Raw genomic sequence first — 57,671 nt, 5'->3', positions numbered from 1 at the left:
CTCTTATCCGTAAACTCAATGTGTTAGCCATTTTGATCCGTAAAATTGTTTTTTGTAATATTTCGATCGACGGGTTTATTGGAAGGAATGTTAAGATTAGATTAATTTTGGATTGTTTCTCAGTATTTTTTCCGAGTTGTTCGTTTAGCATTAAGTAAAAGGAAATAAAATGGATTTTGATTATAGACTTTTAGCGAAATATTTGACCGATACACTTTCTCCTGAAGAAATGGAAAAAGTGGAAAGGTGGCGTGTGTTATCAATTGAGAATGAAGATATTTTTTCTAAATTGGTAAAACTTCGCGTTTCGTGGAAGTTTACTCAATATAATACGCCTGAACATATAGAAAAGGCGTTGAATGGATTGAATGTCAAGATAGATAGTAGAAGACGATTTCAAATATTTCGTTCTGTGATGAGGTATGCAGCCGTAGTCTTGCTACTTGTTTCTTTTTCTTATGTGGGATGGGATTATTTGAAACCTGACAATTATGTAACGATTACGGTGAAGCAAAGTGAAGATGTAAAAAAAATAAAACTTGCGGATGGATCGACTGCCTGGTTAAAATCGGGTTCCTCTCTGAAAATACCCGAAACTTTTACGGCAGACAATCGTAAACTCTCCTTGCAAGGAGAAGCATTCTTTGACGTTGCAAAGAATGCACAATCTCCACTATATATTTCAACGAATTATGTGAATATCAAGGTTCTTGGAACCGCTTTCAATGTTAAAACAGACGAGGAACACCAGAACGTAGAAACCGTTTTAGCGAGAGGCAAAGTTGCCTTACTCGATAAGCAATGGAAAGCTGTCTTAGATATGTCGCCGGGAGAAAAGGTGACGTATAACAATCGTAAAAACGAATATGCCACAGAGGTTGTGGATGTGAATATATGTACGGCGTGGCGACTGAACCAGTTCGTCTTCGAGAATGTCACGCTCAGGGAAATAGTCAACCAACTCTCCGTAAAATTTAATGTGAACATAAATTTGGAATCATCGAAGCTTGCCCAGCGCAAGTTCCGGTGTGTGATCAACGAGGATGAAAGCTTGCCTGACATCCTGAAACTCTTGAAGTTTTTGGCCCCTATCCGATACAGGATAGAGGGGGATGAGGTTTTTATATATGAATAATAAAAAGGAAGTGCCTATGGTGAAATAACAGAACAGAAAAGCAAAACACACACAAGCAAAAGAAAACTATAACTTAAAAACTTAGTACTAACATTATTGAATCACATGTATGATTAAAAAAGCATCAATTGCGACATTAGCAATGTTTTTGTCAGCCGCATCGCCCGCCATGGCGACAAGCGATGCGCATTCTTTGTATGTGAATCTGGAACTGGCCTTGAATCAGACAACGGTCGGTACTGTCATACGGAGTATTAGCGAACAGACTGGATATGAATTTTCTTATGATGAAACTTTATTGAATAAGAAAATATCCAAGATTTCTGTTAACCTTAAAAACGAACATATAGAAAATGTTCTGAAAGAGGTATTTAAAAATACGGGTATCTCTTATAAGATTGTAAATAACCGTGTATTCCTGAAGGATAATAATACAAGAAGAAGTGTCCAGTCTGAACCTGTTATGGCTGTGATGCAACAGCAGAAAAAAATTATTTCAGGCGTTGTTGTCGATGATACCGGATTGCCGGTTATCGGTGCGAATATTGTCTTGAAAGATGGAGCAGGGGTTGGAACGATCACAAATATTGATGGGGAATTTACGTTGGATGGAATTCCTGATGGAGCCACTTTGTTGATTTCATATATCGGGTATCTCGATCAGGCGATTCAAGTAACGAAGGATAAGACAACCTACCAGATCACTTTGCACGAAGATACTCAAAAGTTGGACGAGGTGGTGGTAGTAGGATATGGTGTACAGAAGAAAGTGAACATGACAGGCTCTATCTCAAATGTGAAAGCGGAAGAATTGTCCGTTATCCCTAATACGAACTTGTCAAACTCATTGGCTGGACGTGCTCCGGGTGCAACTATTACCGGTAATTCCGGTTTGATGGGGTCTTCTTCTGAAATCCGTATGCGTGGAGGTTTTGGTGATCCGTTGTTTGTAATCGACGGTGTGATCCGTGATAAAGAGGCTTTTGATAATCTGGAACCGTACGAAATCGACCAGATGAGTTTCTTGAAAGATGCGGCATCTGCTTCTATTTATGGATCTGCTGCCGGTAACGGTGTCGTTTTAGTGACGACTAAAGGGGGTGTAAAGAACCAAAAGCCGGTTTTCAATTATCAAGGTTCCTATGCTTTCAGTAAGTCTACTCAGGAACTGTTTGCAGATAGATGGACGGCTATCGACGATTTGGATTACCAAAATGCCGTTGCTCGTTTTCAGGGGACGAAAGAACCTAATGGTGAAGCCGAATATGCTTATTTCCGTGATAACAACATTAACTATAATGTCAATGATTATATCTGGCAGAATCCTTGGAACACGAAACATTCTTTGAGCGTGACGGGTGGTAGTGATAAGGTTCAATATTATGTAATGGGATCTTTCCTGGCTGAAGAAGGTTCTTATGTCTCTTTGGAAAATAAGAAATTTTCTTTGCGTTCGAATTTAACGATGGAATTGAGCAAATATATCAAGATGAATGTAAATTTGGATGCAAACCAATCTAATGATAAACGTTTCTATTGGCCGTTCTCGGATGATGACGATCAGGCTGTATATGATTTATATCGTTGTACGTTCAATGCGATGAAAACAACACCGTTTTATTCTAACTTGGATGGTACTCCGTCTGCTACTATTACGGATTACCCGATCTACCAGGATTATGGTTCTTGGCAAGGATGGAATCCGGTAGACCAAGTGGTGGGTGATCGTTATTTGAAAACTCGTCGTCGTAATATGAACGGTATTGTTTCGTTTGACTTCAATCTTGACTTTATCACGAAAGGCTTGAGTTCGAAGATCGTGGGGAGTTATATCGGACATGACTATTCTCGTAAGAGATTTATGACCTTCCAGAAAAACTACAAGTTCCAGCAGGCAGATCCCGAAGGAAACCGCTTTTTGCCGGCTCCTTTGAATCTGAATGAATATAATACGTTTAACTTTTCCCAGAATTATGAGAATCTGGATTATCGTATGAAGCAATTGTGGACAGAACAATTCAACTGGTTTGTAAACTATGCAAATACGTTCGGCAAACATGATGTCGGTGGTATGATTGTTTTTGAACAGGCTGCAAATGGAGGAGAGTGGACACAAGCGAAAGCTGAACAACCGCTTGCCAATATTGACCAGATGTTTAATTATTCTAAAGATGCAGAACGCCGTTGGGGGGATGCAGAAGAATATACCGGTGGGCGTCTTTCCTGGATAGGACGTTTCAATTATACGTTCGACCAGAAATATATTGCCGAGTTTTCTTTCCGTTATGATGGCAACACGTTGTTCCCAGACGGACATCGCTGGGGATTCTTCCCGTCCGTATCTGCCGCATGGCGTATCAGCCAAGAACCATTTATGGAGAAGACATCCGGTTGGTTAAGTAATTTGAAATTGCGTGCATCTTATGGTACGACCGGTAATGATTTGGATTTGAGCAAAGATCCGATCGATAAAATTACGGCTTTTTCTTATTTACAGAAATATAATACGGGTGGCACATATATATTTGGAAGCAATCTGGCTAATACGATTACGGCAGGCGCGACTCCCAATCCGATGTTGACTTGGGCTACTTCTACTACTTATAATGGAGGTTTGGATTTCGGTTTCTTTAATAATCGTTTATCTGGTACGTTCGATGCCTTCTATCGTAAAGAGGTCGATATTCTTGGACCGCGTACAGTGACGCTTCCGAGTACTTATGGACAGTCTTTAGCTCCTGAAAACTATGCAGAGCGTTCTTGGAGAGGCGGTGAACTGGCCTTGACCTGGATGGATAAGGCTGCTAACGGAGCAATCGATTATTCTGCTTATGTGAATTTAGGTTTTGCCCGTGATAAATGGGACGTTTTAGATGTTTCTGCTACTTATCAGGAAGGAGGAAATTTGCATGCATTGTCGCCGGTTGGTAAAGCGAATGGTATATTGACTGGTTTGATTGCCGATCACTTGCTGACGGATCAGGCTGAGGTGGATGCTTTGAAGGCAACAGGTTTCAAGCAATTCGGACGGGATCCTTATTTAGGTGGTATTTTGTATAAAGATACGCGTGGCGATGGTTATACGGAAGGACCTGATGGCCGTATCGATGGCAATGATGCTTATAATTTATTGAGTGAAAATGGAACACCACGTATTAATTATGGTTTTGGCGGTAATATTAAATGGAAAGGTATTACTGTTGATGTCCATTTCCAGGGGGTCGGCAAATATGACCGTTTTGTCGGTGGTGTCGATGGTGGTTTTTATCAGCATGGTGGTGCTGTCCGTCCCTATTTTCCGATTTGGACAAGCGACAAAGTATATGATCCGGAATATAATCCGAATGGCGTTTACCCGCGTATCGTAGGTTCAAGCTGGTATGAATCAGGAGCTGGAAACACCAGTTTTTGGATGCGTAACGGTGCTTATCTCCGTTTGAAAAATTTGAATATCGGTTATGATTTACCGAAAGCAATTCTTCGTCCATTGGGTATTTCCCATGCTCAGGTATTTGCTAATGCAACCAACTTATTCTGCATTTCGGCAGTAACGGAATTTTTGGATCCTGAACAGAAATATTATGATTCATATCCGTTGATGAAAACATTTTCTTTTGGCCTTAATTTCTCGTTCTAAATTTAAATCGGAAAGAATATGAAAATGAAAAAAATTAAATATGCAATAATCAGTACCGTTCTTGTTTTAGGCGGAATGGTGACAGGTTGCGATACGCTGGATATCGATAACCTGAATAGCTATGATGAATCTATGGTCTGGGATGATGCCAGCCTGGCAACAGCGTATGTGAATAATCTTTATTCGGAGTGTTTTGGTAACTGGAGTGCCGGAGCTGATAATAACTCCGAACAAGTGACGGGTATGCCTTGGTATTTGGGAACTATTACGGAAACAGGTGGTTCTTATAAAAAATGGGACTATACGACGATTCGCCATATTAATGAAGCGATTAAACGCTTGGAAGAAGGTTTGTTGGATAGTAAAACAGCCAATGAGTTATTGGGGCAGGCTTATTTTATGCGTGCTTATACTTACTATTGGATGGTTCTACATCATGGCGGTGTCCCTTATATTAAAATTCCTCAGGATAAAGACAAGGATGATTTGTATGTGAAGCGTAATTCTACGCCGGAATGTTTTCAATTTATGGTTGAAGATCTGGATCACGCCATAACTTTATTGCCGGAGAAGATTGCAGGCAGTTCTGCAGATTATGGTCGTATAGACCAGTGTTTTGCTAAAGCATGGAAAGCTAAGGCGTTGTTGTTGAAAGCTTCACCGCAATTCAATCCGAGTAACCCGTATGGTAATCCTTATTGGGATGAGGCTTATACTGCTGCAAAAGAAGCCTATGACTTTTGTGTTGCTAAAGGTATTTCATTAACTCCTGAATATGCTGATATCTGGATACAAGAGCAGGGACCGGAAGTTGTGTTTGCCGTAGTGAATTCGAATCCGAACAAAACTTCGTCTTGGGAATATACGACGCGTCCGGCATCTGTCAGTCGTGATAAACCTTATAATAATCCGACTTGGGAATTTGTCAAAAATTTTCCGATGATGGATGGTAAGCGTTATGATGATCCGACCGGAAAATATTATGTAAGTGATGAACAGGCTTTATTAAAATCTTTCTGGTTGAATAGAGATCCTCGTTTTAATAATGTATGTTTATATAATGGCCGTGAATATCCCGTGGCAGGAAAGCCTTCCGATTACAGACAGTATAATGCGTTGGGCATTAGTAGTCCGGATGACCAGTATGGTGTGAATCCTGCTGCGCATACAAACGCCGTGAATAATGATATTTTTTCTGGTCTTTATATTTATAAAGCAGCAGATTTGACATTGACTCAGGACAAGGTTATGACGTATGATATCGATTATATCCTGATGCGTTTTGCTGAAGTGATGTTTATTTATGCCGAGGCTGCTAATGAAACAGGTCATTCGGATGTGGCTGTCGAAATGTTGAAACAAATTAGGAAACGTGCCGGAATTGAAGTAGGAAGCGATGGGCTTTACGGCTTGAATGTTGGTAGCCGTGAAGCAATTCGCCAGGCAATTCTGGATGAGCGAAATATAGAACTGTGTTTCGAAGGTCATCGTTTTTGGGATTTGCGTCGTACGCGTAACATGATGAAACTGGCCGGTTGGACTAAGCATGGCATTGAAGCGATTGCTATCAATCCGGATGGAACTGATATGAATTTGAATACGGCAAGAACAAAGATGAACAACAACGAATTGACAACAGGCGATTTTCGTTATGTCATCCATCAAGTTCCTTATACGGAAGCGGCAGAAAGAGAATTCGTAATTGAAGAGTCTTTCTATTTCTTCCCGATTCAGAAAGTCAACCTTGATGAAAATCCAAATCTCGAACAAAATAATAATTGGGGCGGAACTTTTAACCCCACAATGGAATAAATTATTACTTTTGTTTTTTATATATGAAGAGGGAGACCAAAAAGACTTACAACCCCTTTGGTTGTCCCTCTTTTTATTTTCTATTATTTATTAACTTAATCTGTGTCAGGCGATGAAAACTAAATTCTCTTTATTGATTTTTGCTTTGCTGTTCATGTGTTCCGGAATGATGGCTCAAGATAAAATAACGATCGGAGTTATCCAATATGATTTGAGCGATATAGATAAAAGCTTTAAGGATCTGCATGATCAGGGATTCGGCTCTTGTGAACTTAATTATAGAAAAAACGCATTTACGAAAGAGTTTGCTGAAAAGGTAAAGGCTGCATCAAAGAAACATAATATCAAGGTAACGACAGTTGTCGGTGTGCCGGGCAGCAAAAACCAGTGGAACTTCCGGCAGGGACCGGCTACGATCGGTTTGGTTCCAAAAGAAGAACGGGCAGAAAAAATTGAAGTATATCATGAAATGATTGATTTCTGCGCAATGGCTGGGATTCCCGCTATGCACTCCCATTTCGGTTTTATCCCGGAAGATCCCTCTTCCGAACAATACAAGGATTTTATTAAAGTTATGCAAGACTTGGCGAATTATGCCAAAGAGCGTGATATGATGATTTATTTTGAAACCGGGCAGGAAACTCCGACGACGTTGATCCGTGCCATCAAAGATATAGGCACAGGCAATGTATTTGTAAATTGCGATTTGGCTAATTTATTAATGTACGGGAAAGCGAACTCTTTGGATGCCGTGAAGCAATTCGGAAGCCTGATCAAGGAGTTTCATGCTAAAGACGGTAAATATCCGGACCCGAACAATCCGTATGAATTGGGAGCCGAGGTTCCTATCCCGACAGGAGAAGTCGATTTTCCGGCAGTTATCGCGGAATTAAAAAAACAGGGCTTCCAGGGAGCATTGACTATCGAATGTGAATTAAACGGTGCACGGCATGATTATGTTGTCCAAACCCGCAAATATTTGCAAGATCTATTAAATACATCTGCAAAATCAACTAAATAATTAGTATATTTGTCAGATGTTATTTATATTTTGAAAGAATTAGTAGCTAATCTATATAAATTATTATTTTACTATGAGAACAAGCAGAAGAGGTTTTCTGAAAACCCTTGGAGGGGTTGCACTCTTTTCGATTGTGCCGCGCCACGTATTGGGAAACGGGTATATCGCTCCAAGTGATCAATTGACTAAAGGTATTATTGGTACCGGAGGTATGGGAAGAGGCCATGTGGGTTATGCCGGTACACGTTTGGTTGCCGTTTGTGACGTTGATAAAAATCACCTTGAACTGGGAAAGAAACTGGTGAAGGAAAAAATAGCCGCTTATCATGATTTCCGCGATTTGATTCTGGACCCGAATGTCGATATCGTGCATATTGCCACCCCGCCTCATTGGCATGGCATCATGTCTGTCGAGGCCGCTAAAGCAGGAAAAGACATCTGGTGTGAAAAGCCGATGACCCGTACGATCGGAGAAGGTAAGCGTGTGATGGAGGCCGTACAGCAATACGGACGTATGTTCCGCCTGAATACCTGGTTCCGTTTTACAGACCAGTTCTACGGACTGGGAACTCCCGTCAAGCCGTTGAAGAAACTGGTGCAGAGCGGACTCTTAGGATGGCCTTTGAAAGTGACGATCAGTGCGCATACCGGTTTTAACTGGAAGTTTTTCTGGGTGGGTAAAGAATATCTTGAACCGCAATCGGTTCCGTCTGAGCTGGATTATGATATGTGGTTGGGCCCGGCTCCTTATAAGCCTTATAATGCCCATCGTGTACATCAGACTTTCCGTGGATATTGGGATTATGACGGAGGCGGACTCGGTGACATGGGGCAGCACTATATCGATCCCGTACAATATATATTAGGTAAAGACGATACCAGCCCGGTTAAGGTCGAAGTAGATGCGCCGCAACAACATCCGGATGCTGTCGGTACTTGGCGTTCCATCACCTACACGTATGACGATGGTTGCCAGATTATCCTTTGGGGTGGTGATTTCGGTGATCCGAATACGCCGTATATTGCCGGGCCGAAAGGTAATGTATATAAGAATTTTGTATGCGATATTCCTGATTGGGAGAAGAAGCTTGCCGACTTCCCCGAACCCGAACCTCAGGTTACGGACTTTATCGAATGCGTGAGGACACGCCAGCCTTTTGCCCTGAACGAACGGAATGGTTTCCGCTCGGCTACTATTGTCAATATGGGAGCAGTGGCTTTGCGTCTGAACCGGACGCTGAATTTCGATCCGGTAAAACTTGAATTTATTGACGACGAGGCTGCAAATCGTTTGCTGGACCAGCCGATGAGAGCACCCTGGAATATTTAATTCATTCAAAATTCGAAACATAATGAGAAAAGCATATATATCAATAGCAGCCTTACTGTTATGCGGAAGCATGCTGATGGCGCAGACCCCGGCCAACCGTACGGCCAAAACGACCGCTGCCGATGTGTTGGCTCAGATGCCTGCGGCGAAACAAGCGGCATACAATAAACTGATTGGTGATTTGAGTTCTACCGGCGAAGAGGGTGTTCTGATGCTGGTAAACATGATAAATGCTCCGGGCAAAGGCAGTAACGCAAATGTCGATTACGCTTTGAGCGGCTTGACGCATTACGTCATGGGGAAAGGAGAGGAGAATGCCAGGTTAGTGACTGCAAATGCTTATCTGAAGGCTTTGGAAATGGTGAATGAGCGCGAAACGAAAGCGTTTATTATCCGCCAACTTCAGATTTTAGGAAAAGACGAATGCATAGATGTACTGGCATCTTATCTGAATGATGAGTCATTGAGCGGTCCCGCTGCCAGTGCACTGGCTGCCAACGGTAGCAAAAAAGCCGGACAGGCCTTGGTTGCAGCCTTGAAGAGCCGAACAGGTTCTCCTAAAACACAAAAGGATGTGATCCGTGCGATTGCCGATGCTCAGGTGGATGAGGCTGAACCTGTCTTGCAAGCTTTGCTTGGCGCTTCGGATCCAAATATGCAAAAGGTAGTGTTGTACGCTTTGAGCCGTGTGGGATCTAATAACTCAATGGAACTTTTAGCGGATGCAGCAGCCAAAGCTGGCTATGCGATGGATAAGACAGGAGCGACAGAGGCTTACATCGCTTTGTTGAATCGTTTGGCTTATCCCGGAGATCCGGCAAGAGTTGTTAAAGCAGCCAAGAAATTGCAGAAAGAGGCGGCTAAGGCAGGACAGGAACAGACACGGGAAGCGGCTTTGCAGATACTTTTAGCAGCCGAGGAGCCGGCCAAAGTCTCCAAGATAGTCGTTGCTGCCATGAAAGATCCGAGCAAGAACTACCGGAACGCGGCTTTAAGTTACGCTTCCAACTTTACAGATAAAGAGCTGTATATCGAACTGATGAAAATGGTTCCGAAAGCCAAGCCGGAACTGAAGGTGGATATCCTGAACTGGATCGGACGCGAGGCCAAGAAGCCCTCCAAACACGACGTTATCCGGAATCTGGAAATACGTTTCGATCTTCCTGCCAAGCAAATCCTGTTGGAACAGCTCGGTGATGCAAACTTCGACGTGAAACAGGCTGCTACCTGGACATTGGTGAAGATTGGGGATAAGTCTTATATTCCTTCGTTGGCCGAATTGCTGAAAAGCGATGACAAGCAGGTGGTCCTGCTGGGACAGGATGCTTTGGCTGCCTTCCCCGGTGATATCGACGGGGCAGTGGCGAAAGCTGTCTCTTCTGCTGCCAATGCGGGTAAAATAGCCGGACTCGAATTGTTGGCTATGCGCAAGGCTACCGCCAATATCAACACCGTACTGGATCAGATCCAGACGGGTTCCCCTGAAGTGAAAGCCGCGGCTTATGTGGCTTTGAAGGATGTGGTGGGAGAACGGGATATAACCAATATGTGCGGAATGTTGGAAACGGCTGATGCATTGGCTGTTCCTCCTATGCAACGGGCTGTTATTTCGGCATTGTCCTCTCTTCCGGCTGCCGACCGGGTCGAAACGGTGACACGCCGTATGTTGCAGGCTGGCAATAAGGATTATTTGTATTATCTGGTATTGTCTTCTACCGGCCAACCGGATGCGTTGGCAACGATCGTGAAGGGTTTCCGTTCCAATACGGGTGTCAAACGGGATGCTGCCTTCGAAGCCTTGCTGAACTGGAAGGGTATTGAAGTGGCGGACGAATTATATACGATCTGCAAAGAAAACCCCTCTTCCAATTATTTTGACCCGGCTCTCACTACTTATGTGAAGCTGGTTTCCAATCCGGCATTTACAGGTGAAAACCGTTTGTTAAGCCTGCGTAAGGCAATGGAAATTGCTAAAACGGATGCACAGAAGATCGCGATCCTGCAACAGATTGAAAATACCGGAACATTCTTAGGCATGTTGTATGCCGGTGAATTCCTGGATCAGAAACCTGTACAGCAGGCTGCCGCCAATGCCGTCATGAATATTGCTTTGGGAAATAAAGAGTATATGGGTACGAATGTCCGTGCTTTATTGAACAAAGTGATGGAAGTGCTTGACAATCCGGATGCCGGATACCAGAAGGAAGCGATCAAGAAACATCTGGCCGAGATGCCGCAAGGCGAAGGATTCGTTTCTTTGTTCAACGGTAAGGATCTGACCGGCTGGAAAGGTCTGGTACAGAACCCGATTGCCCGTGCGAAGATGAAACCGGCACAATTGGCCAAAGAACAGGCCAAAGCCGATGAAAACATGCGTCGGGATTGGAAGGTCGAAGATGGGCTGTTGGTATTCGATGGAAGCGGTTACGACAACCTGTGTACGGAAAAACAATATGGCGACTTCGAAATGTATGTAGACTGGATGCTCGATCCGGCCGGCCCTGAAGCGGATGCCGGTATTTACCTGCGTGGTACGCCTCAGGTACAGATTTGGGATACTTCACGTGTAAACGTAGGGGCACAGGTCGGTTCCGGTGGATTATACAACAACCAGGTGAACGAAAGCAAGCCATCGAAAGTGGCCGATAATAAATTGGGCGAATGGAACAGCTTTTATATCAAGATGGTTGGTGACCGTGTAACAGTCGTGCTGAATGGTGAAAAAGTCGTGGATGACGTGATCCTGGAAAACTATTGGGATCGCAAGCTGCCGATTTTCCCGATCGAACAGATCGAATTGCAGGCTCATGGCAGCAAGGTTTATTACCGGAATATTTATGTAAAAGAGCTGGAACGCAAGGAACCGTTCAAACTTTCAGCCGAAGAAGAAAAGGAAGGTTTCAAGGTTTTGTTCGACGGTACGAATATGCATGAATGGACAGGCAATACGGTCGACTATACCTTGGAAGACGGTTGTATCTCCATGATTCCGAGCAAGAGCTACGGCGGCAACTTGTATACGAAAGACGAATATGGCAATTTCGTATATCGCTTCGAATTCCAGTTGACGCCGGGTGCTAATAACGGTGTCGGTATCCGTACCCCGATGGAAGGGGATGCAGCTTATGTCGGCATGGAAATCCAGATTCTGGATTGCGAACATCCGATTTATAAGGATATTACTCCTTTGCAGCATCATGGTTCCGTTTATGGAATCATCCCGGCAAAGGCCGACCATCATAAGGCCTTCAAGCCTGCGGGCGAATGGAATTATGAAGAAATTGTAGCCGATGGCGATAATATCAAGGTGACGGTCAACGGTGTGGTGATCATGGAAGGCAATATTCGTGAAGCGACAAAGAACGGTACTGCCGACCATAAGGAACATCCGGGTCTGTTCAATAAGAAAGGACATATCGGTTTCTTAGGTCATGGTTCTCCCGTTAAGTTCCGTAATATCCGTATTAAAGAGTTGAAATAACGCTTTTTTATCCATAGTTAAATAGCAGCATAGGCAGGAATTAGCTTATGCTGCTATTTTTTTATGATAAATTACAGGGTTGAAATGCCTTGAATATTGAGGGGAATAAAATTTGTTGATCTGATTTATTATAACGACTTTTGTACAAAAGATAACTAAAGTCGTATTCATGGAAGTAGACCAGTATCAATTAATATTAGATAATGCTCAGGTTGGCTGGTGGAAAGCTGATTTTGAAGAAAGGTGCTATATCTGTTCGGACTATTTGATTAGTCTTTTGGAGTTGGATGGCCCGAAAATCCCCATAGCAGATTTTCTTTTGTTGATTCGTGAAGACTATCGGGACCGTATCGCCAACGAATTTGCTTTCTTCAAAGGTATTGGTATATACGAACAGATATTTCCGATGAAAACTTGCTATGGTTATAGATTTGTCCGTACAAAGATTTATAAACGGGAAAAGGAAGCCGACGGCAAGTTGACCGTATTGGGTATTTTACAGTTGATTCCTTTTAGTGAAAAGGAGGAGAACAGGCCTGTTGTGAACGGGCAGGTCGATAGTGTTCTCAGGCATTTGGGGAGCTTGTCGCGTGCCTTGCATTCTTTTATCCAGACAAATGATTTGCACAAATCGATCCATTTGGCTCTTACGGAGATTCTGTTTTCGATCGATACGAAAGGGCGTGTATATATTATGGAATATGAAGATGAAGGGCAGATCGGCTGCACATATGAGGTGTGTAGTGAAGGGATTGAGCCTGTTCGTACGTCTCTGCAAAATATTCCGGTTTCGACATTGCCGTGGTCTACGCGGAAAATACGGAATTTATATCCGATTCTGATTAATAATCTGGATGAATTACCTCCTGAAGCAGTTGAGGAAAAACGTTACCTGAAAGCGCGCGGCACTTGCTCCTTGATTTTGATACCGTTGATAATCAAAGGTGAGCCTTGGGGATATATGGGGATCGATATAGTGGATAGATATCGTATGTGGAGTCTGGAGGATTATCAATGGCTATCGTCTATTTCCAATATCATCAGTATAATAACGAAGATGGCCCGTACCAATGAAGCGTTGGATCATAGTGAAAAGTTGCTTCGGAATATCTATACCAATATACCGGTCGGTATCGAGCTGTATGACAAAAACGGTTATTTGGTGGATCTGAATAATATGGATGTCGAGATTTTCGGCCTTCCCTCCAAAGAGTCTGTTTTAGGTGTCAATATCTTTGAAAATCCGATGATTAGTGATGAGATACGAGAAAAACTGGTTTGCCAGGAGCCTGTCTCTTTCCATCTGGATTATTCGTTTAATACCATTAAAAAAGATGCTTTTTATCCGACGGCAAAGAGCGGTACGATCGATATTTTCACGAAAGTCAGCATGCTTTATGATATACATGGCGATCTGATTAATTATATGTTTATCAATCTTGATAATACGGATAAGGCTGTCGCTTATAACCGTATCGAAGAGTTTGAGCATTTTTTCAGTTTGGTCAGTCGTTTTGCGAAAGTAGGATATGCTAAATTTGATTTGTTGAGTTGCGAAGGGTATGCTATCGACCAGTGGTATCAGAATTTAGGAGAAAAAGAAGGAACGCCGTTATCGGAAGTTATAGGTGTTTATAACCGGATTCATCCGGAAGATCGAAAGGCTATGCTTAATTTCTTTGAGCAGGTAAAAAAAGGACGGTCTGATAGTATTCGGAAAGAATTAAGGGTGAAGCATGGGGACGGTTGGCGTTGGACTCGTGTGAATGTGATGCGGAATACACAGTCTGCCGACCCGGCAAAGTTGGAAATGATTTGTGTGAACTATGATATTACCGAGTTAAAGGAGACACAGATGCAGCGCGAGAAAGCGGAGGAGTTGGACCGTTTGAAATCTGCATTCCTTGCCAATATGAGCCATGAGATCCGGACTCCGCTGAATGCTATTGTCGGTTTCTCTACGTTGCTGGTCGATACGGACGATCCGGAAGAAAAGAAGCAATTTGTCGGGATTATCCAGAAAAACAATGAACTGTTGTTGCAGTTGATCTCCGATGTGCTGGATCTGGCAAAGATAGAATCCGGTATAATAGAATTGAAACTTGTCGAGGTCGACCTGCGGGAGTTGTGTAAAGAGTTGGTCGTTTCGATGCGTATCAAAGTGCCGGCGGAAGTCGCGCTCTGTATGGCTCCGGACCTGCCTTCCTATATTATGCGTTGTGATAAGGTGAGGCTGACACAGATCATATCCAACTTTATTAATAATGCCATCAAGCATACCAGTAAGGGAACGATCATGCTTGGTTACGAGGTACGCCAGGATGAAATTGAATTTTCTGTGACAGATACCGGAGACGGCATGTCGCCGGAAGTGCAGCAGCATGTGTTCGATCGTTTCTATAAAGGAGATAGTTTCAAGCAGGGGACAGGTTTGGGACTCTCGATCTGCAAGAGCATAATAGAACAGGTAGGCGGAAAAATCGGGGTAAGCTCCGAAGAAGGGAAGGGCTCCCGTTTCTGGTTTACTTTACCCCGTTAGACTTATATCTTATTCTTTTTCACCGTAGGACAAATCGCCGGCATCGCCCAACCCGGGAACGATGTAAGAATGATCGTCCAGCTCGTTGTCGATAGCCGCTACCCATACGGTCGTGATGTCGTCCGGCATTTTACGTTGGATATATTCGATTGCCTGTTTGCTGGCAATGATGGAAGCGACATGGATATGCGCCGGGTGGCCTTTGGTGCGCAATGCTTCGTAGGCCAGTTCCATAGAACTGCCGGTAGCCAGCATCGGGTCTGTTATAATCAATGTTTTATCCGTTAAACGGGGAGAAGCGATATATTCGATATGAATATCGAAATTCAGGCGGTCCTTGTATTTCCTGTAGGCGGAAACGAATGCATTTTCCGCATTGTCCAGATAGCTGAGGAACCCCTGATGGTAGGGAAGCCCGGCACGCAGGATCGTACTGATGACGACTGAATCGTCGGGAGTATTCATCGGTGCTATCCCTAAGGGAGATTGAATGTCTTTTGTGCTGTAAGTGAAATCCTTACTGATTTCGTAAGCCATGATTTCACCGATCCGCTCGATGTTGCGACGGAAACGCATACTGTCTTTTTGTATATTGACGTCGCGCAATTCTGCGACAAATCGGTTTAACACCGAGTTTGATTCTCCGAGATTAACTATTTTCATGATTGAATTGTCATTTTCCGGCGTCGAAATTACTCATAATTCGGACAGGTCGCAAAAAAGAAGGCAACCTTTTTTAGGTTGCCTCCCTTTGTCAGGTAAAAAAAGCATTACTTCTTTTCTCCGGGTTTGTTAATTGCATCCAGCAAATATTTACCCGGTTTAAATTTTACAGTTGTTCTGGCCGGAATCATAACCGGTGTACCAGTCTTAGGGTTACGAGCTAAACGCTCTGTCTGCGGACGCGGTATCAATGTACCGAAACCGATCAATACAATCTCCTCATTGTGAGACATAGCTTCTGTTACGATGTCGACATAAGCGTCCAACATTTTCTTCGCTTTTTGTTTCTGTAATCCCGATCTCTGGGCCAGAGCCTCAATCAATTCTGCTTTGTTCATGAATGTTTCTATTTAATTAATGATATTCAAGACAAATGTACGCTTTTCTTTGATATGTTGTATAACTTTTTGCATATAAAGAAATAAGTGTTCATTTCTTATTTAACAACGCGTGTATACATTTGTTACGATTTGCGGAACAAAAAATGTTAAATAGCCTTTGGTTGCGATATTTGAGAGGCTTTTTTATATACCTGCTGATTGATTTGATATTTATCGTTACTTTTGTCCTGCAAAATAAAACATACGCAAAATGAGAATAGAAGAGAATTACTCGCTGGAGAAACATAATACTTTTCACCTTCCGGTGAAGACCCGTTGGTTTATGGAATATACGAATGAAGAAGAACTGGGACGGATCTTCCGGGACGAATATTTTCAGGAATGTTTGTCGTTGCATATCGGGAGTGGCAGTAATCTGTTATTCATAAATGATTTTAACGGGATTATCCTGCATTCGCAGATCAAGGGTATCTCTGTTGCGGAAGAGACGGACGATTCGGTACTGCTTCGCATCGGGGCTGCCGAGAAATGGGACGATGTAGTCGCTTATGCCGTGTCCAAAGGTTGGGGAGGAATAGAAAACCTGTCCAACATTCCGGGCGAAGCCGGAGCTGCCGCTATCCAGAATATCGGGGCGTACGGTACGGAAATCAAGGATGTGGTCGAGACGGTGGAGACGTATAACCGGCTTTCGTTCGAGAAACGTACGTTTACGAATGAAGAATGCCTCTATGGTTACCGGGACAGCTTCTTCAAGAATGAGCATAACGACCCGCACATCGTTACTTATATCAATATACGCTTGAGCAAAAAGCCTCGATTCTCTGTCAATTACGGTAATTTGAAGGAGGAACTGGCTAAGTATCCTGAGATAACGCTGCAAGCAGTGCGGGATGCCGTGATCTCGATCCGTCGTCAGAAATTGCCTGATCCCGATGAGTTGGGAAATGCCGGAAGTTTCTTTATGAACCCGGTTATTCCGGTTGCCCGTTATGAGAAGCTGAAGGAGCAATATCCGGATATGCCGTCTTACCCGGCGGGAGAGGGGAAGGTGAAGGTCCCGGCAGGCTGGTTGATCGAACAATGTGGTTTTAAAGGTAAATCTCATGGTGCGGTCGGTGTATATGAAAAGCAGGCATTGGTGTTGGTTAATTTGGGTGAAGCCAAAGGACACGAGATCGCACTGGTTGCCGAAAGTATTCGTACGGCTGTTCATGACCGGTTCGGTATCGAGATTATGCCTGAGGTAAAATATGTAGGATAAATGGAAATTACGTTTTTAGGGACGGGGACTTCTACCGGAGTTCCCGAAATCGGTTGTCAATGTGAGGTGTGTACCAGTTCGGATAAACGGGATTGGCGTCTGCGTACGTCCGTACTGGTGGAGACGGATGGTAAACGGATTCTGCTGGATTGCGGCCCGGATTTCCGTTGGCAGGTGATCCGCAACAAGACGTATCATCTGGATGCGGTTCTGATTTCGCACGAACATTACGATCATGTCGGCGGACTGGATGACCTGCGCCCTTTCTGTCGTGAAAGGGGTGTGGACGTGTATGCGGAAGATAATGTGGCGGAAGCTATCGAGACGCGCATCCCTTATGTGTTCCGTGCCCATAAATATCCCGGAGTTCCGAACCTGGAACTTCACCGGATCGGGAACGAGCCTTTTGTGGTTGCCGGAATCCCGGTTACGCCGGTCCGGGTGATGCATGGGAAATTGCCGATCTTAGGGTATCGTATCGGGAATATGGCTTACCTGACAGATGTGAAATATCTTCCGGAAGAAGAGTATGCCAAACTGGAAGGCTTGGATGTATTGATCCTGACCGCCCTTCGCCGGGGTTCCCATCCTACGCACGAATCGCTGGAGGAAGCGCTTGCCAATATCGAACGGATAAGGCCGAAGGAAACGTATCTGATCCACATGAGCCACCGTATCGGATTGCATGCGGAGGTCGAGAAGGAGTTGCCGCCTCATGTTCATCTGGCTTACGACGGGTTGCATGTTTCCTGTTCCTGAGCGGAGATGAAAGACACTTCTCTTTGTTGCTACGATCGGATCTCTTCAACAAAATTTTTTAAAAAATAATCCTTCATTCCTTCATCTAAGGTGTTACTGTCTTGTAAATAAGAACTTTAAAGATGAAGGATTTTTATGTCTTGTCTCATAGCTTTTTATTGCGTAAGTAATATGATTGGTCTTGTTCGACAATAGTCAAACGCTTGTCCGATATTTGACAAACAAGCGTTTGACTGCTGTCGAACAAGCATTCGATAGTTGACGGTTGAAATAGAAGCAGGCAGGTTTGTGTTAAGAGAATGGCTATTTGATCTTAAATAGCTGCTGATAGATGCAGTATTAATATTATTTCCTTCATCTGTAATAACGTGAATACAAAATATTTAAGTGTACAGATGAAGGAATGAAGGATTATTTTTCAAAAACTTTTGTTGGGGGATGAGATCTCTCCGGCAATCAATTCATACCCCTTGTTGTTCGGATGGAGGCCGTCACCTATAAACAGACTTTCGTTTATTTTGCCGTCTTGCTGCAATAGGGCTGTTCCCGGATTGGCAAATTCGTAACCTTCCGTTTCCACCATCTCCTTAATGTCGAAGTTGATGTTCCTGACCCATTGCTCCTGATTGCGGCGGGGGAGGATGCCGATCACTTTGACGGAGGCTTCCGGTTGTCGCTGATGGATGGCGGAAAGGAGGAAGCGGAGACCTTCGACGATCTCTTTGTCACTGTTCAGGCCGCAGTTGTTCGTGCCGATCATCAAAACGACTTTCCCGGCCTTATAGCCATCCAGTTCGCCATGATATACACGCCAGAGCACGTTTTCGATACGGTCCCATCCGCAACCTGAGTTCTGGAAACCGGCAGGACGCATGACTTTTTCCCAGGTCTCCCGCCCGTTCTTGTTGCGGTGTTCCGGTTCGCCACCCCAATAGTGGGTGATCGAGTTTCCTAAAATGACCGCTTTGGGCGGATGGTTGCGCACTTGCTCCAGAATAGCACGGTGGCGGGCACGCCATTCGTACATATGCGGTTCCCGGCGTTGCGTGGCGGGAATGGTGGTCGTCAGGTGGCCCAAAGGGATATGCAGGATTTCCCGGACCTTTCTTTCTACGGCTGCCGCCTGTTGCTTCATTCCGAAGTCGGACGGATGCACGTGGTCAACCCAACCGTCGGCAGGCATGTCCAGTTCTTCACGTGTCAGATAATATACATCTTTGATCCCTTCGGACTGAATCTGTTCGTATGCCTTGCGGGAGGCGCGGTTTACCTGCGCGATTTCTCTGTACTGTATGGTGTCTGTGTACATATTGCTGTATCCGTCGTGTTCGATCAGCAAGATGGGAGCCGACTGTTTTTCGCGGAGTTGCTTGACGGCGGCGATCGCCAGAGCGGTCACCTCTTCTTCCTTCTGATTGGGCAAGTTTGGCATGCAATCCAGTATGTACAGCCGGGCATCCGTTTCATTGATAAATTGCAAAACTTCTTTTGCCAGCTTGCCGTTGCCGGAAAAGCCGAGGTTTATGAGCGGATAGTCCAGCGAACGTTGGAGGATCGTTCCCCACGCCATCGCCGGACGGGAGGCACAGGCTCCTTGAGCGATCGAAGTACCGTACAGGACGATCGGCCTTTCGGGAGAAACCGGGATGAATTCCAGCTTCGCATCCTCCGGCGTACCGATCTCCAGCCATTTCACTCCGTTGTACAAGGGCAGATAGAGCCGGTATTCGAAACCTTGTTTGTGGTAGCGGTCTTTACCTATATTATTATATGTATAGGTGATCGTGTCCTTGAAAGAATAGTTGCCGAAGCAAAAATGCCATTCCCCGTCGCTGTTAATGCTGTAGAGGTCGACCCCCGACACTCCGGTCGAAGGCATATGCGGCATATTCAGGCTACCGGTAACGGCGTAGCGGACTTTGATCTGCGGAGCATCACTGTAAAAATAAATGGCGAGTCCTGCCGAATGCCGTGACAGGTTCCATACCGGTTCGCTCACCACGCCTTTTGCACGATCGGGCAAGCGCGTGTAAGAACTCCCGATCTCTTTTGTGAATCCTTGATTTTGGATAACCGGAAAACCGGCTTCCATCGGGTTGTGCCATTTCCATTGGGCGGCGGCCGGGAGGAAAAGCAAGCAGCAAAACAGTAAACAAATAAGCTTTTTCATGGACATTATCTCCTTAATAACCGTATTATGATACAATATCAACAAAGATAAGACAATTTTGCAAAAGCATTTCCTGATTAATCCTGTATATTTGCCGCCAGTTAATTAAATTTGAAAACCATGAAAATAAAAGCTCTTATTGCGCTCTTTCTGATGGGGAGCATGTCGCTGATGGCTCAGAAAAGCTATCAGTTGCAATCGCCGGACAAAAAACTGCAAGCTGTCGTTACGGTAGGTGACGATATTCGTTTCTCGTTTACACACGACGGGACTGAAGTTCTCGCCGCTTCTCCGATCTCCATGACGTTGCAGAACGGGGTTGTCTTGGGAACCAGCCCTAAAGTATCGAAAGTGCTGAAAGCGGCAGTCGATAAAGTGATCCCTTCTCCTTTCTATAAAAAGACGGAAGTGCAGGATGTCTATAATGAAATGACACTTTCGTTCCGGGGTAACTACGGTCTTGTTTTCCGTATGTACAATGATGGTCTGGCCTATCGTTTCACGACGAAGATGAAGAATGATATTGTCGTGGTGGATGAGGAAGCCGACTATAATTTCTCTTCCGACCATACGGCTTTTGCGCCTTATGTGAACAGCAAGAAGGCTACTTTTGAAGAACAGTTCATGAACTCTTTCGAGCAACCTTATGTACACGAACCGATCACGAAGCTGAACAGCGAACGTCTGATGATCCTTCCGTTCCTGGTTGAGCTGGACGGTGGCAAGAAACTCTGTATCACTGAGGCGGACCTGGAAGATTATCCCGGTATGTTCCTGAATAACTCGACTGACAAGCCGGTGTTGAAACCGGTGTTCGCCCCTTATCCGAAAGTGAAAAAGCAAGGCGGTCACAATAATTTGCAGATGTTGGTGGAAGAGCGCGAAGATTACATAGCCAAGACAAGCGGCACGCGTGCTTTCCCGTGGCGTGTGTTTGTTGTCTCAGAGGATGACAAGCAGTTGGCCGATTGCGATATGGTGTATCGTCTGGCTTCTCCCTGCCGTTTGCAGGATGTTTCCTGGGTGAAACCGGGTAAGGTGGCATGGGACTGGTGGAATGACTGGAATATCTACGATGTGGATTTCCGTGCCGGTATCAACAATGAAACCTATAAATATTATATCGACTTCGCTGCCGAGCATGGCATCGAATATGTGATTCTCGATGAAGGCTGGTCTGTCAATTTGGCTGCCGACCTGATGCAGGTCATCCCGGAAATCAATATTCCGGAACTGGTGAATTATGGCAAATCCAAGAATGTCGGTATCATCCTCTGGGCCGGTTATCACGCATTTGATCGTGATCTGGAAAAAGTGGTGAAACATTATTCCGATATGGGCGTGAAAGGATTCAAGGTTGACTTTATGGATCGCGATGACCAGGAGATCATCGACTTCCTCTACAGAGGCGCCGAAACTTGTGCAAAGTATAAGATGATGGTCGATTATCATGGTATCTGTAAACCGACAGGCTTGCAACGTACTTATCCGAACGTGATCAACTACGAAGGCGTTCATGGCTTGGAGAATATGAAATGGGCAGAAAAGACCTATGATATGCCGCTTTACGACGTGACGATTCCTTTTGTCCGTATGGTTGCCGGTCCGATGGATTATACACAGGGTGCTATGCGCAATGCGATCCGTAAAAATTATGCTCCGATCTATACCGAACCGATGAGCCAGGGAACGCGTTGCCATCAGTTGGCTACTTATGTGATCTTCGAGTCTCCGCTGAACATGTTGTGCGATAATCCTTCCAACTATAACCGGGAACCCGAATGTACGGAATTTATCGCCAATATCCCGACCGTATGGGAAAAGACAGTTGCTCTGGATGGCAAAGTGGGTGAGTATGTAGCCATTGCCCGCCTTCACGGTGATAACTGGTATGTCGGTGCTTTGACAAACTGGGATGCGCGCGAGATAGAGCTTGACCTGTCTTTCTTAGGCGACGGCAACTATAAACTGGAATTGTTCAAAGACGGCATCAATGCCGATCGTGCCGCTTGCGATTATAAAAAGGAAGTCATACCGGTTCCCGCCGATCGCAAGGTAAAGGTGAAGATGGCTCCCGGCGGTGGTTGGGCTGCTAAGATTTATAAATAAAACGTATTTCCCGTGTAGTTGTAAAACACACGGTCCCCGAATGTCTGCCGGAACAACGCGTATTTGTCTATACCCGTACAATGACAAATGCCGATCTGTTCCGGCAGATTGTTTTTCAGGTAGTCCGCTATGATACTGAATTTCTCGTCCTGGGCATTGTGGATATGAAAACCTCCGGCCAGGAGTTTGAACGTATATCCGGGAAAACTCTTTCCGATAGTCCGGAGAATATTGGTGATTCCCCGGTGGGAACAGGCGCTCAATACGGAATATGTGTTTTCTGCTATCAGTGCGACCGCCAGTTCGTCATTGAAAATATCGGGAACAACTCCTTCGGGCGTTTGGGTGAAGAACCGTTTGAAGTGAGTATCTTCAGGATTTATAACCGGAAGGTCCGGGAATAGGAACAATCCGGGAACAAGCTCCGTTTTTCCGGTGATAAAACGGAAACGGGACAAGTCAGGCAGACCCGGATCGATGACTCCGTTTTCCCGTTTATCTTTAAATTTCCGGTAAAGGGCTTCCTGTTTACAGATAACCGGAGCTTTCTTATTGACGGTAAGAAAATGCCTCAATCCCCCTGTATGATCACTGTGTCCATGCGACAGGATAAGGAAATCCACCTCTGCAATGTCGATACCCGAAAGCGTTGCATTGCGGATAAACAGATCCGACTGCCCCGTATCGAATAATATTTTATACCCGCCGTTTTCAATGAGCAATGATAGCCCGTGTTCCGCCTGTAAGTTCCGCCCGTAAACGGCATTCTCCACGAGTGTCGTGATCTTGTAATGCATAATCTTATCCTTTTAATTCCCAATTACCGGACAAAAATAAAAAATCCTCTTAACAAAAACTTGCTAAGAGGATTTTTTAAGGTTCCTGGCGGATTTTAGACCGACAAGATATAGAAATAAACTCAATTCCTAAAGCACGAGCAATATAACTCCTTGCCGTGCCAATCCTTTTTGCTGACCACCGGAGAAGAAACGCCAAATACTCTACATCTATATACCAAAGTCGGTTATCATGTTGTCTACAAAAAAGAAATAGATGGAATCTTTTTAATCCACATGGAAAAAGAAAATTATGGAAAATGAAATACTTTACAATGATAGAATAAAAGAAACTATTGAAACTTACAGTGTTTCTGCCCAAGCCTATTAAGACAAATTCATGGATATGGATATACTGTCAAATCGGATAGGAATAATTGGCCATATTACTTGTGACTTGAAAAGAAGGATTGTTTTTATGGAATTTCGTTGTAATATTTAAAACTCTCCATTAACTCATTACAGATAACTTTTGCAATTTGATCCGGAAGTTCCTGGCCTGTATTCTGGCTTGCAAACTCCAAATCGTTACTTCCCATCATCATTGAGGACACCATGTTCTCCACAGTCTTGAATGCCGGCAAGACATTGTTTCTGATTTGTTCCTTTTTCACCCTTTCCGAAGTCAGGGTTTGCGCATATAATTCCGCCAACCTGTATGCGCTGGCATAAGACTGCGCTTGTTGTACAGCAGCTTCGACAAGCGGTATATCTTGCCCTAATTGGCCTGCCGCATGTACCTGAGCCGGAGAGAAGTCTTCTACTTTTTCCGGATATTTTTCATATCCAGAAATCAAGATATGCCGGTCGAAGCCTCGCGGGTCTGTCGGCAAAGAAGCCCCTTTCGCCCAATCGACAAAACCGATACCAGACGCATCCGGCTTCTGTTCGTACTCCTTCTCCATATTTTCTTTGAATACACGGCCTTCTGACGCGCCCATTCCCCACAAGCTCCCCTGCTGTTTCAACCTATGTTCTTCGTCGAAGAAACTTGTTTGGAAGAAATCGGTACTATCCAGACTATCGTATGCTTTTATCAACATATTCGGTTCGGTCGGATAAAGCATTTTAGGATAAATCTTGCTTATCGCATTACGGATAATGCGGTCGTAACGATTACCTACTTGAGTGTTATGGACGATCTGTCCGATTTTAGCCTGAATAAAAGCTGCGTTATTTTCAGAATAACGACTTAAATCATCCGATGGCTTTTTCTTATCGATTTCCGAACCGTCCGCATAAAAGGTAATATTACTTTCCGCCTTGACAATCTCGACAATCAACTTCTGCTCATTTAAATTATAAAGGTTATACCCGCCGATAACAATCTTTGCCCCGGTTCCATTTGTTCCCAAATGTTCGTCCATTTTATCAAGAATTCCTGTAGTACCGGTACCAGTATCAGTATCGTTGGGAACTTTGAGGCTGACCGAATCGCCATCGCCGGAATGGATGTAGACTGGATTGTTATAGAGCTTCAACCGGTCGACTAAAAAATGTGTACGACTGCTTGCCATTACAGTTTCACGGAATACGCCGTACGGTAAGTTTGCAAAAAGATCTTTTTGTTTCACTCTGAAATTTGCGTTCCGATCATCCACATTCGGAGTATTTTCAAGCGCCCACCTTATATTGAAGTTAGGAATATGTTTGCCATTCAACTTCCAACAAGGTTCCCATAAAAAACCAAATCCTTGAAAATTAATCGGATATTGGGGAAGAGTCAATTCCGCTAACTTTTTCGATACATCTTTTTTTCTCGTTTCATAATCATCCTTTATGATGGGACTGAACGAATTTAGACCGACAACCACACTCAGTCGTTTCGCTTTTTCTTCATCTTCACCAGAAATAGCATCATCAAAATATCTTTTCGTTATATCCTTCACTCCGTTTTCAGCATAATAAGAGACGATATTCGCTACATAACCCGTGGGTTTCTTTCCTAAATTCAAAGGCAGAGGTTTATATGTATTCCTGTAGCCTGTCGTTTCGATTTTAATATCACCCGGATTCGGTTTATCCACTTTAAAATTATCTGGATTCGGACCGAGCTTATCTGTTGCATTTATGACAAATGAAGCACCAGTCAAAACAGAATCATCCTTATTTACTAACAAAGTTTTGTCATTGGATTCCAGATCATCCTTAATTGCTTTATCGAAATCGTTTTTCGTGACTAATCGATTTTGTTCAAAAAAAGTACGGTGACTACAAACGAAAGTATCTTCAAGCAATTGTTTCTTTACTTTATTATATCTTATTCCTTCCTGCTTATTTGCTGGTCTTCCGATCTCCTTTCCGTCTGCTAAAAAATAAATCTTTCTCTGAATCGGCAGACTTGTTTTCAACCGGTTATCCACGAACCCGGAATCAGTAAGCATTCCGGAGAATTTCGACGGGCGGTTATCGACGAATTGTACCTCCGGATTATTAGGAGACATTTGCCTAACGGAAGATATTATCGTATTTCTCCGATATGTTTTGCTTTCATTCATATAGCCAGCTATTTAATCTTACGAATTTAAGGATTGTTTTTTAATTTTCCAACAAATAAGTCAGGGCAAACACATCTAATTTCTTTAGCTTCGCCAAAACTTTCCTTCGGCAACTGTTCCGTATGTGACTTTTCCAAAGCCTTGTAGTAGTTTACCTTTGCGTCATTACTACCTTTCAGATAGGGTTGCGGCGGCATGTGTGTACTACCTGAAATCATAACCGGAACTGTGCGATACATTCCGGCATTCTCACGGTCTATCGAGTATCCTACGACCAGGCTGTCCACTTGTCACCAGATATCTTCCTTTCGTCACTATAATTTGTCAGTCTTGTTTCTCTCACTACTTTTGAAACAAGAAGATAAAGAATATGTATAGAACTCTATTTTTAGGAATCCTCTTGTCAGGTGTATCCTTAGTGGCTTGGTCGCAGCAACAAGATACGATTGCCGACCAGCGTTTGAAAGAAGTGGTGGTGACTGCTAAACTACCGTTAGTAGAAATGTCTGCCGGAAAGACGACTTATCGGATGGATGCGTCCATCACTCAAAGCACCGGAAGCCTCTATGACGTATTATCTTCCTTGCCGGGGGTGATGATAGATTCCGGTGGAAATGTTCTGTTGAACGGGCAGAGTGGTGCAACAATCCTGATGGATGGCAAGCCCACTTACCTTTCGGGAGATGAACTGATGAGCTTATTGAAATCCACTCCTGCTACCAATACCGATAAGATTGATTTGATAACCCAACCTTCTGCACTTTATGATGCGGCAGGCAGTACCGGACTGATTGACATCCGTACAAGGAAAATCAAGTTGCGTGGCATGAATCTGAGCTTGAACGGTAACGGTAGTTTAGGTCGGTCGGGCAGTGGTTATGGCAGTGTTTCTATGAACATTCGTGAAGATAAGTTCAATTTTTATCTGACCTATTCTTATTATCGGGGAAAGAATGTCATTGACATGTTCATCGACCGTGCTTTCAGCCGGGATGAAGAAAGAATGACGCAGGACTCTTATCGGAAACGGGAAACCGATTCGCATTATTTGCGTACCGGATGTGATTTCTATCTCAATAAACGTACTGTTTGGGGAACTTCCTTTAGCGGAAATATCTTCGGACGGAAAGAGAATGCCGATATGTTTACGGAGATTCAGGAAAGAAAAACGGCAGGAAATACCTATAGCCATACAGACTGCGACCGGAGAAATCTCTCATTAAGCACCAATATGGTGCACAAACTACAGAAAGAGGGTGGAGAGATTAGTGCTTCTTTTGATTATTTTCATTACTATAGAACTGAAAACCAGCTGATGGATAGCTTTAAACCGGATACGTTGAAAGGGGATATGCAGGGAAATATCAACTTATATATTGGGCAGGCAGACGCCGTCTATCCTTTGAATGAGAGGTGGAAGTTACAGGTAGGAGGAAAGGCTTCGTTTGTGGCGATAGACAATACGGCGGGTTATATGCGTCCGTCCGTTTCCGGTTGGCTGCCCGATGGCTCGCTTGGCTCTCGCTTTGTGTATGACGAAAATATGAATGCAGCCTACTTGCAAGCTGGTTATGAAACTGACCGTTTGAAACTTGCGGCAGGGCTGAGGCTGGAACATACCCGCGTGCACGGCGATTTCGGAGGGAACACGGTGCAAAAGGATTCTTCGTTTACCACGAATTATCTTCATTTGTTTCCTACATTATCTTTGCAGTACAATGGGGCTTCTAATCATACATTTCAATTCTCTTATGGCAGACGCATTACCCGCCCCAATTATAATGATCTGAATCCTTTTACTTATATTTTTGACGAGTATACCCATGAAGGAGGAAATACAAAGCTGCACCCTTCTTTCTCCGATAATATGGAGCTGGCTTATGTGTATCGTGGTTGGCTTCAAACGGTCTTCTTTTGCTCGCGTACGGAGGATGCCATTATGAAAAGCTATCAGGAACGGGAGAACCAATGTATTTACGTGATACCCGAAAATATTTCATCCTATACGCAAACAGGTATACGCGTTCATGCTGCCAATCTTGAACTGGCTTCTTTCTGGAAGATGAACCTGACGGCTATCGGTATGTATAACGATTACCACTGGACGGAACAGGGTAATAAATTGAAGAACCGTACGTTTACTCCGATATTCAGTAGCATTAACCAGTTCACTTTTACTCCTTCGTGGTCGGCGGAACTCTCGGCAAGCTATAACGGAAGAATGGCTTATGGGCAAGCGACTGTTCACCCTGCATTTGAAATGAATGTGGGTATCCGGAAGAAGGTGTTTCGTGGCAAAGGCTCTGTAACCTTGTTTGCCAAAGATATATTTGATACCAATTGGCAAAAGGTGGATGTCCGGGCTATCGGTACACAGGCTTTTGTAGACGAACGTCCTAACAGGCGCGTACTGGGTATTGCCTTCACATGGCGTTTTCAAAAGGGCAGTGAGGTGGAAGAAAGCAGACGGAAAAGTGAAGTAGATGAAACAAAAAGAGTAAATTTGTAGTTGCTATGAACAAACAGTGGAACAGATGGTTAATGCCGGCATCGTTTGCCGTGGTTCTTTTTTTGTGTATCCGTGTGGCGAATGACATTCCGAAGCGCGAATATTACTGGGAGGGAAATGAGTGGGACTTTATGTTGAAGGATATGCTGGTGGTGTTCGCCATGTCCTATCCGATACTTTTTTCTATGAAGTGCTGGCTTCGTTTCTGTCGCAGGAAGAGACTGGCATGGTGGAAAGAGTATGGGGCTGTCTTTCTGGCTACTCCGTTCTGGTGTCTCCTGGCGATGTGGATTATTCGTTTACTGATGGGACTCAAGCTTGACTTATATGATGTTCCCATTCCGGTTGTCGTGAGCATTCTGCTCGGAGGCTTTTATTATACCTTTATGCGCAATCGAATGATACAGAAAGAAAATGAAGTCCAGCGCCTGCAATTGGAAAAGATAAAGAATGACCAATTACAGACGGAATTGAAATTTCTGAAAGCGCAATACCATCCTCATTTCTTGTTTAATGCGCTGAATACCGTTTATTTCCAGATTGACGAGAAGAATGAAGTTCCTCGCCGGACATTGGAGATATTATCTGATTTACTCCGCTATCAGTTGTATAATGAGGGGGATAAGGTGACGATGCGTGCGGAAATAGAGTATTTGAGAAAGTACATCAGCTTGTGGAAACTCCGCAGCACCGAACGTTTGAAGTTGCAGGCTCATTTTGACGAGGCATTGCAAGAGCAGGAAATATATCCTTTGCTGTTTGTTCCATTAGTGGAAAATGCATTCAAATATGTGGGAGGAGAGTATCACATTGCATTGGATATGCGGCTGAAGGATGGGTGGTTGCATTTTTATATTGAGAACTCCATATCCGCGCCGCTACCTCTTAAAGAGAAGCAGGGTATCGGTATAGAGAATCTGCAACGTAGATTGGAGTTGCTTTATCCCGACTGCCATACGTTGGGTATAAAGAAAGAGAAAACTTTGTTTAAAGTAGAACTTGTGATAAAGATAGATGTCTATGCAAATAAAATGTGTGATAACCGATGATGAACCCATGGCACGCAAAGGGTTGAAAAGCTATGTAGAAAAGGTGGATTTCCTGACCTTGACGGCAGTGTGTGAAGATGCTATGCAACTGAATACTCTTTTGCAGACCGAGCGACCGGACTTACTGTTTCTGGATATTGAAATGCCTTACCTTTCAGGACTTGAACTGTTGTCGTCTCTCGCTAATCCGCCTCATGTCATTATCACGTCTGCTTACGAGCAGTATGCGTTGAGAGGTTATGAACTTGATGTTGCGGATTATCTGCTGAAACCAATCTCGTTCGAACGTTTCTTGAAAGCAGTAAACAAAGTACATGGTCTTCTGCAACAAGAAGAGCGGCAGGAGGAAGCGACTGATTATATCTTTGTCCGCTCGGACCGGCAGATGCATAAAGTGTTCTTTAAGGATATTCTCGTTGTAGAAGGTTTGGAGAATTATGTTTGCATCTATACGGAAAGTGCCAAATTACTGGTGCGTTCCACCATGAAGCGTATGGCAGAAGCTCTACCTAAAGCCGTCTTTCTACAAGTTCATAAATCGTATCTGATTAACTTGGAAAAGATTGATATGATAGATGGCAATCAGATCGTAGTTGGAAAGCAAACTATTCCCGTAGCCCGTAACTTTCGGGAAGAAGTGTTTGCACGTATTCTAAAAAACACATTGTAACTATATATAAAAACGTCACCCTTTTTAGAAATCTCTTTTCTCCATTGTTGAAGGTGCATAAAAGGGAGTATTTGCCTAAATATTCCGCAGATGTGCCAGCAATATCATAGCTTCGCTATCGTTGATAATCTATCTTTTCTTACCGAATAATTCGGAGTGGCTCCCAATTCTAAGTAAATCAATTATATCCCCATCAATCCATATAAGAAGAAAATCCCCTTCTATCATGGCATTCCATACAACCTTTATACTCACCTTTCAACATGCGAGGTTTGTATTCTTGTGGAATCGGCTGGTCGTTTATGAGTAGATTTGCGATATATTCAAAAGTTGCAATTTTTTGGGGGAATTTCTGAATACGTTTGAAATCTTTCTTAAACTGGCTTGTTGGGTGTAATTTCTTTTTCACTTCATTAATTCCTCCATCAAGCTATCCACACTGTCGAACGTTTCTTTATTCTTAGTCGTGCGTGCTTCCCTTATGGCTGCAATCGTTTCCGTATTCGGTTCGGTATACATTACGTCCATCAAAGTACTCTCTACAAAATTATTCAGGCTCCTGTTTGCTTTCTTGGCTTGTTCCTGTAAGATTTGCAACAAGTCCTCACGCAAACGAAAAGAAGTTTGTTTTCTTACTACAGCTTTCATATTATATTGTATTGTAAAAGTAATATATTTATGCGCAAAAAGCAAACTTCTAATATATTTTACTCATTCTACTTTAATCTTAATATCCTTACCGCAATGCGGGACAGGTGAGGGATAAAGAGTCACTTTTTGGGTGCACTTCTTCTGAGGACATAAGCAGATCGATATTAGAGGTTATCACCTTAAGTAAGGCATCTGTTATGTGCGTTTAAATAGGCTTTAAGTAGCACCAGCCATACCCAGCATGGTCTTTGAATCTGTCCTTTGATGGAATGCCGGGAGCAAATGTTGAGGTTACGGTAAAAATACGCTTAATTCATTGATTTATAATGTGTATGATATCACTGTAACCGTAACCCCGTAACCTATGCCTTTATTTTAGAGATAAACATTGAGGTTGATCAATTTGGATACATAACATATTATAATACAGATAATAATCATATAGAATAATCCATAATATAAAAGTTAAGATTGCAGGTGCTTTTGTTCGTGAGAATGGGAGCGCCAACTTTATTTATATGATAATATTATGAAGAGAGAGAGACAAAAAATAGACTCTATCACCAACGAAGTAATAGAGTCTATTTTTTAATTGTAGTACCAATGTAGTACCATTTTTGTTTTTATCGAGGTTCCTGGCGAACCTCTTTTTCTTGATTTTGCTTATTTTATTAATAAAAGAATAAATGTGTATATGTTTGGAAATTAGCATATTGTTTTATTTGCAAAAGAAAGAGAAATAAAATAAGATAAAAGATTGTAGTACCAATGTAGTACCAAATTAAAAAGAACCTCTATATTTGTAGTACCAATTTTAATGACAAAGATATGCCGGCTACATTCATTCTAAGAACTGATAAAAGCGAAGGATATGCAACCTTATACGCTCGCATACAAAACAGAGTGCCAAAGATAAACATTCGGGTGTCTACAGGGGTAGAAGTTGATATCAGGGAATGGAATAAGTCTTTGACTGGTGCAAAAGCATTAACAGCTTTCAGGAATGGTAAAGGCAAAGACCTCTTTATCAAACTTGATGCTATTTCAGCTATGGTTGATGCTCTTATAAAGAATGGTGTAGCTATTACTTCTGACATGGCTAAAGAGCGTATTCATAAAATAGTGTATGCAGAACAGATCGCAGCAGAAAAGGAACGTGCAGAAGCTGAGGCAAAAGCATTGGAAGAAGAGCAAGCTACAAACTTCAATGACTTCATTGTTCAATTCATCCATGAGTGCGAAACAGGGAAGCGCAAGAAAAAAGGCGGTACTACTAACGTATCACCCGGAACAGTAAAAAGTTATAAGGGCTTTCACTCACAATTCAAAGCATATCAGGAAGCAAGGTTAAGAGTTGTTGATTTTGCAGATTTAACAATTGAGTTCTACAATGATTTTCGATTATTCTTGACCGACAAAGAATATTCCCCTAATACTATTGCCAGAATGGTAAAGATTTGCAAAACGATCTGTTATGCAGCCGAGCAATTAAAGCTAATGGATGCCAGCAACGTACGATCTGGGTTTGATGTCATCTACAAAGATGTTGATAATGTCTACCTGACAGAAGAACGGATACAAGAACTTTATGAATATGATTTATCTAATTGTCCGGCATGGGAAAAAGTAAAAGATGTGTTTGTTGTTGGCTGCCTGACCGGGCAGCGTGTCAGTGACTATAAGCGTATCAATGCAAAGATGATCGTTACCCTCACTGACGGGAACCGTTATATTAAGTTGAAACAGGAGAAGACCGGGAATATAGTGTATATTCCTTTGGATTATCGAGTTGATGCTATTCTCAATAAATATAACGGTGAACTACCAAAAGTTTACGATCAAAAGATAAACGACCATATTAAAGAGATTGGCGAGGCTTTAGGTTGGACGGAGATAGTAGAACTGGAAGAACAACGGGGAGCGATGGAATACACCGCAAAGAAACGGTTCTGTGACTTACTGAAAACTCACACCTGCCGTAGAAGCCTTGCGACCAATATGCAAAAGGCTGGTGCATCCCTTAGTTCTATTATGGCTATTACTGGACATAGTAGCGAACAGCAGTTAAAAACATATCTTAAGTTGGATGAATCAGAAAAGAGTATGATTGCTGCAAAAGAAAATTACTTCACGAAATTAAGAGTCGCTAAATAAGTTCGTTTTTTCTTTATTATAATCAAAGTTGGTAATTCTGCAAAAGGTTATCAACTTTTTTTATGTGCTTTTTTATTCTATTTTACGACAATAGCTCTATTGTCATGTATCAGCGATAAATATTTTCGTTGTTCCGGGTTTCTGTTATTTTATTTGCATATTCTTTTTCAGAGAAGCCGCTCTGGACATAAAGAAGGTGGTCAATTACATACCGTCGGCAAAGTCATGTAAGACTACTAACTAATTATAAAGAGTACGAATATGAATAACTTAGACCAGCAAGCAGTTGTAATGAGCTTCTTTGCTCCATTTATAGACGTGATTGTAGATAGAGTATCTGAAAGGGTGTTATCTGCAACGGCTAAGAGAGAACCTCGGTTCTACAGTCGGAAAGAAACAGCGGATTTACTTCATGTGACTTTGCCTACATTGGCAAGGCTCACTAAAGATGGGCTTATAGTTGCCAAACGTGTCGGTAGTAGAATACTCTATGAAGCCGATGCTATTGATGAAGCGGTAAAGAAACAGGTAGTCTTTAAATATCGGAGGGGTTAATATGGAATATATCAATATCAAATTCACTCAGTCAATCCATGGCAATAGCAGTATCAAGTTATTGCCAGACAGGGAGATTTTTGCCCGAATTGAACGGACTAAAGAGCCAGATATACGAGAAAAAGAAAGCCCTATCGGTGTACCAGCATCATTAATACGCGAAGTGCATAAAGGACTAATTGAGGAATTAAAGATAAGGAGATTAGGCAATGGATAACTCAAGGGATACATTTATATTTTATAGGTCGTTTAAAGAGAGCATGGATGATTTATCAGATGCAGATAAACTTATCATGTACGAGGCAATATCTGATTATAGCCTCGATCTTAAAGAACCTGAATTAACAGGTTTCCCTAAAGCTTTGTTTAAATTGATTCGTCCCATTCTTGACGCAAATATTCAAAGGTGGCGCAACGGTTGTAAAGGAGGAGCACCTAAGGGAAATAAAAATAATCGTTTCTCTAAAAGTACAACCGAAGTACAACCAAAAACAAACCAAAGTACAACCAAAGTACAAGCTAATAAGGATAAGGATAAAAATATAAATAATAATATTGGCGAATCTACCGATTCACCGACTGCATTATCATTCGAGAATATTTGGTCTTTGTATGGAAAAAAGGGTAATAAAAAGACAAGCGAGAAGAAGTGGACTAAATTATCTGTTTCCAACCAGAAGAAAGCCTTTGCTTACATTCCTGCCTATGTTAAGTCTACACCAGACAAACAATATCGGAAGAACTTTGAGACATTCCTAAATCAAGAATGCTGGAATGACGAGCTACCAGGTAATAAACAAGTAAATGATCAATCCCATGAGACAGAAAGAAATTATCTCTAATCCGTTACCCAATAGCCCTGAAACTGAAAAGGCCGTAATTGGTGCTTTGCTCGTGGAAAGTGATGCCATAAGTGAAGTTATTAGTATCTTGAAATCAGAGATGTTCTATGATAGCTCTTTAGAAAAGATATACTCTTCAATTGTCAGTCTGTATAATGAGAACACTAAGCCAGACATGATTACTGTAACCAAGTCTCTTATGAAGTCCGGGAATTTGGATAAAGTAGGCGGTCCGTTCGCCCTATCCATGCTATCGGGGAATATAGCCTCTTCTGCTAACATAGTCGAACACGCCCAGTATTTGCATCAACTCTGGTTAGCTCGTTCTTTGGCCGTCGCAGGTATGGAGATCGCAGGTAAAGCGACTGATCCGACCGTCGATATAGACGATACAATAGCAGATGCCATCAGGAGTGTCGAAGGAATCGCTGAAAATACCGCCTACAATTCACACATAAGCGATATCTCTACTGTCGCTAAACAGTGTATTGACTCTTATCAAGTGCGTAAAGAAAAGGCCAGAAACGGACAAAAGACCGGGATCACGACCGGTTTATCCAAACTGGATCATTCTACTGGCGGATGGAAACCCGGTCAACTGATAATTTTGGCGGCACGTCCAGCGATGGGTAAAACGGCATTGCTCCTGCATTTCGCCAAAAGCGCGGCATTGAATAGAACCCCTGTTGCTATTTTCTCGTTGGAGATGGGTAATGTGTCGTTGGCAGATCGTTTGATCCTCTCGGAATGCGCTATTGACTCAGACCGGTATAAATTCGGTCAACTCTCACCTGAAGAAGAAGCCCAGCTCTGTGATGCTGTCGGTAACATTTCGTTCATGCCAGTCTCGATAGATGATACGCCTAATATCAGTATTCAACAGATCAAGGTCCGGGCCCGGAATCTTCAACGAAAGGGAAAATGCGGTCTTATCCTGATTGATTACCTGCAACTGATAGACATGCGATCCACCAACAAGAGCTATAACCGAGGACAAGAGGTAAGTCAATGCAGTCGGTCGGTAAAAGTGATGGCTAAAGAATTGGGTGTACCTGTTATCCTTCTATCGCAATTATCCCGGAAGAACGAAGAACGGTCTGACAAGATGCCGATGTTATCCGACCTTCGGGAATCCGGGGCGATAGAACAGGACGCGGATATAGTGATGTTCATCCACAGGCCGGAGTACTACGACAAGACAGCCGAGAAGGGTTTCGGTGAGATCCGGATTGCCAAGCAACGTGATGGCGCAACCGGTGATATCCGGTTTAGGTACAATCATAATCTTACCAAGATTACCGATTATGAACAATCAATGCCATTTTGATATGAAAACAGAAACAATACACGGCCAGATCATAGCCAAGGCGAATCACTACCAAGCGGTTTCCGGTAAAGGTGGCACGAGACGGATCATCAAGGATGAGAAGATACGGGCCTATGAGAAATCCTTCATTCAACAGTGCCACATCTATCGGAATAAGCGTATTTCTGGACGCTTCAGGCTATTTGTTAGGGTTTGGCATAGCTCGATAAGGTTTGATTTGGATAACTCCCTAAAAACGTTGCTGGACTGCTTGCAAATGGTAGATGCTATCGAAGATGACAAACTTTGCTTTCAGATCGAGGCTGAGAAGCATATAGACAAGTATCATCCACGTATAGAGTTTGCCATACTTGAGGTGAACGAACAGAAGAATATTTTTCAATAAACAAACATATCAATCATTTAAAATCAGAATCATGGAGACTAAAACAGTTTTTGGAACAACCAAGTATCAAATTGAATCATGTCTTTCGGAGACCGGTAATGGAAAAGGGGGAATAATCGAAGGTGTCTCTTTACTACTTCACCAAAACGGGAAGATAAAGTTGGAAGACGGCCAACTTGTATCGATCCAGTTAACCAAAGAAGATGCTAAGGAACTTGCTATTCAGCTGTTAAAGATAAGTGGCGAGCCAGTACCGGAACGTGGGGTATCTCTCGATCACTATGAAGCTTGGGGTATCTCCCTGCACCATGCAAAAGAAGAAAATGGAGAACCTGCGAATGAACCTATTATCTGTATATCAGATATCGAGTCAGAAGATATCCCTGAAGATAATCAGGTCTCGATTTGTTTGACCAATGAATCGGCAAAAGAGATGATAGGAGCATTAGCGATGATTGTATAATTCATTCCGGGTAGGTCTGCTGTGGATGATCTACCCGATGATTTCTAAATAAATCTATTTTAGATATGGGAAGAAAGAAAGGAACAACAAAAACTGGAGGACGGACGGTAGGAACGCCTAACAAGATAACAGGAACGGTTAAAGAATGGATAACCTCTATTATCGACGGAAATCGCCAGCAGTTTGAGGAAGATTTGGAGAAATTAGAACCGGGTGAACGTGTTCGAGTTATATCAAACCTTTTGCAGTATGTTACACCAAAGATACAATCTGCAAACCCAGAAGAACTCATGGAGGCCGAATACCAGAAGTTATCCGAATTATTGGATAGTGCACCGGATGAAGTAATTAACGAGATTGTAAAACGAATAAATAGATTAAGCAATGACAGAAGAAGAACGACAACAGAAGATTGATGCCATATTAGGCGAAATCAAGAAGCAAGTTGATTATCCAAATATCCCCATTGATTTGTGGATAACAGGAGCGCGAGGAAAACCGGGTGAATCGGACTTTGAGAAGTGGTTGCAGATATGTACGCAATACGTAGATGCCTACTACAAAGAAACGGGGAAGCGTGATACAGATTCCTCATTTGCTGAATATGTGAGAAAGTACGAGAGAAGGGCATATTAAGCCTATCTTGATTTCATAATTTAGAAAATATGAGAAAATATAAAGTTTTAAGATTAGGAGGTAAGGGGTACACCATATTCAGCCCTACTCCGTTAACAACAAAGAGAGTTATTACTACCCTTCGAGGTGTAAGCATCGACGAATTAAAAGAGATTCCCGATGGTGCGGAACTTTGCGCAAGGGCCATATCTTTCGCTATCGCCGGTTCCGGTATGTTCAGCCAATTGCGTTCTTGCATCCTTCGCCGGAGATTATTGCGACGGGCTTCGCTTGATGAACTTATAGAGGCTTTACAGGCAATCATCTCGATGATTCCGGCAAATGAGTTTTATACGATTAGTTTAATAACAAACCAATTTAACAAATTAATATCCAAATGAATACAGCAGCAAAAATAGTTTCAGAAACCCTGTTAGGGGAGTATCATAAGGTAGTCACTTTAGGCAAAAGAGAATTTAGAATCTATCAACCAACAATTAACGAGATTTCCCGGATGTTTCCCGGTTCCGGTCTGTCGGTCAGTGAAAACACGAAGCGTCTTGAGGTCATTTCCTCGATGCCGGAACACATAGATGAAGTATGCCGTACGCTGGCTGTGGCTATCACTATCAAGAAACCAATAGCTGAGGGATTGACCTTTGAGTATATCCGCCGTTTTGCAACGATGGATCAGATTCAGGAGGCAATCTTAGTTCTTGGTTCAGTTATTCGAGGCGATGAGATATTCGAACTTTGTGAGCTTGACAAGTCAACAGGGAAAGACACAGCGAAGATATTTGGGAATAACAACCTTGCCGGCCAAGTGGCTACATTCGTTGAACAGCTACATTTATCCTACAAGGAGGTGACAAATGAGCTTAGTTATCCTCTCCTTCTTTTGATGAGCGTAGACAAGATGCGAGTTTCCTACGACGATGAAACGGAACCAGAAGTAAAGACATTATCAGGAAAAGAACTACTAAAAATGAAAGGAATATAATATGGCAGATCTAAGTTTTATCATTCGGGCCGACACTAAAGAATTGGATGTCGCCTACAAAAAAATGGAACAGCTGGATAAGCGGGCAGATGAGCTGACCAAAAAGTTATCTTCCTCACAACCGGGTAGCAAAGAATTTGCCGAGTTAAATAAGCAACTTTCCGCTTTAGAGAAGCAATATGAATCAACCGTTAAGAAAGTGGCAGAGTTGGAAAATAAACTGGCCGAGACCGCCGGAAAGACCTCAAAAACGGTAACGTCTTCTACCTCAACAGAAGCGCAGGCTTATGAAAGTATCGTATCATCCATTCAGCAAGTCTTGGGCAAGAAAAATGAGAATTTGGCATTGCTTGCTAAAGAAGAGATGGCAATCAAACAAGTCGCTTTAGAGCGTCGGACGTTGGAGAAATTAGAAAAGAATAGTGCTATTTCGAACCAAGAAGCGGCAAAACAAAGAGCAAGCCTCATAGAGCGAGAGATACAGCACAAACAAGCTGCTTCAGAACTTCGTCTCGCACTCAATGCAGAAACAAAGGAAGTGCAGGCGGCCGATACATCCATGAAGCAGATGTCTCTTACTCTGGGTCGAATGCGTGAAGCGTACCGGCAGATGAGCGAGGCAGAACGTAATTCTCCTTTCGGACAGCAATTGCAGAAAGACATTCAAGAGCTGAATAAAAAGATGGTTACTCTGGATGCTTCTATCGGCAATCATCAGAGAAACGTCGGTAACTATGCGTCTACGTGGAACGGATTATCTTTTAATCTCCAGCAAGTAGCTCGTGAGTTACCTTCGTTAGCGGTGGGTATGTCAACCTTCATGTTAGCGATAAGCAATAACGTTCCAATGTTAGCTGACGAAATAAAGAAAGCCAGTGCAGAATATAAGGCCTTTCAAGCTGCGGTGAAAAGCGGGGCAACCGATATACCGAAAGTCGCACCGGTATGGAAACAGCTTGCATCCTCTATTTTCAGTTGGCAGACGGCGTTAGTTGTCGGTATCACCCTGCTTACTGTTTACTGGAAGGATATCGCCAACTTCACTAAAGGTCTGTTTGGCGCCAATCAAGCGCAACAAGCTTTAAATGAGAGCATGACAGATTTCAATTCTATTCTGGCTAAAGAAACACAGAATCTACGTACTGTTTTCTCTGCCATTGATCGGACCAAGGAAGGCACAGAAGGAAGAAAGAAGGCCATTGATGCGATAAATACCGCATACGGTAAGTATCTGCCTAATCTCTTATCAGAAAAAAGTTCTCTGATGGAAATAAATACCGCTTATCAATTAGTGAACAAATCCCTTCGGGAGAATGCTGCCTTGAAAGCACAGGGTAACGCCATCGACAAAGTACTGGAGAAAGCTATCAAGGTTCAATCCGAAGCATTGACCGAAATGAGGGAGACTGCTACAAAGAAGCTAGGTGAATCCAAATCAGGCGGTATCATGGATATTGTTACGGGATTGACAGAGAACTTTCGTTCGGCCGGCAAAACATGGCAGGAAGCATGGCAAGGCGTTTCAGCTAAGATTCAAAGTGAGATCGGCAATAAGAAATTGGGAAGCTATTTCTATGAAGAATTAGAGAACTATGTTAAGAGTATCTATAAGTCGGAAAAGCAAATTTCAGACATTCAGAAACAATTTAACCCGTTTTTCAATAAAGAACAAGCCGACAAAGCTTTAATACATAACAAAGAGTATTACGAGAGTATCAAACAGCAGGCTACTTCTGTTTTAGAATCCATTGACGCGGAACAGAAGAAGTTACTTGATGCGGGCAAGACTGATGGAATTGATTCGGCTATTGTACAGAAGTACAAAGCGGCTAAGGTATCCATTGATGAAGCGACAGAAGCACTCAAAGCATACGACTCGTACGAGAAGAAATCAAATGAAGCTGCTAAGTATGCCAAAGGAGCCAACCGCATCAATTCTCTATTAAGCAAGGAAGAGAGCGAGCGCGTTAAAATGGAGAAGGAGTTGCAGTATCGCATCGAGCAGGCAAAGGTTGACGCGATGGAAGACGGTTGGAAGAAAACCAAAGCTCAAATGTCCCTTAACCATCAAAAAGAGCTGTCCGAACTGAAACAGCAGCAAGATGAATACTTGCGAAAGGTTGTTGAATACGAACGGAAAAAGTTTGAAGCCGATCCGAAGAATAAGGGTAAAGTTTTCGATGCAAGTAATATCCAACTCTCCCAGGAAGAGATGGAACTTCTTGATAAATTGACTAAAGAGCTTCGGATCAAGCAAAAAGAAGATGATAAACTGTTCGCTTTAGATCTGAAACGTAATCAAGAAGATATAACCAATCATTTTTCCTCTGAACTGGATAAACGACTCGTTGAGATTGATCGGTATTATGAGGATGAGATAAAAAAAGCGAAAGGTTACCAGGATATAATCGACATGCTGACGGGCAACCGGCGGAAAGAACGTGCTAACGCTGTTAATCTGGATCGGTTGAACAAAAATAGTTTTAATCAGGAAATAGCGACTAACGGTATAGATCTCAAATATTCCGGCACAGGAATGATCGAGGTTGCGGAACGAGAAAAGACAAAGATTCTGAAAAAGTACGCGGAGGAGCGTATCAAGATCCTTGAACAGATCGGTGACGAACAAAGCCAACAGGAAATAAAGAGTCTCAATCAAGCTGTAGAAGGTTACAACAAGATTCTTTCCAAGCCGAAGAGCGTTAAGCAACTGTTTGATGAGAAAGTTTTCAAAGCTGTAGAGAATCATTTCAAGAACACCTCATCTAATGCGGAAGAAGCAGAGAAAAAGACCTCCAAATTCTTTCAGTCATTCTCTGATGCTGGCCAGATCGCATCTGATGTTGTTAAAAGTTTGAAAGGAGCTTTCGGCGGTATGTCAGAAGAACTTGATATGGCGCTTGATGCAGTAGGCAATATCGCCCAGGGTTTTGCTGAAGGTGGTCTGATTGGCGGTATATCTGCCGCGGCCGGGCAAGTCATTGGAGTTGTCGGGAAACTTATTACCACCAAGAAAGAAGTTGATAAATCAATGATTGAGGGCTATAATGCTTACATCGAAGTAATGGGGCAGCTCATTAGTAAGCAAAAAGAAGCAATCAAGACATTAGGAGGTTCGGAGTTCAACAACGCCATAAAAAAGACATTCGACAATATCCAGAAAGAGATTGCTGCTGCTCGCAAGTTAATGAATGAAACCCTCAACTCCGGTGCGGGTTTGTTTAGTCATTCTGAAGGGTACAAGGTTAAAGAAATGCTTAACGGATACCGTAGGGAACTTGCGAGCATTGGTATAAGCCTTGAACAGTTGGGAGGCCGGGCCGACCTTAGCATTCTTCCGGTAGAAAAGCTGGTCCGCCTACAAGAGGAATTGCCGGAAGTATGGGCACGTCTTCCGGAGAAGGTGCGGGAATACCTGAATCAGATCATTGATTCTAAAGAGCAGATGGAAGATCTTAACCAACAGCTGCAAGACATGTTACTGGGTTTTTCCGCTGATGATATAACGTCCGCTATAGTGGATTCCCTTACAGATCCTTCCATAGAGAACGCTATGGATGACCTCTCCAGAAAAATGGATGATTTTATATCTGGTATAGTTAAGAACATCATCGTCAAGATGGCACTCACAGAACCAATTACAAAAGCAGTTAACCAGATGATGAAAGGTATTGCCACATACGATAAAGACGGGAATATTACAGGATTCAAGAAAGTAGAGGATATCCAAGCAGGGGTATTGGCGAAGTTTAAAGAAACAGTCATGGGTATTGCTGAGGGTTTTGGTAAGACATGGAAAGAGCTATCTGATCAGTTTTCTTCTGTCGGGATTGACATAAACGGCAAAATTGATGCAAAAGACGAAACGTCTGAGAACACCTTGAAAGGAGCATTTTCAAAAGCCAGTCAGGAAAGTATAACACTTCTTGCCGGACAATTCGGGGCAATGCGGGTAGATCTTACCGTAATTAAAGATAACACCTCTGTCATTAGGGAACTTCAGGCGCAAGGATGGAACGATGTGAGGGCGATCAAGGACTTGACAGGTAAAGTAGAGCAGAATACTAATCGTATTGCCAGTGTTGCTGATAAGTTGGAATATTCCATAAGCGAAATAGGTAGAGACGCCCGCCGTTCCGCTGATGCCTTGGATGGTGGTACAATTAACGCTAAAGTAAAGATGTGATGAGAATAGAAGCCAAATTAACCGGACTGGATGAACTAAAGGACATCATCCAGTCCAACATCAAAGATTCGCTTGTAGAAGTCGGAAAAGAGGCTGTAGAGTACGCAAAGCAGAATGGAGAGTATATGAACCACACGTTCAATCTTCGTAATGCACCGGGAGCCGGTGTTGTAATGGATGGCGAACTGAAAGAAACGTATGTTCCCGCTGATGGCAAACACGAAGAGGCCAAAGCAAAGACAGAGGCCACTATCGAAAAATCTCTTTTCCCGGGCACCGGCTTGATTATCGCTGATGGCATGCCTTATTCCTCTTTCGTGGAAGCAAAAGGGTATGATGTGGTGGGGGGAGCCGCTTTAGAAGCAGATCGGATACTCAATGACAAAACCCGAAGTTAAGCCGTCCTACAAATGCCTGTCTGATTACTATACTCTGGACAGGCTAAGTATTCGCTATGCCGGAAGTGATATGTACCTCATCCGTGCTATCATTTCCGGTGAATGGGTTCTATGCGCTAATGTTTCCCGTTCCGTCTATGACCAATACCGGATGATGTTCTATACGGATACCGCAGGAGCTAAGAACTTTCTACTCGATCAACTCACATGGGACGGTTATCCATTTGCCCGAAGTTGCTTCCGATTCGTAAACGTAGTGAGACCATTAAGCGACGAGGCATTAAACGAATTAAGAAGGTTTGTCTCTACACTGAAATAAGGCATATAACATTATTCAGGCTTTATCTAAGTGATGAAAATGCTTTTTGCTACAACTTGACCGTCTACAGAAAAACAAAAGCTTACAGCTTCTTATTTTGGTTTATATATAAATAGATAAAGATCAACAGAAAGAAACTTTGCCCGTTTGTACATGATAGCAAACAATTCCCATCAAGGAAGTCATGTAGATCTTTAACAAACATAATCCAATAAAAAACATCTTCATAAGAGTATCTTTCTTTGAAGCGGCACAACCCTAAATATAAAATTGAATATAATTTCTCCATAATCTTTTTTTATATTGAGGATACAGCATGCCGGGGAGAATTTCATGTTGTAAATTATAAAAGTTGATGGTCTGCATGAAATAATTACAAATCTGCAAAATGTAGCAAAATAGTTATGTTTTTATTTGGTAGATTATAGCAAATACGCTATATTTGTACCGTCTTAATAAACAACGGTCTTTTATATTATGAAGTACAATCAGTTTATTGCGGAACTTACCGCAGCAGGTTGTTACGTTTCCCGTCACGGTGCTAACCATGATATTTGGTATAGTCCAATAACTGGAGAATTATTCCCAATCCCCCGTCATGGAGGTAAGGAAGTTCCTAAAGGGCTGGAACGTAAAGCAAGAAAGGTGCTCGGGGTTTAACCCCGGCATCCTTACTTCATAAGAAAGACTGTTTTATTAAGGGATTGGAGTCGGTATAATGCCGGCTCCTTTATTCACAAAAAAGAAAGGTATATGAAAGTTACTGTAATCATGGAAAAGGCAAGCGACGGGTATTACTCATGTTTTGTTGAGGAGGATCTGCCAGGCTTCGGGCTGGCTGGTTATGGTGATACCGCAGAAGCCGCCAAAGAGGATATGTTGAAAGCCTATGATGATATTAAGGAAATGAAAACCGTTGAAGGTGTAGGCGTACCGGAATTGGAGTTTGTCTATAAATACGATCTGCAATCGTTCTTCAATTACTTCTCATTCCTGAATGTAACGAAAGTTGCGGAAGCTGCCGGCATTAATCCTTCGTTGATGCGGCAATACACATCAGGAGTAACGGCGGCCGGACAAAAGCAATACGACAAAATACGAACAGCTGTGGAGCGAATAGGCAAAGAACTATCATCCGCAACGTTCTAGGATAGTGTATCGCCGGGAGGCGAGACCGTTTATATTAAGACAAAGTTAAGCCCGTTATGGTGATTCCCGTAGCGGGCTTTTATTTCATAACATTGGGATTATCTTTTATTGGTAAAAAGGACTATCTTTGTCAATCAAACATGTTTTTATGGAAGAGTATCCGGAATATCTTTATCATTACACAAGCATTGAGACGTTAGCTCTAATTTTGAAGTATAAAACGTTTCGGTTAAGAAGGTTAGATTTAGCAGATGATCCTGAAGAATCACTGACTAGTGATTATGGCAACTTAGGGCGTTTTTGCCTTATTAGTTGTTGGACAAGTATGTCTGAAGAATCTTTACCAATGTGGCAGATGTATTCTAAAGACATGAAGGGAGTAAGAATAAAGTTGCCTACTTTTATTTTTCCAAAGTATTGGATGGGAGAAAATATTCATCAGAATTCAAGTAAGGATGGATATAAAGAGGTATTGTTGGGAAACTCTTTTTATAGTTATATTAATCCAGAGGATTTTTTTAAGAAAGGGTGTTCTGTAATTGCTATGCAAGAGAATATTTTGACAAAAATACAGTACACCGAAGAAAAAGATTTATTATACCCATCCGTCTTTAAGCAGGTTGGCAATGGTATTGTTCTAGAAACAGGTAAAATAGGAATATATAAGCATAAATATTGGGAGTTTCAACAAGAACTAAGATACATGATTTTTGCTTCACCTTGGAATAAGAATGATATATTACATGCAACCCCCGAAAGTCATATTGCATTGTTTAATAGGTTCAAAACTTCAAATTTACCTTTTGAATATGTAGACTTAAAGGTAGATGAAAGAAAATTTGAGGATATGACGATAAGATTAGGACCTAAGGTGACTGAAGCCGAAAAAGTAATTGTACAGTCCTTAGTTAAAGAATTTAATCCTTCGGCAAAAATAGAAGATAGTGTTTTGAAAGTAAGATAAATCATTTAAAATAGAATCATGAATAAAATTGTACTGGCTTTGTTAATCCTACTTCCGATCTTTGGTTGTGGCAGTGATGAGAACAACAATACTCAAGAAGAGTTCATTTTCATCTTTGGAGCTTCTGCACAAATGTGCTCTGATAGCGATAAAGACAAAATAGGATGTGAGGTAATGTTGTTTCCTGGTGATAAGGAATATGTTGTTAAAACAAATCCTGCCTCCGGACTCTTAGATACCGGGACAGATAAGGATATGGAAGAAACCTTTAAAACTGGCTACATCAAAACGAAATCAGGTGAAAAGGTAAAATGTCTATACTCTGGTGAAAATACCGGTATTGGCGGTAATTATGATAACTACTATGAATCCATGCAAGTGAAAAAAGGACGGTACTATGTAGTGATAAAAGCTGTTGGTAGCCTTGCCACAACTCAATATTGGGCTTATACGAATAAGTACTCATCGAAATATGTCGATGTAACCTCTGATACTGGAGTAAGTAAATGTTTTTTTGGCGATGTGGAGCATGGCGGGTTCCAGGAGTGGGAACTGAAAGATTGGAAATGTAATTAAACAATAGAAAGAGAGCAGGCCCGATACCGGAACGAACCTGTTGATTTTATTTGAACAATGAGTTGCATTTTACTTAAGCATCCTATTTATGGCAAACTTAATTTATCATTTATAAAATCTTTTATTACTTTGTTCATAATATCGAAAGATCTTATATCTACTGTTGAAAATTTTTCTTGGAACTCTGCAATAACTTGTGTAGAAGGTTTTTTCTCGAAATGAGTAGACCATTGTTGTAAGAAAAGACCAATCCAGTAATGAACATATTCTTTTGCTTTAGCTTGTTGCATATTGTTTAGTATTTTAAGCCTTTTATCATTGGCTATTACTTTCATTACAAACTTTTCTTCATTAACATTGATATATTGGTGATAATCCTTTAATTCATTGATACCATATAAATTATCGAACCAAAATTCATTTTGTGGATTGTAATATTGCAAGATGAAATCATTCATTATAATAACTTTAGGGTATTTTTCATCTGAAATGAATCCAGTAATATTATTTGTGAATTCTTTTTCATCTCCATCGGTAATTAGAAAGCTGACAGATATCGGAAATTGTTTTAATTCATCAAGATTACAATCGTTTGAATTTAATAGTATTTTTCTCATGATTTCCTCTATATCTTTAGGTAAGTTAAAATCGCTATCACAGATAGAACTTCTCCATAATTGAAGTAAAAAAAATAATCTTGTAGTCTTAGTATCTTCAATACTAATTTCTTTACTGTCTGAATTTAGTTTTCTGATTTTAGGCAAAATTTCATTGATAAATTTTGTCTCAATTGAGGTAAACTTATCTTCGCAATCTTTACAAAATGTATCATTAACAGAAAAAGGATTATTCCTTGCTGCTTTACATTCATCGATGGTTGGTTCTCTTTGTAATTCCTGTTGAACACTATCGATATTAGTATTCCTTTGAAAACCAAACTTAGCATAAGGTTCATCACCTAATGTATAATAAAAACCTGTTTCTCTCGAATTTCCTCCATCTAAATTAAGATTTCGTCTGATAATGGCATCGGATAAGTAATGTGTATTCTGTTTATCTGCCTTATGAACTTTACATAATGCACAAATTCTATCTTCCTTATTTGGCTCAATATTAAATATCGTTTTATTCTTCTTTTTTTCATAAAGTACATTATTACTATCGAGTACATGTTGCTCAATATCAACTTTAGTAATCATTTTGGGTACAGAAGATGGTTTACGCCTATTTTTTCTTTTTTGGTGCAATTCCTTTTTGTGATGCGCCCATTCTTTCTTTTTTTTTCTATTCTTTTTCATGAAATCATTGCATATTACTTCATTATTTCACTCCTATTTCAATACCCTTCCCACAATGCGGACAGGTCAAATTGGCAGTATCGCTCTTTGGTTGCTCGAAGAGTTCTGTTACCGGAACACCGAGAGCTGAGGCGATCCGGTCTAATACTTCAACTGAAGGGTTACCGTTAATATGTTGGCTTAATCCAACTCTGCTAATTCCCATCTTTTCAGCTAACTCTTGTACTGAAAGACCTTTATCTTTAATCACTTCTTTTATTCGTAAAGCCATAAGTTTAAATTTTTGATTTTATGCAAATATACACCTGTATTTATTTGTAAAGCGATAGGTATTCATAAATAAAGTTAATGTAAAGCGAAATATTTCTTATTCACTTGATTGTTTAAAGCGATAGGTTTACATTTGCATCATAAACGACATATAAATATATGACAACTATGACAAACGAAGACAATATGAACAACGAACTGACAGCGTTAGCCGCCATGAGTGAGGCAGAAGCCTGTAAACTCTACAATGTAGACTACAAAGACGAGGCTATCCAGTACATAGTTGATTATTGGACGTGCATAGCTTGAAACGATTACTAACACATAAACATATACAGTCATGAAGAATTTCAGATCCAAAGTATTTAAACAGGCCTATGAAATGATGAAGGCCACCGGTAAAGCATTCGCAGTTTGTCTGGCAAAGGCATGGGCTATTTATAGGCTCTACAAACGCATGAAAAAAGAAACGGTATCATTCTCTTATGAGAAGCAAGACGGAAGCCTACGGAAAGCGAAAGGAACATTACAGAATGTTTCTAACCTTTTCAAAGGTACAGGTATTGAGAATTACAAGACCGTCCGTTATTTCGATGTAGACGTAAATGGGTTCAGATCATTCAAAGTTGAGAATTTAATCACGGTATATTAATCAGATGGAGGGCTGCCGAGAAATCGGCATACCCCACCATAAACAGCACTATTATGTATTTTCCTTTAGAAGTAAACGAACAGTTGGCAAATGCTATGAGAGCGGCAGCCGAATTTAAAGTAGAAGTAGAGAAGATCATTGAGTGTATCTGCATTGATGAAAACGGATCCATTGTTGATGATAGAGAAGTATATGAGAAAATGAGTGATAATATTTGCTTAATGATGGTGGATATAGGGCGTTCTATGGGTGTTATGCTTACAGATATTGCCCTTAATGAAGTGAGAAGAGTAAATAGTAACCAATCAAATACTGAAAGCCATGTTTCTAAGTGAAAAAGCAAAAAAACTCATAGAGATTTTGAGAGACGAAAATACAGGTGGCAATGAACCCACAAAGTCAACAATCTGCGATGCGATGTCTATAATCCTTTTGATGCATCAAATGCATGCAAGTGCCACAGAAGAGAAAGAAGCATTGATTGATGCTTTAGATGTTCTAGTGAATTACAACGAATTAATAACCGAATTATCCAAAGAGAAAGAAATATGATAACAACTATCGACGGTAAAGCAGCTATCGTAGATCAAAGTGGCTGCTTTTGTGAAGAAGGCTTTAGAGATTTGAGAGAAGGGTTAATATCACTCATGTATGAAATTACTGCAAGTGCAGAAATCCCGTCTGATATTGATTCGTTGGCACAGATTATTTACATAATGAGGCGCGAGATATGAAAACGTTGAGTAACGATGAAAAGATCCGGATCATGAATGAAGGCATAGAGCCTTTTATGAGAAAGTTATCTCCGGACGTTATAGCAAGCTGTATAGCTTCTACACTGAGAGTTTACATGAACAGTTCAGAATACACCAATGATGAAGTAGAAATGAGGGCAAGCGTTGTTCTGTCTACTGGTTTGACTATGGATTTACTAAACTATCTGATGTTATGGTACGAAGATTAACCTATATTATCCTACTGGTGGCCGGTGTGTTGCTGGTAGGATCCGAAAGCGAGAATTTTATCAGTAATATAATCGGGCTGGTGATGGCTTATGCCGCTGGTCACAAATTGAATATGTTTTATGAACAAAGTTAAAGTAGAAGTGCCCGAAAACGCAAAGGGTTGGATAGATAGGTATCAAGAAAAAGATGCCGTAGTATCCGATAAAGCCGGCATATACCGAATAATAGAGTTTGTCGTTAATAGCTGGAGTGAGGAATTATTAACCGATAATGAAGCAAAGGATATGCTTATTACGCTAAATAACGCAGGGATTATTATTGAATCATTTTGGGGGATAGATCATGAAAACAATTGAAGTATCAGAAAGGGCGTTTATTTCCATCAATGAGATAAGGGAAAGAGAAGAAGATATGCTAAGTAAATTCCAGGCAGAGATTGCAGATGCGATGTCTTTTATTACAACCAGCTTTATGTTGAGCCAGGATGAAGAAGATGTCGAAAAGGCAAAGAGCACATTAGTTACTCTATCCCGGTATAATGAATTGCTTGTTGATTTGTCAAAGTAATCAGATTAAATTCAGCCCTGTATTTTACAGGGTTGATAATCTTTTAGTTAAATCGCATAAAATCAATGAGGTTATATGCGAAATCAATCAAATAAAAAATATTCTCCCAACCAAATGTATCTAACCAGTACATCCATTCAAGGATTAGGAGTTGTGTCTTTGTACACATATACAAAGAATAAGGTTTTGACTTGCTAAAAGTTTGAAATGTGATTGGTGAAATGAAAAACAAAGCTTGCAAAGAAGAGGTTTGCTTTATCGGTGGGCATCCCTTCTTTTTTAGCAGCAAAAGCTTTGTGTAAAACCCTATATAATATGTTGATTATCAGATTTTAGCCCAAAATGGCGAAAGGTCAGAAGTACTTAATTTTCAGCAATTCCTTAGTTTTACTGAACACACTTTTGTGTTCAGCTTTATATTCAAAGATTAGCTAAGCCGATTTTTCGGCTTAGTAAAGGATGAAAGCCAAAGGTCAAAAATGACCATTGGTGAAAATCAGCGGAATATAGGGTAAGCAACCGGGATGAAAGTATGGAAATATACTGCTCCATGATAGTAGAATGATCTATCTTGTCTGTTGGAGTTTGCTCCGGTTTCTGCCGGAGCGATAGTATAAATGTACTATTGGAAAATAAAAAACTCTATTACCCGAGATAAGTAATAGAGTTTTGTAGTACCAATGTAGTACCATTTTTGTTTTTAGTGAGGTGCCTGGCAGATTCGAACTGCCGTACATGGTTTTGCAGACCACTGACTAAGCCACTCATCCAAGGCACCATACGAATATTTCAAAGAAAAGTTATTGTAAAAAATACAATAATCCTCATGAGGTTCCTGGCGGATTCGAACCGCCGTACACGGTTTTGCAGACCGCTGACTAAGCCACTCATCCAAGGAACCAGTACTTTTTAAAAACAACCATTCTGGTTTTGCGAGTGCAAAGAAAGGTAATATATTTGGAATATGCAAATCTTTTTCTCCCTTTTTGTTTTCGGGGAGGTTTGGAGAAGTAAGGAAAAAGAAGTTACTTTGTCATCTATTAGCATAAACAATAAGATAATGACATATATTGAAACTGAAATCCCCGGCGTGTGGATCATTGAACCGAAAGTGTTTAAAGATGCACGCGGTTACTTTATGGAGGCTTGGAAGAAGGCGGAGTTTGAAGAACATATCGGCAAAGTGGAATTTGTGCAGGATAACGAGTCTTGTTCATCGAAAGGCGTGTTGAGAGGATTGCATTACCAGTTGGCTCCTTACTCGCAGTCCAAGTTGGTACGTGTGATAAAAGGATGTGTTTTGGATGTGGCCGTCGATTTGCGTAAAGGTTCTCCGACATTCGGGAAATATGTAGCTGTCGAGTTGTCCGATGAGAATAAACGTCAGTTTTTTATCCCACAGGGATTCGCCCACGGTTTCCATGTCTTGAGCGAGGAGGCGGTTTTTACTTATAAAGTCGATAACCCTTATGCACCTACACATGAGCGCGGATTGCGTTTTGACGATCCGACGGTCGGGGTGGACTGGAAGATCACGGAACCGGCTATCCTCAATTTGTCGGATAAAGATAGGAATGCTGCTTTACTGCAAGACGCTGAGATAAATTTTGAGTTTTGAATTATGAATTAAAAATACAGATATGAAAACTTACTTGATTACCGGAGCGGCCGGTTTTATAGGCGCTAATTTCATTAAATACATGTTGGCGAAGTATCCCGAAATAAAGATTGTGGTTTTGGACCTGCTGACCTACGCCGGTAATCTCGGAACGATTGCCGAAGACATCGACGGGGAGCGTTGCGAGTTTGTGAAAGGTGATATCTGCGACCGTGCGTTGACGGACGAGCTCTTTGCCAAATACCAGTTCGATTATGTCGTTAATTTTGCGGCGGAAAGCCATGTGGACCGTAGTATCGAGAATCCGCAGCTTTTCCTGGTTACGAATATATTAGGTACGCAAAACCTGCTCGATTCCGCCCGTAAAGCCTGGGTGACGGGCAAAGCGGCTACCGGTTATCCCGAATGGCGCGAGGGTGTCCGTTTCCACCAGGTATCTACTGACGAGGTGTATGGTAGTTTGGGGGCCGATGGCTATTTCCATGAAACGACTCCGCTGGACCCGCGCAGTCCGTACAGTGCATCCAAGACGAGTGCCGACCTGTTTGTACAGGCTTACTCCGAAACTTATAAGATGCCGGTCAGTATCACCCGCTGTTCCAACAACTACGGTCCGTATCATTTCCCGGAAAAGCTGATACCGCTTATTATTAAAAACATCCTCGAAGGTAAGCCGCTTCCGGTTTATGGTGACGGGACAAATGTACGCGACTGGCTGTACGTGGAAGACCACTGCAAGGCTATCGACCTGGTGATCCATAAGGGACGGGCAGGGGAGGTCTACAACGTGGGCGGCCATAACGAGAAGCAGAATATCGAGATCGTGAAGTTGACAATCAGTACCATTCGCCGGTTGATGACGGAACAACCCGAATACCGCCGGATTCTGAAGAAAAAAGAGATCGGTGCGGACGGGCAGATTTCCATCGATTGGATCAACGAAAGCCTGATTACCTTTGTAAAAGACCGTTTGGGTCATGACCAGCGTTATGCCATCGATCCGACAAAGATCACAAACGAACTGGGTTGGACACCCGAAACTTCTTTCGAAATCGGTATTGTCAAAACGATCCGCTGGTATCTGGACAACCAGAAATGGGTGGAAGACATCACGGGGGGAGACTATATGAAATATTACGAGCAGATGTACGGGAACCGTTAAGGTTCCCTTTCCTCTGCAGCCTTTACCAAAGCTAAGTTTTTCCCTAACTCCGGCGCAGCTTCCTCGATCTGTTTGCGTACTGCGTCGCGTATATCTTTCCGGATATTCTTGCGTGTGCTGTCCAGTTCCGCTTGCTTGGCCGGCTTGAATATATCCTTGTATTTACATTTCGTGATCTTATATTTGAAATCATCCAGGTTGCCGGTGATGTCGATTCCTAATTTGAAAGGAACGGGCGATTTGAGTACCGATAGATGGTAATTGAACGTCATGTCCAAATTATGCGTTCCGCCGACAGCCACTTTGTAACGATCCATCTCCACTAAGAATGGGAAGACTTCGATCTTATTGTCTTTGATGGCAAGGTCTACCGAAATACTGTCTATCATATTCCGTTTCTTGTTTTTGAACATCAGCGTTTTGGATATTTCGGTAAATGTTTCTCCATCGAGCAGTACCATATTGTTCCCGTGTAGATAGCAAGACGAGTTAATGGACGGCATAATGAGAGACATGGTCGAATCCATCTTGCAAGTAGCCGTGACCTGGCAATCCAAGACACCTTCGAACGAACGGAGCATCGGGACTAATGTGTCGATGGAAGGGAAGAGGGCGATCAACTTTTCCACCTTCACATCTTCCATATCGAGGTCTAAACCGGCGGTCGCCTCCTGTCCGTTCTTAGCCCGGTAGACCATTGTCAGATTTCCATTCCCCATATTGGATTGTATATTGAGCTTGCTCAGGTTGATACTCTGATCGCGCAGGACAATTTCGCCTACAACGTTCTCTAATTCCAGATCCTTGAAATCGATACGTTTCGCGTTCGTATGGAGAGCCATGTCGAGAAAGGCCGGAAGAACAAATAATTGGCCGGTCGTGTCGATTTCCGTTTGCGCGATACTATCCTGAAGCGATTCGGTATTGAGCTGTGCTATATTTTCATCACTGAGTATCTGCAGGTCCGAGTTTTCCGCATATTGCATGCCGTTGTTGACTGCCTGCATCAACTGGTTACAATCGATATAGTCTGAGCTTAGATTGAAATCTCCTTTCAATTTTCCTCCGCGGAGCATCGCCCTTCGGATCTGGCTGATCTCGCCGTTAAGGGTAAAATTGCTTTTGCCGAGATGCAGGCGGGCGTCTGTCAATGTGATGTCGTTTGTGTTGAACTTCATTGTCGTCGGCTCCATCCACATCGGGAGCGGAAACATGCGGCTGAACCCGCGCATTTGTTTGAAAGAGATGCTGCCCCGTGCTTCCCATTTGCGCAGGAATTGACCTTCTGTCTCGGTACTGTCGCCGGCGGCGGTTTTCCCGGCCATGTTCTTTCTCCTTTCAGCCAGGCGAGCACGTTGTTCGTCGGTCAGCGTGCGCCGTTGCCGGTTTGCCATCTGCTGGCGCCGTGCATCCCGGTAGGGGAGGGCTTCGATCGTAAACGAACTTTCCGTCAGGGAGAGTCCTGTCCGTAAAGGTACGCTGATGTATTTCAGCGTGTCGATCGAAATGACGGCGGCAGCAGTCGGGACCAGTTTGTCGGATGCCGACGGTTTGATGCCGCCCTTCAGTTCGGAGCGTCCTGCCACGATCCAGACGGAATCGGCCGTGCGGGTTCTCAGATGGCCGAAAGCCAATCGTCCGGTTATCGGTATGACGGCTGTCGTGTCGATAACAGGCGAGGTCTGTGCAAGCATCTCCAATTTGCTTATGTTTGTGCTGATTTCATCTTTATATTTGAAGTTCAGGCTGTCTATTCCCATTGTCATCCGCATCAGGTTTTGCGATTCGATGTAGAGGCTTTTCTGATGTGTCGTGTCGATTGCCAGATGGGCGCCGGAAATGAAAATATCCATGCCGAGCGGTTGGCTGAATGCTTTCAGTTTGTCAATACTGAGTTTTCCCGAACTGTGTACCTTGCCGAAACGGCTTTCGGCAAGGTCATTCACGGTAAAGGTTGTCGACAGGTCTGCATCCATTACACCTTCCACCAACAGCGTGTCCGGATTGAGGAATTCCTGTCCCAACCGGGTGAAGTCCACCTTTCCTTTCATTCCGACCTGGACAGCCGGATTCCTGAACAGGTTGGTTACTTTGGCCTGCATATCCAATGAAGTGTTGAGCCCTTTCATCGTGAGTTGTTCGAGCGAGACGAAAGAAGAATCCGGGAAAGGCCCGTTCAGATGGATATCCAGGTCCATCTCCAGCGTGTCGATACCTTGCTTGATATCCTTGATATGATAGGAACCGTTTTCTATCTTGCAACACAGGTTCACGTTAGGCACGATACTATCCCCTAAGAAACCGTGAATGCTTCCTTCCATAAGGATCGAACCTTCCGCCAGTGTCTTATCGCGATTTTGGAAATAAGCATCGGGAATGAATTTCAGCAGATCGTTCATATCCGAGATTTTCAATCCCATGTCCATATCGATACGGGTGCGCTGGTCTTCCGGAAAGTGGCGTATGGCGCCGTCGGCAGTGAAAGGCAGATTGTTTACCATCAATTCCGCATCTTTCAAGGTGATCGAATTGTAATGTTCGGCGAGTACCAACCGGCTTTTGAGACGAAGCGACAAGTCGTTCTTCAGCGTATAAGTCGGGTTGCTGAATAAAAGGGATGAACAGCCCGTTTCAAAATCGAGCGTATTGGCTCCTCCCGCCAATGAACCGTCGAGGCGTACGAAGAAACCCTGAATTTCGGTAAAAAGGTCTGCCTGGCGGTCGTCATACGTGAAATGCCCTCCGTAAATGCGTACCTTTTGCAGGTCGATAGGAGGCAAGGGCTTTTTGCCAGCATCGTCTTCTGTCGAATCCGTCTCACTTTCGTAGATATCCCAGTTCGCACGTCCGTTTTTATTGACGAATCCGTAGAAACGCGGGTTCTCGATGGAAAAGTCCTTGATGGTGATCTTGCCGCCGAAAAGGTAATCGAGCGGTTGCAAAGACACGGTTGCCCGGCTGAAAGCAAGCAGCGAATCGGAAGGGATCGCCAGTTCTTCGTCATGGGTCGTCGAATCTTCGGCTGCGTGCGAGATCAGGTGGCCGTTTGTCAGTTTCACGCCTAAATAAGGATAGGTTTCGAAATAGGTCAGTTCCACCCGTTCGCAATCCAAATGCGCGTCGATGAACTTGTTGGCCTGCTCGATAACCAGCGGAGTCAGTTTCTCCGGCGGCAACACGCCCCAGTTCAGAATGCTGAACCCGATAGCCGGGAGTATGAATATCAGGGTAACAACAGCCAAGACGATGATCGTCAGTATTTTCTTTTTCCTTTTCATATCTATCTCATGTATGTTTTTGTCAAGAATTATATACTACAAAAGTATGAAAAAGCCGGAGATGATCTGTTACCTTTTTTGAATAATCCGTAATAGAACTCATTTAGTATTGCCATTTGAAAAAATAGTTCGTAGTTTTGCGAACAACAAACAAAATGGAATATTGGATATGAAAGAAAAACAATATACAGTAGAGCAGGAGCAGATGGCCCGTTTTGCTAAAGCGATGGGTCATCCGGCTCGGATGGCTGTCCTTATTTTTTTAGCAAAACAGGATAGTTGTTTCTTTGGAGATATACATGAGGAACTACCCATTGCAAAAGCAACTGTTTCCCAGCATCTTAAAGAATTGAAAGATGCAGGTTTAATTCAAGGAGAGATCGAGACGCCAAAAGTTCGGTATTGTATCAACCGTGAAAATTGGGCGCTTGCTCGCAGTTTATTTACTGTTTTTTGGGACAGTTGTAAATGTTCCGAAGCATCGTGCTGTAGATAACAGCACTTTTTTTGAAATCGATGTTCGTAATTTTACGAATATAAATATGGATAGTTGAGTTATAACAGATAATAGAAGTGAAATGAAAGAAAATCGAGATTTAAAAGAATTAGTGAAGCAACGGTATAGTGAGCTTGCATTAAATGCAGAGGCTTTAAAAAGCTGCTGTTGTGGCGTAAACCCTGCGAATTCTTCGAAGCGGATATTTACGATCATGAGTGAAAATTATAAAAATCTGGAAGGATATGAGCCAGATGCGGACTTGGGAGTCGGGTGTGGTTTGCCTACTCGATATGCCAGAATCAAAGAAGGCGATACAGTTGTCGATTTAGGATCAGGAGCGGGAAATGATTGTTTTATTGCCCGTGCGGAAACTGGTGAAAGCGGTAACGTCATTGGCATTGATTTTTCTCCCCAAATGATAGCGAAAGCGCGTGCTAACGCATGTAAGCGCGGATATACGAATATCCGGTTCATCGAAGGGGACATCGAGAATATGCCTTTGGATGATAATGTCGCAGATGTGATAGTCAGTAATTGTGTATTAAATTTACTTCCTCAGAAAGATCTTATTTTTAAAGAGATTTATCGTGTATTGAAACCTGGCGGACATTTTTGCATATCCGACGTGGTTCTGGAAGGTGTTTTTCCAAAAGAGTTTACAGATAATGCAGCCATGTATGCCGGATGTATTGCCAGTGCTATTCAGAAAAATGATTACCTTTCTGAAATAAAAAAAGCTGGTTTTAAAGATATATGCATTGAAAGGACAAAGACGGTTGTTATTCCAGATGAAGTCTTATATGAACATTTGGATGAAAATACCATTCAAAAGTATAAGTCGGGAAATGTAGGGGTTTATTCGATAACAGTAACGGGGCAAAAACTATAAATTGGAGCTGCAAGATGTTGAATGGATAGAGCTTTGTGGTTTTTTAGAAAACAATTGTCCGGCGAGTACCCTTATTGTCAAAAACAATCTGAAATTGCAAAATCCGGCTTTTGATAAACGTTCTTCAGAGTCCTGTTTTCAGTGAAAAAAGAGGTTGAGAAAAGGCCGTTTCTACGAGGTGCGCAGTTTTTTCCCATGAAGACGGTCTTCACTGCCATGACGACCGTCTTCGTATAGGAGGAAGTCGGCACTTCGGAGCGATGAAGTCCGTCCTCACGGCGATGAAGACGGTCATCGTGGAAACGGGGTTCCGAATCCTTGAAAATACCCTCGGATTTTTATCCGTATTCCTTTACTCTCCCCCTTGTTTCCCCGGATATTCGATTCTCCGGGAGTTTAGCTTTGCCGGAATGTAGGAAATCCCGGCAAAAAGATTGACAAACAGCCGGCTTTTTTCATCCTCCAAGCGGACCGTTTGTGTGTATGTTACGAAAAGCGCCGTTTCGGTGTGTAAAAGTCAATTTGAAAACGTCTGGTTTTTTATTTGAAATAGAAAAAACGGGGGATATTGTAAAATTCGTTCTTGTGAAATAATAATTGACTTTATTTGAATTTGTGCCTAAGCAATACGGAAATGCAGTTTTGTGCAAGTATCATTTTATTATCTTTATTGAGGTAAGGCAGTGCATTTTGTAATGTTAAAAAATATTACCCGCAATAGTATTCCCAAAACATGGGTTACTAATCCGATTGGGTCTTGTTCACATTTGCTGTATGGTTGCTTTTAGTGTATTTGATTAATAAAATAGCACAGCTTAAAAAATAAAAGTCTATATTATAAGTGCAAACAAAAAATATGGACAAAATCATTAAGCTGTGCAGATTGTAAAGATACAAGAAAATTCAGAACAAAAATCAGAAAGTGCAAATTTAACAAGGGGCTGCTCCTTACTCATTGATGAGCTTGCGTTTTTTACAAGTATTCTATTCCATGATATACCTTGTT

54 protein-coding genes and 2 tRNA genes are annotated in these 57,671 nt (G+C 42.4%); 43 read left to right on the top strand and 13 right to left on the bottom strand.

Annotated elements, in window-relative coordinates; translation table 11 throughout:
- Positions 1 to 169: 169 nt before the first annotated feature.
- The 7 genes from H8S65_RS12770 (at position 170) to H8S65_RS12740 (ending at position 14,955) form a co-directional block, all read left to right on the top strand.
- Positions 170 to 1,135, top strand: a complete 966-nt coding sequence (locus H8S65_RS12770) for a FecR family protein (protein ID WP_186930340.1) — start codon at positions 170 to 172, stop codon at positions 1,133 to 1,135.
- A 109-nt stretch (positions 1,136 to 1,244) separates the two neighbouring features.
- The gene (locus H8S65_RS12765) at positions 1,245 to 4,772 is read left to right on the top strand and encodes a TonB-dependent receptor (protein WP_186930339.1); all 3,528 of its coding nucleotides are present in this window, start codon (positions 1,245 to 1,247) and stop codon (positions 4,770 to 4,772) included.
- 18 nt (positions 4,773 to 4,790) lie between these two features.
- Positions 4,791 to 6,584: a RagB/SusD family nutrient uptake outer membrane protein gene (locus tag H8S65_RS12760; RefSeq protein WP_186930338.1), complete on the top strand. Its 1,794-nt coding sequence runs from the start codon at positions 4,791 to 4,793 to the stop codon at positions 6,582 to 6,584.
- Between the two features lie 112 nt (positions 6,585 to 6,696).
- A complete protein-coding gene (locus tag H8S65_RS12755) occupies positions 6,697 to 7,605 on the top strand; it encodes a sugar phosphate isomerase/epimerase family protein (protein ID WP_186930337.1) in 909 nt (302 codons plus the stop codon).
- A gap of 73 nt (positions 7,606 to 7,678) precedes the next feature.
- Positions 7,679 to 8,935 carry a Gfo/Idh/MocA family oxidoreductase gene (locus tag H8S65_RS12750; RefSeq protein WP_186930336.1) on the top strand — a complete coding sequence of 419 codons (1,257 nt, stop codon included), beginning with the start codon at positions 7,679 to 7,681 and terminating at the stop codon, positions 8,933 to 8,935.
- Positions 8,936 to 8,957: 22 nt separating this feature from the next.
- Positions 8,958 to 12,416: a DUF1080 domain-containing protein gene (locus tag H8S65_RS12745; RefSeq protein WP_186930335.1), complete on the top strand. Its 3,459-nt coding sequence runs from the start codon at positions 8,958 to 8,960 to the stop codon at positions 12,414 to 12,416.
- Between the two features lie 169 nt (positions 12,417 to 12,585).
- Positions 12,586 to 14,955, top strand: a complete 2,370-nt coding sequence (locus H8S65_RS12740; protein WP_186930334.1) for a sensor histidine kinase — start codon at positions 12,586 to 12,588, stop codon at positions 14,953 to 14,955.
- 9 nt (positions 14,956 to 14,964) lie between these two features.
- Here H8S65_RS12740 and upp read toward each other — a convergent pair whose 3' ends face one another.
- Positions 14,965 to 15,618, bottom strand: coding sequence for a uracil phosphoribosyltransferase (gene upp / locus H8S65_RS12735; protein ID WP_186930333.1), 654 nt, complete (start codon positions 15,616 to 15,618; stop codon positions 14,965 to 14,967).
- 107 nt (positions 15,619 to 15,725) lie between these two features.
- Positions 15,726 to 16,016 carry an HU family DNA-binding protein gene (locus tag H8S65_RS12730; protein WP_186930332.1) on the bottom strand — a complete coding sequence of 97 codons (291 nt, stop codon included), beginning with the start codon at positions 16,014 to 16,016 and terminating at the stop codon, positions 15,726 to 15,728.
- 253 nt (positions 16,017 to 16,269) lie between these two features.
- On the opposite strand from H8S65_RS12730, the gene murB reads away from it, so the two are divergent.
- Together murB and H8S65_RS12720 are read left to right on the top strand one after the other, a co-directional pair.
- On the top strand, positions 16,270 to 17,283 hold the full coding sequence (gene murB, locus H8S65_RS12725) for a UDP-N-acetylmuramate dehydrogenase (protein ID WP_186930331.1): 1,014 nt from the start codon (positions 16,270 to 16,272) through the stop codon (positions 17,281 to 17,283).
- Positions 17,284 to 18,042, top strand: a complete 759-nt coding sequence (locus tag H8S65_RS12720; RefSeq protein ID WP_186930330.1) for an MBL fold metallo-hydrolase — start codon at positions 17,284 to 17,286, stop codon at positions 18,040 to 18,042.
- A gap of 418 nt (positions 18,043 to 18,460) precedes the next feature.
- Here H8S65_RS12720 and H8S65_RS12715 read toward each other — a convergent pair whose 3' ends face one another.
- Positions 18,461 to 20,212 (bottom strand): SGNH/GDSL hydrolase family protein, encoded by a 1,752-nt coding sequence (locus H8S65_RS12715; RefSeq protein WP_186930329.1) that lies wholly within the window; start codon positions 20,210 to 20,212, stop codon positions 18,461 to 18,463.
- A gap of 120 nt (positions 20,213 to 20,332) precedes the next feature.
- On the opposite strand from H8S65_RS12715, the gene H8S65_RS12710 reads away from it, so the two are divergent.
- On the top strand, positions 20,333 to 22,321 hold the full coding sequence (locus tag H8S65_RS12710) for a retaining alpha-galactosidase (protein ID WP_186930328.1): 1,989 nt from the start codon (positions 20,333 to 20,335) through the stop codon (positions 22,319 to 22,321).
- Here H8S65_RS12710 and H8S65_RS12705 read toward each other — a convergent pair.
- The 3 genes from H8S65_RS12705 to H8S65_RS12695 all read right to left on the bottom strand — a co-directional run bounded on the left by H8S65_RS12705 (position 22,312) and on the right by H8S65_RS12695 (position 25,942).
- Positions 22,312 to 23,118, bottom strand: a complete 807-nt coding sequence (locus H8S65_RS12705; protein WP_186930327.1) for an MBL fold metallo-hydrolase — start codon at positions 23,116 to 23,118, stop codon at positions 22,312 to 22,314. The two genes, H8S65_RS12710 and H8S65_RS12705, sit on opposite strands and share 10 nt — an antisense overlap.
- Positions 23,119 to 23,573: 455 nt before the next feature.
- Positions 23,574 to 25,655, bottom strand: a complete 2,082-nt coding sequence (locus H8S65_RS12700) for a hypothetical protein (protein ID WP_186930326.1) — start codon at positions 25,653 to 25,655, stop codon at positions 23,574 to 23,576.
- Between the two features lie 26 nt (positions 25,656 to 25,681).
- Positions 25,682 to 25,942: a hypothetical protein gene (locus H8S65_RS12695; RefSeq protein WP_366497828.1), complete on the bottom strand. Its 261-nt coding sequence runs from the start codon at positions 25,940 to 25,942 to the stop codon at positions 25,682 to 25,684.
- Between the two features lie 83 nt (positions 25,943 to 26,025).
- Between H8S65_RS12695 and H8S65_RS12690 the strand changes: the two genes are divergently transcribed.
- Genes H8S65_RS12690 through H8S65_RS12680 form a run of 3 tightly spaced genes read left to right on the top strand, consistent with a single transcriptional unit; the run spans position 26,026 to position 29,883 of the window.
- On the top strand, positions 26,026 to 28,164 hold the full coding sequence (locus H8S65_RS12690) for an outer membrane beta-barrel family protein (RefSeq protein WP_186930325.1): 2,139 nt from the start codon (positions 26,026 to 26,028) through the stop codon (positions 28,162 to 28,164).
- Between the two features lie 5 nt (positions 28,165 to 28,169).
- Positions 28,170 to 29,213, top strand: coding sequence for a sensor histidine kinase (locus H8S65_RS12685; protein WP_186930324.1), 1,044 nt, complete (start codon positions 28,170 to 28,172; stop codon positions 29,211 to 29,213).
- Positions 29,185 to 29,883: a LytR/AlgR family response regulator transcription factor gene (locus H8S65_RS12680; protein WP_186930323.1), complete on the top strand. Its 699-nt coding sequence runs from the start codon at positions 29,185 to 29,187 to the stop codon at positions 29,881 to 29,883. Before H8S65_RS12685 ends, H8S65_RS12680 begins: the two co-directional genes overlap by 29 nt.
- A gap of 193 nt (positions 29,884 to 30,076) precedes the next feature.
- On the opposite strand, the gene H8S65_RS21090 is transcribed toward H8S65_RS12680, so the two are convergent.
- Together H8S65_RS21090 and H8S65_RS12670 are read right to left on the bottom strand one after the other, a co-directional pair.
- Positions 30,077 to 30,292 carry a type II toxin-antitoxin system YafQ family toxin gene (locus H8S65_RS21090; protein WP_298980489.1) on the bottom strand — a complete coding sequence of 72 codons (216 nt, stop codon included), beginning with the start codon at positions 30,290 to 30,292 and terminating at the stop codon, positions 30,077 to 30,079.
- Positions 30,289 to 30,531, bottom strand: a complete 243-nt coding sequence (locus H8S65_RS12670; RefSeq protein WP_186930322.1) for a toxin-antitoxin system protein — start codon at positions 30,529 to 30,531, stop codon at positions 30,289 to 30,291. Before H8S65_RS12670 ends, H8S65_RS21090 begins: the two co-directional genes overlap by 4 nt.
- Positions 30,532 to 31,362: 831 nt before the next feature.
- Between H8S65_RS12670 and H8S65_RS12665 the strand changes: the two genes are divergently transcribed.
- The 18 genes from H8S65_RS12665 to H8S65_RS12580 all read left to right on the top strand — a co-directional run bounded on the left by H8S65_RS12665 (position 31,363) and on the right by H8S65_RS12580 (position 45,467).
- On the top strand, positions 31,363 to 32,688 hold the full coding sequence (locus H8S65_RS12665) for a tyrosine-type recombinase/integrase (protein ID WP_186930321.1): 1,326 nt from the start codon (positions 31,363 to 31,365) through the stop codon (positions 32,686 to 32,688).
- A gap of 261 nt (positions 32,689 to 32,949) precedes the next feature.
- Positions 32,950 to 33,243, top strand: coding sequence for a helix-turn-helix domain-containing protein (locus tag H8S65_RS12660; protein WP_186930320.1), 294 nt, complete (start codon positions 32,950 to 32,952; stop codon positions 33,241 to 33,243).
- A gap of 1 nt (position 33,244) precedes the next feature.
- A complete protein-coding gene (locus H8S65_RS12655) occupies positions 33,245 to 33,460 on the top strand; it encodes a hypothetical protein (protein WP_186930319.1) in 216 nt (71 codons plus the stop codon).
- Positions 33,453 to 34,085, top strand: a complete 633-nt coding sequence (locus H8S65_RS21085; protein WP_255489196.1) for an LvrA C-terminal domain-related protein — start codon at positions 33,453 to 33,455, stop codon at positions 34,083 to 34,085. The genes H8S65_RS12655 and H8S65_RS21085 overlap by 8 nt, the downstream gene beginning before the upstream one ends.
- Positions 34,060 to 35,412, top strand: coding sequence for a replicative DNA helicase (dnaB, locus tag H8S65_RS12645; protein WP_186930318.1), 1,353 nt, complete (start codon positions 34,060 to 34,062; stop codon positions 35,410 to 35,412). The genes H8S65_RS21085 and dnaB overlap by 26 nt, the downstream gene beginning before the upstream one ends.
- A gap of 1 nt (position 35,413) precedes the next feature.
- Complete coding sequence (locus tag H8S65_RS12640) at positions 35,414 to 35,797, top strand: RusA family crossover junction endodeoxyribonuclease (protein WP_186930317.1); 384 nt, start codon at positions 35,414 to 35,416, stop codon at positions 35,795 to 35,797.
- 31 nt (positions 35,798 to 35,828) lie between these two features.
- Positions 35,829 to 36,260: a hypothetical protein gene (locus H8S65_RS12635; RefSeq protein WP_186930316.1), complete on the top strand. Its 432-nt coding sequence runs from the start codon at positions 35,829 to 35,831 to the stop codon at positions 36,258 to 36,260.
- 65 nt (positions 36,261 to 36,325) lie between these two features.
- Positions 36,326 to 36,676: a hypothetical protein gene (locus H8S65_RS12630; protein WP_186930315.1), complete on the top strand. Its 351-nt coding sequence runs from the start codon at positions 36,326 to 36,328 to the stop codon at positions 36,674 to 36,676.
- A complete protein-coding gene (locus tag H8S65_RS12625; RefSeq protein WP_186930314.1) occupies positions 36,645 to 36,896 on the top strand; it encodes a hypothetical protein in 252 nt (83 codons plus the stop codon). Before H8S65_RS12630 ends, H8S65_RS12625 begins: the two co-directional genes overlap by 32 nt.
- 29 nt (positions 36,897 to 36,925) lie before the next feature.
- Positions 36,926 to 37,276, top strand: a complete 351-nt coding sequence (locus H8S65_RS12620; RefSeq protein WP_186930313.1) for a hypothetical protein — start codon at positions 36,926 to 36,928, stop codon at positions 37,274 to 37,276.
- Entirely contained in the window at positions 37,273 to 37,875 is a 603-nt protein-coding gene (locus H8S65_RS12615) for a hypothetical protein (protein WP_186930312.1), read from the top strand. The genes H8S65_RS12620 and H8S65_RS12615 overlap by 4 nt, the downstream gene beginning before the upstream one ends.
- Position 37,876: 1 nt before the next feature.
- Complete coding sequence (locus H8S65_RS12610) at positions 37,877 to 42,061, top strand: hypothetical protein (RefSeq protein WP_186930311.1); 4,185 nt, start codon at positions 37,877 to 37,879, stop codon at positions 42,059 to 42,061.
- Complete coding sequence (locus H8S65_RS12605) at positions 42,061 to 42,459, top strand: hypothetical protein (protein WP_186930310.1); 399 nt, start codon at positions 42,061 to 42,063, stop codon at positions 42,457 to 42,459. The genes H8S65_RS12610 and H8S65_RS12605 overlap by 1 nt, the downstream gene beginning before the upstream one ends.
- A complete protein-coding gene (locus H8S65_RS12600) occupies positions 42,440 to 42,778 on the top strand; it encodes a hypothetical protein (protein ID WP_186930309.1) in 339 nt (112 codons plus the stop codon). Before H8S65_RS12605 ends, H8S65_RS12600 begins: the two co-directional genes overlap by 20 nt.
- 477 nt (positions 42,779 to 43,255) lie before the next feature.
- On the top strand, positions 43,256 to 43,438 hold the full coding sequence (locus H8S65_RS12595; protein ID WP_087346030.1) for a type II toxin-antitoxin system HicA family toxin: 183 nt from the start codon (positions 43,256 to 43,258) through the stop codon (positions 43,436 to 43,438).
- 93 nt (positions 43,439 to 43,531) lie between these two features.
- Positions 43,532 to 43,927 carry a pilus assembly protein HicB gene (locus tag H8S65_RS12590; protein WP_186930308.1) on the top strand — a complete coding sequence of 132 codons (396 nt, stop codon included), beginning with the start codon at positions 43,532 to 43,534 and terminating at the stop codon, positions 43,925 to 43,927.
- Between the two features lie 148 nt (positions 43,928 to 44,075).
- Positions 44,076 to 44,891 carry a DUF2971 domain-containing protein gene (locus tag H8S65_RS12585; protein WP_186930307.1) on the top strand — a complete coding sequence of 272 codons (816 nt, stop codon included), beginning with the start codon at positions 44,076 to 44,078 and terminating at the stop codon, positions 44,889 to 44,891.
- 18 nt (positions 44,892 to 44,909) lie between these two features.
- Positions 44,910 to 45,467 carry a hypothetical protein gene (locus tag H8S65_RS12580; protein WP_186930306.1) on the top strand — a complete coding sequence of 186 codons (558 nt, stop codon included), beginning with the start codon at positions 44,910 to 44,912 and terminating at the stop codon, positions 45,465 to 45,467.
- 86 nt (positions 45,468 to 45,553) lie between these two features.
- Here H8S65_RS12580 and H8S65_RS12575 read toward each other — a convergent pair whose 3' ends face one another.
- Positions 45,554 to 46,765 (bottom strand): hypothetical protein, encoded by a 1,212-nt coding sequence (locus H8S65_RS12575; RefSeq protein WP_186930305.1) that lies wholly within the window; start codon positions 46,763 to 46,765, stop codon positions 45,554 to 45,556.
- 22 nt (positions 46,766 to 46,787) lie between these two features.
- Positions 46,788 to 47,036 carry a helix-turn-helix domain-containing protein gene (locus H8S65_RS12570; RefSeq protein WP_186930304.1) on the bottom strand — a complete coding sequence of 83 codons (249 nt, stop codon included), beginning with the start codon at positions 47,034 to 47,036 and terminating at the stop codon, positions 46,788 to 46,790.
- Between the two features lie 167 nt (positions 47,037 to 47,203).
- Here H8S65_RS12570 and H8S65_RS12565 point away from each other — a divergent pair, with 167 nt between their 5' ends.
- From H8S65_RS12565 to H8S65_RS12530, 8 genes are all read left to right on the top strand, one after another.
- Positions 47,204 to 47,344 carry a hypothetical protein gene (locus H8S65_RS12565; RefSeq protein WP_186930303.1) on the top strand — a complete coding sequence of 47 codons (141 nt, stop codon included), beginning with the start codon at positions 47,204 to 47,206 and terminating at the stop codon, positions 47,342 to 47,344.
- A gap of 31 nt (positions 47,345 to 47,375) precedes the next feature.
- Positions 47,376 to 47,687, top strand: coding sequence for an SH3 beta-barrel fold-containing protein (locus H8S65_RS12560; RefSeq protein ID WP_186930302.1), 312 nt, complete (start codon positions 47,376 to 47,378; stop codon positions 47,685 to 47,687).
- A 53-nt stretch (positions 47,688 to 47,740) separates the two neighbouring features.
- A complete protein-coding gene (locus H8S65_RS12555; protein WP_186930301.1) occupies positions 47,741 to 48,022 on the top strand; it encodes a hypothetical protein in 282 nt (93 codons plus the stop codon).
- The gene (locus tag H8S65_RS12550) at positions 48,009 to 48,239 is read left to right on the top strand and encodes a hypothetical protein (RefSeq protein ID WP_186930300.1); all 231 of its coding nucleotides are present in this window, start codon (positions 48,009 to 48,011) and stop codon (positions 48,237 to 48,239) included. Before H8S65_RS12555 ends, H8S65_RS12550 begins: the two co-directional genes overlap by 14 nt.
- Complete coding sequence (locus H8S65_RS12545; RefSeq protein ID WP_186930299.1) at positions 48,236 to 48,421, top strand: hypothetical protein; 186 nt, start codon at positions 48,236 to 48,238, stop codon at positions 48,419 to 48,421. Before H8S65_RS12550 ends, H8S65_RS12545 begins: the two co-directional genes overlap by 4 nt.
- A gap of 214 nt (positions 48,422 to 48,635) precedes the next feature.
- Complete coding sequence (locus H8S65_RS12540) at positions 48,636 to 48,785, top strand: hypothetical protein (RefSeq protein ID WP_186930298.1); 150 nt, start codon at positions 48,636 to 48,638, stop codon at positions 48,783 to 48,785.
- Positions 48,772 to 49,008 (top strand): hypothetical protein, encoded by a 237-nt coding sequence (locus tag H8S65_RS12535; protein ID WP_186930297.1) that lies wholly within the window; start codon positions 48,772 to 48,774, stop codon positions 49,006 to 49,008. The genes H8S65_RS12540 and H8S65_RS12535 overlap by 14 nt, the downstream gene beginning before the upstream one ends.
- Positions 48,995 to 49,219, top strand: coding sequence for a hypothetical protein (locus H8S65_RS12530; protein WP_186930296.1), 225 nt, complete (start codon positions 48,995 to 48,997; stop codon positions 49,217 to 49,219). The genes H8S65_RS12535 and H8S65_RS12530 overlap by 14 nt, the downstream gene beginning before the upstream one ends.
- A gap of 706 nt (positions 49,220 to 49,925) precedes the next feature.
- Here the strand turns inward: H8S65_RS12530 and H8S65_RS12525 are convergent.
- Both H8S65_RS12525 and H8S65_RS12520 read right to left on the bottom strand, forming a co-directional pair.
- Positions 49,926 to 49,997: transfer RNA gene (locus H8S65_RS12525), tRNA-Cys, on the bottom strand.
- A 51-nt stretch (positions 49,998 to 50,048) separates the two neighbouring features.
- Positions 50,049 to 50,120 (bottom strand) — tRNA-Cys (locus H8S65_RS12520).
- 159 nt (positions 50,121 to 50,279) lie between these two features.
- Here H8S65_RS12520 and rfbC point away from each other — a divergent pair.
- Both rfbC and rfbB read left to right on the top strand, forming a co-directional pair.
- The gene (gene rfbC, locus H8S65_RS12515; RefSeq protein ID WP_186930295.1) at positions 50,280 to 50,837 is read left to right on the top strand and encodes a dTDP-4-dehydrorhamnose 3,5-epimerase; all 558 of its coding nucleotides are present in this window, start codon (positions 50,280 to 50,282) and stop codon (positions 50,835 to 50,837) included.
- A gap of 22 nt (positions 50,838 to 50,859) precedes the next feature.
- Positions 50,860 to 51,999, top strand: coding sequence for a dTDP-glucose 4,6-dehydratase (gene rfbB, locus H8S65_RS12510; RefSeq protein ID WP_186930294.1), 1,140 nt, complete (start codon positions 50,860 to 50,862; stop codon positions 51,997 to 51,999).
- On the opposite strand, the gene H8S65_RS12505 is transcribed toward rfbB, so the two are convergent.
- The gene (locus H8S65_RS12505) at positions 51,996 to 55,277 is read right to left on the bottom strand and encodes an AsmA-like C-terminal region-containing protein (RefSeq protein WP_186930293.1); all 3,282 of its coding nucleotides are present in this window, start codon (positions 55,275 to 55,277) and stop codon (positions 51,996 to 51,998) included. The two genes, rfbB and H8S65_RS12505, sit on opposite strands and share 4 nt — an antisense overlap.
- Positions 55,278 to 55,446: 169 nt before the next feature.
- Between H8S65_RS12505 and H8S65_RS12500 the strand changes: the two genes are divergently transcribed.
- Together H8S65_RS12500 and arsM are read left to right on the top strand one after the other, a co-directional pair.
- Positions 55,447 to 55,773 (top strand): ArsR/SmtB family transcription factor, encoded by a 327-nt coding sequence (locus tag H8S65_RS12500; protein ID WP_186930292.1) that lies wholly within the window; start codon positions 55,447 to 55,449, stop codon positions 55,771 to 55,773.
- Positions 55,774 to 55,855: 82 nt separating this feature from the next.
- Positions 55,856 to 56,665, top strand: a complete 810-nt coding sequence (arsM, locus tag H8S65_RS12495; RefSeq protein WP_186930291.1) for an arsenite methyltransferase — start codon at positions 55,856 to 55,858, stop codon at positions 56,663 to 56,665.
- Positions 56,666 to 57,671 lie beyond the last annotated feature (1,006 nt).

This window comes from Parabacteroides hominis (genome assembly GCF_014287585.1).
Classification (GTDB): Bacteria; Bacteroidota; Bacteroidia; order Bacteroidales; family Tannerellaceae; genus Parabacteroides; species Parabacteroides hominis.
The sequence above is the reverse complement of the archived record's forward strand: the minus strand, read 5'-3'. Positions and strand labels throughout refer to the sequence as shown.

Coding starts and splice junctions, on each gene's coding strand:
- H8S65_RS12620 (WP_186930313.1), top strand. CDS start 36,926: ATGAGAAAATATAAAGTTTTAAGATTAGGAGGTAAGGGGTACACCATA.
- H8S65_RS12600 (WP_186930309.1), top strand. CDS start 42,440: ATGACAAAACCCGAAGTTAAGCCGTCCTACAAATGCCTGTCTGATTAC.
- H8S65_RS12685 (WP_186930324.1), top strand. CDS start 28,170: ATGAACAAACAGTGGAACAGATGGTTAATGCCGGCATCGTTTGCCGTG.
- H8S65_RS12635 (WP_186930316.1), top strand. CDS start 35,829: ATGGAGACTAAAACAGTTTTTGGAACAACCAAGTATCAAATTGAATCA.
- H8S65_RS12770 (WP_186930340.1), top strand. CDS start 170: ATGGATTTTGATTATAGACTTTTAGCGAAATATTTGACCGATACACTT.
- H8S65_RS12585 (WP_186930307.1), top strand. CDS start 44,076: ATGGAAGAGTATCCGGAATATCTTTATCATTACACAAGCATTGAGACG.
- H8S65_RS12530 (WP_186930296.1), top strand. CDS start 48,995: ATGAAAACAATTGAAGTATCAGAAAGGGCGTTTATTTCCATCAATGAG.
- H8S65_RS12630 (WP_186930315.1), top strand. CDS start 36,326: ATGGGAAGAAAGAAAGGAACAACAAAAACTGGAGGACGGACGGTAGGA.
- dnaB (WP_186930318.1), top strand. CDS start 34,060: ATGAGACAGAAAGAAATTATCTCTAATCCGTTACCCAATAGCCCTGAA.
- H8S65_RS12655 (WP_186930319.1), top strand. CDS start 33,245: ATGGAATATATCAATATCAAATTCACTCAGTCAATCCATGGCAATAGC.
- H8S65_RS12760 (WP_186930338.1), top strand. CDS start 4,791: ATGAAAATGAAAAAAATTAAATATGCAATAATCAGTACCGTTCTTGTT.
- H8S65_RS12560 (WP_186930302.1), top strand. CDS start 47,376: ATGAAGAATTTCAGATCCAAAGTATTTAAACAGGCCTATGAAATGATG.
- H8S65_RS12665 (WP_186930321.1), top strand. CDS start 31,363: ATGCCGGCTACATTCATTCTAAGAACTGATAAAAGCGAAGGATATGCA.
- arsM (WP_186930291.1), top strand. CDS start 55,856: ATGAAAGAAAATCGAGATTTAAAAGAATTAGTGAAGCAACGGTATAGT.
- H8S65_RS12610 (WP_186930311.1), top strand. CDS start 37,877: ATGGCAGATCTAAGTTTTATCATTCGGGCCGACACTAAAGAATTGGAT.
- H8S65_RS12550 (WP_186930300.1), top strand. CDS start 48,009: ATGTTTCTAAGTGAAAAAGCAAAAAAACTCATAGAGATTTTGAGAGAC.
- H8S65_RS12755 (WP_186930337.1), top strand. CDS start 6,697: ATGAAAACTAAATTCTCTTTATTGATTTTTGCTTTGCTGTTCATGTGT.
- H8S65_RS12625 (WP_186930314.1), top strand. CDS start 36,645: ATGACAGAAGAAGAACGACAACAGAAGATTGATGCCATATTAGGCGAA.
- murB (WP_186930331.1), top strand. CDS start 16,270: ATGAGAATAGAAGAGAATTACTCGCTGGAGAAACATAATACTTTTCAC.
- upp (WP_186930333.1), bottom strand. CDS start 15,618: ATGAAAATAGTTAATCTCGGAGAATCAAACTCGGTGTTAAACCGATTT.
- H8S65_RS12730 (WP_186930332.1), bottom strand. CDS start 16,016: ATGAACAAAGCAGAATTGATTGAGGCTCTGGCCCAGAGATCGGGATTA.
- H8S65_RS12700 (WP_186930326.1), bottom strand. CDS start 25,655: ATGAATGAAAGCAAAACATATCGGAGAAATACGATAATATCTTCCGTT.
- H8S65_RS12710 (WP_186930328.1), top strand. CDS start 20,333: ATGAAAATAAAAGCTCTTATTGCGCTCTTTCTGATGGGGAGCATGTCG.
- H8S65_RS12545 (WP_186930299.1), top strand. CDS start 48,236: ATGATAACAACTATCGACGGTAAAGCAGCTATCGTAGATCAAAGTGGC.
- H8S65_RS12605 (WP_186930310.1), top strand. CDS start 42,061: ATGAGAATAGAAGCCAAATTAACCGGACTGGATGAACTAAAGGACATC.
- H8S65_RS12580 (WP_186930306.1), top strand. CDS start 44,910: ATGAATAAAATTGTACTGGCTTTGTTAATCCTACTTCCGATCTTTGGT.
- rfbB (WP_186930294.1), top strand. CDS start 50,860: ATGAAAACTTACTTGATTACCGGAGCGGCCGGTTTTATAGGCGCTAAT.
- H8S65_RS12740 (WP_186930334.1), top strand. CDS start 12,586: ATGGAAGTAGACCAGTATCAATTAATATTAGATAATGCTCAGGTTGGC.
- H8S65_RS12715 (WP_186930329.1), bottom strand. CDS start 20,212: ATGAAAAAGCTTATTTGTTTACTGTTTTGCTGCTTGCTTTTCCTCCCG.
- rfbC (WP_186930295.1), top strand. CDS start 50,280: ATGACATATATTGAAACTGAAATCCCCGGCGTGTGGATCATTGAACCG.
- H8S65_RS12615 (WP_186930312.1), top strand. CDS start 37,273: ATGAATACAGCAGCAAAAATAGTTTCAGAAACCCTGTTAGGGGAGTAT.
- H8S65_RS12720 (WP_186930330.1), top strand. CDS start 17,284: ATGGAAATTACGTTTTTAGGGACGGGGACTTCTACCGGAGTTCCCGAA.
- H8S65_RS12670 (WP_186930322.1), bottom strand. CDS start 30,531: ATGAAAGCTGTAGTAAGAAAACAAACTTCTTTTCGTTTGCGTGAGGAC.
- H8S65_RS12705 (WP_186930327.1), bottom strand. CDS start 23,118: ATGCATTACAAGATCACGACACTCGTGGAGAATGCCGTTTACGGGCGG.
- H8S65_RS12535 (WP_186930297.1), top strand. CDS start 48,772: ATGAACAAAGTTAAAGTAGAAGTGCCCGAAAACGCAAAGGGTTGGATA.
- H8S65_RS12570 (WP_186930304.1), bottom strand. CDS start 47,036: ATGGCTTTACGAATAAAAGAAGTGATTAAAGATAAAGGTCTTTCAGTA.
- H8S65_RS12555 (WP_186930301.1), top strand. CDS start 47,741: ATGTATTTTCCTTTAGAAGTAAACGAACAGTTGGCAAATGCTATGAGA.
- H8S65_RS12565 (WP_186930303.1), top strand. CDS start 47,204: ATGACAAACGAAGACAATATGAACAACGAACTGACAGCGTTAGCCGCC.
- H8S65_RS12660 (WP_186930320.1), top strand. CDS start 32,950: ATGAATAACTTAGACCAGCAAGCAGTTGTAATGAGCTTCTTTGCTCCA.
- H8S65_RS12680 (WP_186930323.1), top strand. CDS start 29,185: ATGCAAATAAAATGTGTGATAACCGATGATGAACCCATGGCACGCAAA.
- H8S65_RS12595 (WP_087346030.1), top strand. CDS start 43,256: ATGAAGTACAATCAGTTTATTGCGGAACTTACCGCAGCAGGTTGTTAC.
- H8S65_RS12765 (WP_186930339.1), top strand. CDS start 1,245: ATGATTAAAAAAGCATCAATTGCGACATTAGCAATGTTTTTGTCAGCC.
- H8S65_RS12640 (WP_186930317.1), top strand. CDS start 35,414: ATGAAAACAGAAACAATACACGGCCAGATCATAGCCAAGGCGAATCAC.
- H8S65_RS21085 (WP_255489196.1), top strand. CDS start 33,453: ATGGATAACTCAAGGGATACATTTATATTTTATAGGTCGTTTAAAGAG.
- H8S65_RS12750 (WP_186930336.1), top strand. CDS start 7,679: ATGAGAACAAGCAGAAGAGGTTTTCTGAAAACCCTTGGAGGGGTTGCA.
- H8S65_RS12505 (WP_186930293.1), bottom strand. CDS start 55,277: ATGAAAAGGAAAAAGAAAATACTGACGATCATCGTCTTGGCTGTTGTT.
- H8S65_RS12575 (WP_186930305.1), bottom strand. CDS start 46,765: ATGAAAAAGAATAGAAAAAAAAAGAAAGAATGGGCGCATCACAAAAAG.
- H8S65_RS12690 (WP_186930325.1), top strand. CDS start 26,026: ATGTATAGAACTCTATTTTTAGGAATCCTCTTGTCAGGTGTATCCTTA.
- H8S65_RS12500 (WP_186930292.1), top strand. CDS start 55,447: ATGAAAGAAAAACAATATACAGTAGAGCAGGAGCAGATGGCCCGTTTT.
- H8S65_RS12540 (WP_186930298.1), top strand. CDS start 48,636: ATGGTACGAAGATTAACCTATATTATCCTACTGGTGGCCGGTGTGTTG.
- H8S65_RS12745 (WP_186930335.1), top strand. CDS start 8,958: ATGAGAAAAGCATATATATCAATAGCAGCCTTACTGTTATGCGGAAGC.
- H8S65_RS12590 (WP_186930308.1), top strand. CDS start 43,532: ATGAAAGTTACTGTAATCATGGAAAAGGCAAGCGACGGGTATTACTCA.